Annotated in this window: 46 protein-coding genes, 1 tRNA gene, 1 other RNA gene and 1 pseudogene (1 of these 49 running past the window's edge); 28 read left to right on the top strand and 21 right to left on the bottom strand. The window is 69.2% G+C overall.

The features are described from left to right. A protein-coding gene (locus tag ABZ420_RS24630; RefSeq protein ID WP_357126968.1) for a sulfite exporter TauE/SafE family protein crosses the window boundary here: on the bottom strand, window positions 1–186 show its beginning. It extends 582 nt beyond the left edge of the window; the window shows 186 of its 768 coding nt (coding positions 1–186); the start codon lies at window positions 184–186; its stop codon lies off the left edge, out of view. Window positions 187–455: 269 nt separating this feature from the next. On the opposite strand from ABZ420_RS24630, the gene leuA reads away from it, so the two are divergent. Both leuA and ABZ420_RS24620 read left to right on the top strand, forming a co-directional pair. Next, window positions 456–2,249: a 2-isopropylmalate synthase gene (gene leuA / locus ABZ420_RS24625; RefSeq protein WP_357126965.1), complete on the top strand. Its 1,794-nt coding sequence runs from the start codon at window positions 456–458 to the stop codon at window positions 2,247–2,249. Between the two features lie 262 nt (window positions 2,250–2,511). Further along, the gene (locus tag ABZ420_RS24620) at window positions 2,512–4,140 is read left to right on the top strand and encodes an AAA family ATPase (protein WP_357126962.1); all 1,629 of its coding nucleotides are present in this window, start codon (window positions 2,512–2,514) and stop codon (window positions 4,138–4,140) included. Window positions 4,141–4,176: 36 nt separating this feature from the next. Here the strand turns inward: ABZ420_RS24620 and ABZ420_RS24615 are convergent, their stop codons facing one another. Then, entirely contained in the window at window positions 4,177–5,112 is a 936-nt protein-coding gene (locus ABZ420_RS24615) for a LysR family transcriptional regulator (protein WP_357127091.1), read from the bottom strand. 102 nt (window positions 5,113–5,214) lie between these two features. Between ABZ420_RS24615 and ABZ420_RS24610 the strand changes: the two genes are divergently transcribed. From ABZ420_RS24610 to ABZ420_RS24575, 8 genes are all read left to right on the top strand, one after another. Next, window positions 5,215–6,165: an EamA family transporter gene (locus ABZ420_RS24610; RefSeq protein WP_357126959.1), complete on the top strand. Its 951-nt coding sequence runs from the start codon at window positions 5,215–5,217 to the stop codon at window positions 6,163–6,165. A 235-nt stretch (window positions 6,166–6,400) separates the two neighbouring features. Next, the gene (locus ABZ420_RS24605) at window positions 6,401–8,173 is read left to right on the top strand and encodes an FAD-dependent oxidoreductase (protein WP_357126956.1); all 1,773 of its coding nucleotides are present in this window, start codon (window positions 6,401–6,403) and stop codon (window positions 8,171–8,173) included. A 76-nt stretch (window positions 8,174–8,249) separates the two neighbouring features. Continuing rightward, on the top strand, window positions 8,250–8,873 hold the full coding sequence (locus ABZ420_RS24600) for a pyridoxamine 5'-phosphate oxidase family protein (RefSeq protein ID WP_357126953.1): 624 nt from the start codon (window positions 8,250–8,252) through the stop codon (window positions 8,871–8,873). A gap of 65 nt (window positions 8,874–8,938) precedes the next feature. Next, window positions 8,939–10,177: a MurT ligase domain-containing protein gene (locus tag ABZ420_RS24595; RefSeq protein ID WP_357126950.1), complete on the top strand. Its 1,239-nt coding sequence runs from the start codon at window positions 8,939–8,941 to the stop codon at window positions 10,175–10,177. Beyond that, on the top strand, window positions 10,174–10,878 hold the full coding sequence (locus ABZ420_RS24590) for a glutamine amidotransferase (protein WP_357126947.1): 705 nt from the start codon (window positions 10,174–10,176) through the stop codon (window positions 10,876–10,878). Before ABZ420_RS24595 ends, ABZ420_RS24590 begins: the two co-directional genes overlap by 4 nt. A 105-nt stretch (window positions 10,879–10,983) precedes the next feature. After that, window positions 10,984–11,328, top strand: coding sequence for a hypothetical protein (locus ABZ420_RS24585; protein WP_357126944.1), 345 nt, complete (start codon window positions 10,984–10,986; stop codon window positions 11,326–11,328). Then, the gene (locus ABZ420_RS24580) at window positions 11,325–11,768 is read left to right on the top strand and encodes a MerR family transcriptional regulator (protein ID WP_357126941.1); all 444 of its coding nucleotides are present in this window, start codon (window positions 11,325–11,327) and stop codon (window positions 11,766–11,768) included. The genes ABZ420_RS24585 and ABZ420_RS24580 overlap by 4 nt, the downstream gene beginning before the upstream one ends. 840 nt (window positions 11,769–12,608) lie before the next feature. Further along, the gene (locus tag ABZ420_RS24575; protein WP_357126938.1) at window positions 12,609–13,529 is read left to right on the top strand and encodes a hypothetical protein; all 921 of its coding nucleotides are present in this window, start codon (window positions 12,609–12,611) and stop codon (window positions 13,527–13,529) included. Window positions 13,530–13,589: 60 nt separating this feature from the next. On the opposite strand, the gene ABZ420_RS24570 is transcribed toward ABZ420_RS24575, so the two are convergent. Together ABZ420_RS24570 and ABZ420_RS24565 are read right to left on the bottom strand one after the other, a co-directional pair. Continuing rightward, window positions 13,590–14,501, bottom strand: a complete 912-nt coding sequence (locus tag ABZ420_RS24570) for a transglutaminase family protein (protein WP_357126935.1) — start codon at window positions 14,499–14,501, stop codon at window positions 13,590–13,592. Continuing rightward, entirely contained in the window at window positions 14,498–17,419 is a 2,922-nt protein-coding gene (locus tag ABZ420_RS24565) for a circularly permuted type 2 ATP-grasp protein (protein WP_357126933.1), read from the bottom strand. The genes ABZ420_RS24570 and ABZ420_RS24565 overlap by 4 nt, the downstream gene beginning before the upstream one ends. A gap of 240 nt (window positions 17,420–17,659) precedes the next feature. Between ABZ420_RS24565 and ABZ420_RS24560 the strand changes: the two genes are divergently transcribed. Both ABZ420_RS24560 and ABZ420_RS24555 read left to right on the top strand, forming a co-directional pair. After that, on the top strand, window positions 17,660–17,866 hold the full coding sequence (locus ABZ420_RS24560; protein ID WP_357126930.1) for a hypothetical protein: 207 nt from the start codon (window positions 17,660–17,662) through the stop codon (window positions 17,864–17,866). 21 nt (window positions 17,867–17,887) lie between these two features. Further along, the gene (locus tag ABZ420_RS24555; protein WP_357126927.1) at window positions 17,888–18,532 is read left to right on the top strand and encodes a hypothetical protein; all 645 of its coding nucleotides are present in this window, start codon (window positions 17,888–17,890) and stop codon (window positions 18,530–18,532) included. Between the two features lie 6 nt (window positions 18,533–18,538). Here the strand turns inward: ABZ420_RS24555 and ABZ420_RS24550 are convergent, their stop codons facing one another. The 3 genes from ABZ420_RS24550 to ABZ420_RS24540 all read right to left on the bottom strand — a co-directional run bounded on the left by ABZ420_RS24550 (window position 18,539) and on the right by ABZ420_RS24540 (window position 20,174). Then, the gene (locus ABZ420_RS24550; protein WP_357126924.1) at window positions 18,539–19,156 is read right to left on the bottom strand and encodes a LysE family translocator; all 618 of its coding nucleotides are present in this window, start codon (window positions 19,154–19,156) and stop codon (window positions 18,539–18,541) included. A gap of 63 nt (window positions 19,157–19,219) precedes the next feature. After that, on the bottom strand, window positions 19,220–19,828 hold the full coding sequence (gene recR / locus ABZ420_RS24545) for a recombination mediator RecR (RefSeq protein WP_040864415.1): 609 nt from the start codon (window positions 19,826–19,828) through the stop codon (window positions 19,220–19,222). Between the two features lie 13 nt (window positions 19,829–19,841). Beyond that, window positions 19,842–20,174 carry a YbaB/EbfC family nucleoid-associated protein gene (locus ABZ420_RS24540; RefSeq protein WP_062972321.1) on the bottom strand — a complete coding sequence of 111 codons (333 nt, stop codon included), beginning with the start codon at window positions 20,172–20,174 and terminating at the stop codon, window positions 19,842–19,844. Window positions 20,175–20,365: 191 nt separating this feature from the next. Here ABZ420_RS24540 and ABZ420_RS24535 point away from each other — a divergent pair, with 191 nt between their 5' ends. Genes ABZ420_RS24535 through ABZ420_RS24525 form a run of 3 tightly spaced genes read left to right on the top strand, consistent with a single transcriptional unit; the run spans window position 20,366 to window position 22,260 of the window. Further along, window positions 20,366–21,034 (top strand): hypothetical protein, encoded by a 669-nt coding sequence (locus tag ABZ420_RS24535; RefSeq protein ID WP_357126921.1) that lies wholly within the window; start codon window positions 20,366–20,368, stop codon window positions 21,032–21,034. A gap of 50 nt (window positions 21,035–21,084) precedes the next feature. Continuing rightward, on the top strand, window positions 21,085–21,897 hold the full coding sequence (locus ABZ420_RS24530; protein ID WP_357126918.1) for a MerR family transcriptional regulator: 813 nt from the start codon (window positions 21,085–21,087) through the stop codon (window positions 21,895–21,897). A 15-nt stretch (window positions 21,898–21,912) separates the two neighbouring features. After that, a complete protein-coding gene (locus ABZ420_RS24525; RefSeq protein WP_357126915.1) occupies window positions 21,913–22,260 on the top strand; it encodes a VOC family protein in 348 nt (115 codons plus the stop codon). Between the two features lie 53 nt (window positions 22,261–22,313). On the opposite strand, the gene ABZ420_RS24520 is transcribed toward ABZ420_RS24525, so the two are convergent. Then, a complete protein-coding gene (locus ABZ420_RS24520) occupies window positions 22,314–22,748 on the bottom strand; it encodes an SRPBCC family protein (RefSeq protein WP_040864411.1) in 435 nt (144 codons plus the stop codon). Between the two features lie 199 nt (window positions 22,749–22,947). Between ABZ420_RS24520 and ABZ420_RS24515 the strand changes: the two genes are divergently transcribed. Both ABZ420_RS24515 and ABZ420_RS24510 read left to right on the top strand, forming a co-directional pair. Continuing rightward, a complete protein-coding gene (locus ABZ420_RS24515) occupies window positions 22,948–24,390 on the top strand; it encodes an FAD-binding oxidoreductase (protein WP_357127088.1) in 1,443 nt (480 codons plus the stop codon). Then, window positions 24,387–25,703 carry a class I SAM-dependent methyltransferase gene (locus ABZ420_RS24510; protein ID WP_040864410.1) on the top strand — a complete coding sequence of 439 codons (1,317 nt, stop codon included), beginning with the start codon at window positions 24,387–24,389 and terminating at the stop codon, window positions 25,701–25,703. Before ABZ420_RS24515 ends, ABZ420_RS24510 begins: the two co-directional genes overlap by 4 nt. Before the next feature lie 10 nt (window positions 25,704–25,713). Here the strand turns inward: ABZ420_RS24510 and ABZ420_RS24505 are convergent, their stop codons facing one another. Together ABZ420_RS24505 and ABZ420_RS24500 are read right to left on the bottom strand one after the other, a co-directional pair. Continuing rightward, window positions 25,714–29,295: a protein kinase gene (locus ABZ420_RS24505; protein WP_357126913.1), complete on the bottom strand. Its 3,582-nt coding sequence runs from the start codon at window positions 29,293–29,295 to the stop codon at window positions 25,714–25,716. Between the two features lie 339 nt (window positions 29,296–29,634). After that, window positions 29,635–30,087 carry an SgcJ/EcaC family oxidoreductase gene (locus tag ABZ420_RS24500; RefSeq protein ID WP_357126910.1) on the bottom strand — a complete coding sequence of 151 codons (453 nt, stop codon included), beginning with the start codon at window positions 30,085–30,087 and terminating at the stop codon, window positions 29,635–29,637. 94 nt (window positions 30,088–30,181) lie between these two features. On the opposite strand from ABZ420_RS24500, the gene ABZ420_RS24495 reads away from it, so the two are divergent. Further along, the gene (locus ABZ420_RS24495) at window positions 30,182–30,652 is read left to right on the top strand and encodes a MarR family transcriptional regulator (RefSeq protein WP_357126907.1); all 471 of its coding nucleotides are present in this window, start codon (window positions 30,182–30,184) and stop codon (window positions 30,650–30,652) included. On the opposite strand, the gene ABZ420_RS24490 is transcribed toward ABZ420_RS24495, so the two are convergent. From ABZ420_RS24490 to ABZ420_RS24475, 4 genes and pseudogenes are all read right to left on the bottom strand, one after another. Then, window positions 30,649–31,746 carry an esterase-like activity of phytase family protein gene (locus ABZ420_RS24490; RefSeq protein WP_357126904.1) on the bottom strand — a complete coding sequence of 366 codons (1,098 nt, stop codon included), beginning with the start codon at window positions 31,744–31,746 and terminating at the stop codon, window positions 30,649–30,651. The genes ABZ420_RS24495 and ABZ420_RS24490 overlap by 4 nt on opposite strands. Before the next feature lie 112 nt (window positions 31,747–31,858). Next, entirely contained in the window at window positions 31,859–34,009 is a 2,151-nt protein-coding gene (locus ABZ420_RS24485) for a 3-hydroxyacyl-CoA dehydrogenase NAD-binding domain-containing protein (RefSeq protein WP_357126901.1), read from the bottom strand. Window positions 34,010–34,124: 115 nt separating this feature from the next. Further along, the gene (locus ABZ420_RS24480) at window positions 34,125–35,339 is read right to left on the bottom strand and encodes an acetyl-CoA C-acetyltransferase (protein ID WP_040864405.1); all 1,215 of its coding nucleotides are present in this window, start codon (window positions 35,337–35,339) and stop codon (window positions 34,125–34,127) included. Between the two features lie 2,047 nt (window positions 35,340–37,386). Next, a pseudogene (locus tag ABZ420_RS24475) lies at window positions 37,387–39,030 on the bottom strand (DNA polymerase III subunit gamma and tau); the annotation flags it as partial. 449 nt (window positions 39,031–39,479) lie between these two features. Here ABZ420_RS24475 and ABZ420_RS24470 point away from each other — a divergent pair. From ABZ420_RS24470 to ABZ420_RS24455, 4 genes are all read left to right on the top strand, one after another. Then, on the top strand, window positions 39,480–40,298 hold the full coding sequence (locus ABZ420_RS24470; protein WP_357126898.1) for a hypothetical protein: 819 nt from the start codon (window positions 39,480–39,482) through the stop codon (window positions 40,296–40,298). Between the two features lie 78 nt (window positions 40,299–40,376). Next, window positions 40,377–42,623, top strand: coding sequence for an MMPL family transporter (locus ABZ420_RS24465; RefSeq protein WP_357126895.1), 2,247 nt, complete (start codon window positions 40,377–40,379; stop codon window positions 42,621–42,623). Next, the gene (locus tag ABZ420_RS24460) at window positions 42,620–43,309 is read left to right on the top strand and encodes a TetR/AcrR family transcriptional regulator (RefSeq protein WP_357126893.1); all 690 of its coding nucleotides are present in this window, start codon (window positions 42,620–42,622) and stop codon (window positions 43,307–43,309) included. The genes ABZ420_RS24465 and ABZ420_RS24460 overlap by 4 nt, the downstream gene beginning before the upstream one ends. Before the next feature lie 85 nt (window positions 43,310–43,394). Further along, entirely contained in the window at window positions 43,395–44,711 is a 1,317-nt protein-coding gene (locus ABZ420_RS24455; RefSeq protein ID WP_357126890.1) for an ammonium transporter, read from the top strand. Window positions 44,712–44,727: 16 nt separating this feature from the next. Here the strand turns inward: ABZ420_RS24455 and ABZ420_RS24450 are convergent, their stop codons facing one another. Then, window positions 44,728–45,648 carry a neutral zinc metallopeptidase gene (locus tag ABZ420_RS24450; RefSeq protein WP_357126887.1) on the bottom strand — a complete coding sequence of 307 codons (921 nt, stop codon included), beginning with the start codon at window positions 45,646–45,648 and terminating at the stop codon, window positions 44,728–44,730. Window positions 45,649–45,934: 286 nt separating this feature from the next. Between ABZ420_RS24450 and ABZ420_RS24445 the strand changes: the two genes are divergently transcribed. Continuing rightward, the gene (locus tag ABZ420_RS24445; RefSeq protein ID WP_357126886.1) at window positions 45,935–47,566 is read left to right on the top strand and encodes a DUF2207 domain-containing protein; all 1,632 of its coding nucleotides are present in this window, start codon (window positions 45,935–45,937) and stop codon (window positions 47,564–47,566) included. 59 nt (window positions 47,567–47,625) lie between these two features. Here ABZ420_RS24445 and ABZ420_RS24440 read toward each other — a convergent pair whose 3' ends face one another. From ABZ420_RS24440 to ABZ420_RS24430, 3 genes are all read right to left on the bottom strand, one after another. After that, window positions 47,626–48,900, bottom strand: a complete 1,275-nt coding sequence (locus tag ABZ420_RS24440; protein ID WP_357126883.1) for an ROK family protein — start codon at window positions 48,898–48,900, stop codon at window positions 47,626–47,628. A gap of 343 nt (window positions 48,901–49,243) precedes the next feature. Continuing rightward, window positions 49,244–49,954: a hypothetical protein gene (locus ABZ420_RS24435; protein ID WP_357126880.1), complete on the bottom strand. Its 711-nt coding sequence runs from the start codon at window positions 49,952–49,954 to the stop codon at window positions 49,244–49,246. Between the two features lie 125 nt (window positions 49,955–50,079). After that, window positions 50,080–50,655: an HhH-GPD-type base excision DNA repair protein gene (locus tag ABZ420_RS24430; protein WP_357126877.1), complete on the bottom strand. Its 576-nt coding sequence runs from the start codon at window positions 50,653–50,655 to the stop codon at window positions 50,080–50,082. Between the two features lie 218 nt (window positions 50,656–50,873). On the opposite strand from ABZ420_RS24430, the gene ABZ420_RS24425 reads away from it, so the two are divergent. Together ABZ420_RS24425 and ABZ420_RS24420 are read left to right on the top strand one after the other, a co-directional pair. Further along, complete coding sequence (locus tag ABZ420_RS24425; protein WP_357127085.1) at window positions 50,874–51,680, top strand: methyltransferase domain-containing protein; 807 nt, start codon at window positions 50,874–50,876, stop codon at window positions 51,678–51,680. 8 nt (window positions 51,681–51,688) lie between these two features. Further along, complete coding sequence (locus ABZ420_RS24420) at window positions 51,689–52,129, top strand: SRPBCC family protein (protein ID WP_357126874.1); 441 nt, start codon at window positions 51,689–51,691, stop codon at window positions 52,127–52,129. A 115-nt stretch (window positions 52,130–52,244) separates the two neighbouring features. On the opposite strand, the gene ABZ420_RS24415 is transcribed toward ABZ420_RS24420, so the two are convergent. Further along, window positions 52,245–53,534, bottom strand: coding sequence for an aminotransferase class I/II-fold pyridoxal phosphate-dependent enzyme (locus ABZ420_RS24415; RefSeq protein ID WP_357126871.1), 1,290 nt, complete (start codon window positions 53,532–53,534; stop codon window positions 52,245–52,247). Between the two features lie 243 nt (window positions 53,535–53,777). After that, window positions 53,778–53,872: signal recognition particle sRNA small type (gene ffs / locus ABZ420_RS24410), an RNA gene on the bottom strand. 127 nt (window positions 53,873–53,999) lie between these two features. Here ffs and ABZ420_RS24405 point away from each other — a divergent pair. Beyond that, window positions 54,000–54,087: transfer RNA gene (locus tag ABZ420_RS24405), tRNA-Ser, on the top strand. A gap of 294 nt (window positions 54,088–54,381) precedes the next feature. After that, the gene (locus ABZ420_RS24400; protein WP_357126868.1) at window positions 54,382–55,020 is read left to right on the top strand and encodes a hypothetical protein; all 639 of its coding nucleotides are present in this window, start codon (window positions 54,382–54,384) and stop codon (window positions 55,018–55,020) included. A gap of 18 nt (window positions 55,021–55,038) precedes the next feature. On the opposite strand, the gene ABZ420_RS24395 is transcribed toward ABZ420_RS24400, so the two are convergent. Next, on the bottom strand, window positions 55,039–56,691 hold the full coding sequence (locus ABZ420_RS24395) for a hypothetical protein (protein WP_357126865.1): 1,653 nt from the start codon (window positions 56,689–56,691) through the stop codon (window positions 55,039–55,041). 165 nt (window positions 56,692–56,856) lie between these two features. On the opposite strand from ABZ420_RS24395, the gene ABZ420_RS24390 reads away from it, so the two are divergent. Then, the coding region (locus ABZ420_RS24390; protein ID WP_357126862.1) for a cytochrome b N-terminal domain-containing protein at window positions 56,857–57,671 on the top strand (815 nt) is incomplete at its 3' end.

The raw sequence follows: 57,671 nt of genomic DNA, 5'->3' as shown, positions 1-57,671 counted from the left end.
TCCGTGCACGCCGCTGATCGAGCCGGGGACCAGACCGATGGTGTTGGAGACGTTCGCGGTCACCGGAGGAAGGCCGAACGCCAGCAGAACGGGAAACGTGAGCAGCGTGCCGGAGCCGACGATGGTGTTGATGCCGCCCGCCGCGATGCCCGCACCGAAGACGGCCAGTTGCTCCAGCCAGGTCATAGCCAATCCTTCGACGTCCCGTCGGACCACGGGCCCGTACAAGCGTTGTCCACTGCCGGACCGAACGGTAGCCGGGTCGTCGGATCACCCGACGACGGACCTCCCTTCCCGCCCGAACAGCGGCACGGTAAACTCGCGGACATCATGCAGCGGGCACTTCTTCTCGACCGCCGCGACGGGGTCTGATCGGACCGGCTCCCGTCGCGGGGTTTTGCCGCGCCGGTCGACCCAGCCCATTGGGAAAAACGACATCCTCGGGAGAAACCCCCATGTCCCCTGCTGACGCATTCGTATCCGCCGCGCGCACCATCACCGCGCCGAGCAAGCCCGCCCCAGCCGACCAGCCCGGGTGGAACAAACAGAAGAACTCCTCGATGCCCACGTTCCGGTACCGGCCGTTCGCCGAGGAGGTCGAGCCGATCACGCTGCCCGACCGCACCTGGCCGGAGCGGGTCATCGACCGGGCGCCGGGCTGGTGCGCGGTCGACCTGCGTGACGGCAACCAAGCGTTGATCGACCCGATGAGCCCCGCCCGCAAGCGCCGCATGTTCGACCTGCTGGTGCGGATGGGCTACAAGGAGATCGAGGTCGGGTTCCCTTCGGCGAGCCAGACCGATTTCGACTTCGTCCGCGAGATCATCGAGGACGGCGCGATCCCCGACGACGTGACCATCCAGGTGCTGACCCAGTGCCGCCCGGAGCTGATCGAACGCACGTTCGAAGCATGCGCGGGCGCGCAGAGCGTCATCGTGCACTTCTACAACTCCACCTCGATCCTGCAGCGGAAGGTGGTGTTCCGCGCCGACCGCGATGCGGTGAAGAAGATCGCCACCGACGCCGCCGCGCTGTGCCTGGAGATCGAGCAGCGCTACCCGGACACCTCTTGGCGCTACGAGTACAGCCCGGAGTCCTACACCGGCACCGAGCTGGAGTACGCCAAGGACGTCTGTGACGCAGTCTCGGCGATCATCGCGCCGACGCCGGACAAGCCGCTGATCATCAACCTGCCCGCCACCGTCGAGATGGCCACGCCGAACGTCTACGCCGACTCGATCGAGTGGATGAGCCGCAACCTGGCCCGCCGCGACTCGATCGTGCTGTCGCTGCACCCGCACAACGACCGCGGCACCGCGGTGGCCGCCGCCGAGCTGGGCTACCAGGCGGGCGCCGACCGGATCGAAGGCTGCCTGTTCGGCAACGGCGAGCGCACCGGCAACGTCTGCTTGGTCACGCTGGGGATGAACATGTTCTCCCGCGGTATCGACCCGCAGATCAACTTCTCCGACATCGATGAGATCCGCCGCACCGTCGAATACTGCAACCAGCTGCCGGTGCACGAGCGCCACCCGTACGGCGGCGACCTGGTCTACACCGCGTTCTCCGGCAGCCACCAGGACGCCATCAACAAGGGCCTGGACGCGATGAAGGCCACCGCCGACGCCGCCGGGGCGGATGTCGACGACATCGTCTGGGAGGTGCCGTACCTGCCGATCGACCCGAAGGACGTCGGCCGCACCTACGAGGCGGTGATCCGGGTCAACTCGCAGTCCGGCAAGGGCGGCGTCGCCTACATCATGAAGACCGACCACGGGCTGGCGTTGCCCCGGCGGTTGCAGATCGAGTTCTCCCAGGCGATCCAGAAGATCACCGACGGCGAGGGCGGCGAGGTGACGCCCAAGGAGATGTGGGACGTCTTCCACGAGGAGTACCTGAGCCCGATCCGCCCGCTGGAGCGGATGCGCCAGAAGGTCACCGCGTCGGAGACCGACGGCGGGGTCGACTCCATCGTGGCCGTGGTGAAGGTCGACGGCGTCGAGCAGGAGATCACCGGCAAGGGCAACGGACCGCTGGCGGCGTTCGTCGACGCGATCGCCGCGGTCGGCTTCGACGTCGAGGTGCTGGACTACTCCGAGCACGCGATGTCCGCGGGCGACGACGCGCAGGCCGCCGCCTACGTGGAGTGCGCGATCGGCGACAGGGTGGTGTGGGGCGTCGGCATCGCCACCTCGATCACGACCGCCTCGCTGCGCGCGGTGGTGTCGGCGGTGAACCGGGCGCACTGACAGCGCATTCCGGAAGGACTCGGACGGGCGTCGCGACGGTTCCACCGCGCGGCGCCCGATCCCGCTGGCGCAGACCGGTTGTGGGCCGCGCCGCTCCCCACGTCCGGCACGCCTTCCGCGACACGGCGTAGCGAACCCCGTGCTAGCGTGGGATTCGCACTCCAAGCGCCGAGCTCTCTGCTCGAATTCCCGAGCAGATGGGGGAACCGTGACAACTAACGACCACAATCCGACCTCACCGCCCTGGCTGCAGAGTCATTCCGTGGATACGGCCGAAATCAGCGACGCGGAGTCAGCGGCCACCGATCCGTCGGCCGAACCGATCGGCGGCGAGGAAGCGAAGGAATCCGACGTGGCGGATGGGCCTGCCCAGCCGGACGCACAGCCCGAACAGCCGGAGCCGCAAGGCTCGACGGAGCAGACCACGGTCTACCCGCAAGCAGGCGTACCGGCGCAGGCTTGGGCTCCCCCGCAGGCCGGACCGGCCGAGCCATACGGTTCGTACGCCCCGCCGAGCCCGGGCCCGTATCCCCCTCCGTCGCCGTTTCCGGGGGAGCCGTTCCCTACCGGCGCGTTTCAGCCGCAGCCGAGTCACAGCGGTAGCCACCCGATAGCCCCACCTCCCGACGGACCCCACCCCGGTTACGGGGAGTACCGCCAGGAGATCGGCGGCGACGGCTTGGTCCGGCGCGTTCCGGTGGATTCCGCGCAGCCCGAATCCGGTGCGCCGCAGCAGGATCAACCCAGCGGCCCGATCTACAGCTGGGCGCCGCCACCCCCGCCGGTGACGCATCAGCCTCCGCCGCCCCCGTACCAACCGCCGCCTCCGCCACCACTCGGGCAACCGCAGATGCCCAGCTGGCAGGGCGGTCCGCCGCATCTGTCCGCACCGCCGTTCCAACCGCAGCATGTGCCGCAGCCCGGCCAGCCGGGACATTCGGTGAACGACCTCAACCTGCTCAGGCGGGCCCGCAGGGCGCCGCGCAGCGGTTGGCGCCGTGCCGTGCACAAGGCGTCCGGCGGCATGATCAACCCGGGCGAGTCGGCGGCCGACATCGTCTACCAGGACCTCGTCGACCGGGTGAATCAGCCGGTACGCGGGGACTACCGGATCGCGATCCTCTCGCTCAAGGGCGGCGTCGGGAAAACCACCACCACGGTCGGTCTCGGCTCCACCTTCGCCTCGCAGCGCGGCGACCGGGTCATCGCGATCGATGCCAATCCCGACCTGGGCACGCTCGCGCACCGGGTACCGCGGCAGACCCGCTCCACCGTGCGCAACCTCCTCGAAGACCAGCACATCACCAGGTACTCCGACGTGCGAGCGCACACCTCACAGGCGCCGAGCCGCTTGGAAGTGCTTGCCAGTGAACAGGATCCGGCGGTCTCCGAGGCGTTCAGCGAAGCGGACTACCGCAAGGCGATCGGCATTCTGCAGTCGTTCTACAACATCATCCTGACCGACTGCGGCACCGGCTTGATGCACTCCGCGATGGCGGGCGTGCTGGATATGGCGAGTTCGCTGGTGCTGGTCACCTCGCCCGCCATCGACGGCGCGCGCAGCGCGTCGGCCACGCTGGACTGGCTCGACCACCACGGCTACGGCAAGCTGGTGGAGCGAACGGTCGTGGTGGTGAACGCTTCCCGGCGCGGCGCGTCCACCGTCGATCTCGACCAGCTGCGCAAGCTGTTCCTCGACCGCACCCGCGCGGTGCAGGTGGTGCCGTTCGACGACCACCTCGCCGAGGGCGCGGAAATCGATCTGGAACTGGTGAGCAAGCCGACGCGTCGAGCGCTGCTGGAGCTGGCGGCGATGGTCGCCGACGACTTCGGCTACGTCAGCTCGCAGTCCCAGCATCCCTACCGGCACCAGCCGCCGCCGGGATTCTGATCGGTTCATCGGCCGACTCGGCGCCGCCGCCCGGAGCTACGCCCGGGCGGCGGCGCCTTTTCCGTGCGGCGTTCCGGAATCGGCCGTCGCCGACGTGGCGGCCGATTCGAACGCCGCGAGCACGGCCGCGATCGCCGGACGGGCCTCGGCCCTGGGCCTGGTGGCCAGTTCGTACATCCGGGCGGCACGCACACCGGACAGCCGCAGCACCGCCAGGTCGGGGTGGCCCACGGCGTAGCGCGGCATGAGCGCGACACCGTAGCCGACGGCGACCAAGGTCTCGATGACGCGGAAATCGTTGAGGCGCTGCGCTATGCGCGGCTGCACGCCGGTCATGGTGGCGATCGAGCGCAGCACGTCGTCGACGGGGAATCCGCCCCGCACGCTCAGCCAGGTCTCGTCGGCCAACTCCTCCGGCGTCACAGCCGAGCGGCCCGCGAGCCGATGCGTGGGCGCCGCGACGACATCGATCGGCTCGCGCATGAGCACCCGGGTCGCGACGCGCGGATCGGCGATGGGCGCGGCGCGTTCGTCGCGGTGGGTCAGGACCACGTCGTAGTCGGCGAGCAGTCGCGCCACCTCCGACGGTGGCACGTCCTCGTCCCGCGCGACCACCTCGACACCGCTGTCCACCATGCCGGGCAGCACATGCGGCAGCAGCAGGGCGCCCCCGGAGGGGAACACCGCGACGCGTACCCGGCCGCGCGCTGAACCGCGATAGTGCGCCATCTCGGCGACCGCGCGATCCATCGCCGCGAGCACTTCGTCGGCGCGCACCACGAGGGCGCGGCCCGCGTCGGTGAGCCGGACCCGTCTGCCGTCGGGTTCGAGCAGGGCCACGCCCGCTTCCCTGGCCAGCACCTTGAGCTGCTGGGAGACGGCGGAAGGCGTCATCGACAGCGCCGCCGCGACGGCGGCCACGGTGCCCCGATCGGCCAGTTCACGCAGCACCCGCAGCCGCTCCAGTGCCATGGGCGGACCGGATGTGACCGGGTAATCCATTAAGCGAGACTACATTATTGATACACTATTATTCGATTGTTCTGATGATTAGCGAGCCGCACGATGTAGTGCGTGACCAACCGCGACCGCCTGCTCGGCTTGACCGTCGTCCTGCTCTGGGGATTGAACTTCCTCGCCATCCGGGTGGGGCTCGACCACTTCCCCCCGTTCTTCTTCGCGGCGCTGCGCTTCGCGGTGCTCGCGGTGCCCGCGCTGCTGTTCGTTCCGCGCCCTCCGGTGCGGATGCGCTGGATCCTGCTGTACGGCACCGGGTTCGGCATCCTGCAGTTCGCGTTCCTGTTCACGGCGATGCGGGTGGGCATGCCGACCGGGCTGGCCTCGCTGGTCCTGCAGTCCTCGGCGCCGTTCACCGTGCTGCTCGGCACGCTGCTGCTGGGTGAGCGGATACGCCCGGCGCAGGTCGCGGGGATCGCCGTGGCGGTGGCGGGCATGGCGGTGATCGGCTGGGACCGGCTGGAACACGCGACCCTGCTCCCGGTGCTGCTCACCTTGGCGGGCGGACTCGGCTGGGCTTTCGGCAATATCGGCGCGCGCTCGGCGGGTACCGAGACCCCGGGCGTCAACCCGCTGCATCTGATGCTGTGGACCACCGCCGTGCCGCCGGTGCCGCTGTTCGCGCTGTCCATGGTCGCCGAAGGGCCGACAACGGGCGCTCGCGCCTTCGCCGAGTCGTGCACAGCCGAGGGTTTGCCCGCGCTGCTGGCTCTCGCCTATATCGCCGGTCTCGCGACCGTCGTGGGCACGGGACTGTGGACCTACTTGCTCGGGCGCTACCCCGCCGGGCTGGTCGCGCCGTTCTCGCTGCTCGTTCCGGTCGTCGGGATCGCCGCCGCCTGGATTGCACTCGGCGAGACACCGACCCCGTTGTCGCTGGTCGGAGGCGTAGTGGTGCTGACAGGCGCGTTCGCCGCCACGTCGAGCAGGCCGCGGGCCATGACGGCCGACGTCCGCACCGGGGCACCGAGCGCCCCCGTGCCGGCCGACTGCGGCCACCCGGCCTGACATGCGGTCGCGCCCCGATCCGGGGCCACCGCCGACGTCAGACGCCAGGGGCCGAAGGACCCACGCGACCTGGTCGGCGCCGCCCAGGACCCGGAAGTGCTCGCGTGTGCTCGGTCGCACGAGTTCCGCACGTCGCACCGATCGCTTCGCGGGGTCGGTGCGAGATCCTCGAATTGCCGCCTTACAGTAGTGCCCGGCGTGGAAGTTGGTCCCGGTTCTAGCAACAGAGCGGCGCATGGCAGAAAATCGATGGACCGTATCGCGAAGAACACTGCTTCGTAACACGGTCGTGGCGGGAGTGGCAGCGGGTGCGCTGGCGGCGGGTGCGGTGCGACCGGCGCCGGGCGCGGCGAATCCCGGCGGAAGGCGGGTCGCGGTGCTGGGCGGCGGTGTCGCCGGTCTCACCGCCGCGCACGAGCTCGCCGAACGCGGATTCCAGGTCACCGTCTACGAAAAGCGCGCGTGGGGCGGCAAAGCCCGCAGCGTCGGCGTACCGGGCACCGGAGTCGAAGGACGACCGGACCTGCCCGGTGAACACGGCTTCCGCTTCTTTCCGGGCTTCTATCAGCACGTGCCCGACACCATGCGCCGAATCCCGTTCCCGGGCAACGCGAACGGCGTATGGGACAACCTCGTCGCTGTACCGGAAGCGCGATTCGCCCGCCGCGGCGGCGACGACTTCCGCGTCCCGCTCGGTCCGCGTTCCCGCGCCGAATTCGCACCGGACAGTTTCCGCGAAACGCTCGGCGCGGCGCTGTCGACCGCGCTGAAGATGCCCCCCGACGAGGGCATCTACTTCGCCGAACGCCTGCTGGTCTTCAACACCAGCTGCGATGCCCGCCGCGTCGGCCAGTGGGAGCGCACCTCCTGGCACGATTTCGTCGGCGGCCACGCCCGCTCGCACGAGTTCCGCGCGCTGCTCTCACGCACGCTGACCAGCATCATGGTCGCCGCGAAGGAGAACGTGGCGAGCGTGCGCACCATCGGCACGATGGGCGAGCAGTTCCTCGGCAATCCGATGGGGATCGGCAACGACGGCGGCTTGGACCGCGTGCTCAACGGCCCGACCACCGCGGTCTGGATCGAGCCGTGGATGCGGCGGATCCGTGAACTCGGGGCGGAGTTCGCGCTCGGCACGGAGGTGCGCGAGCTGGAGGTGCGCGACCGCAGGATCGTCGCTGCCCGCGTGGTCGACGAAACCGGCGCGCAGCGCACGATCGAGGCGGACTATTTCGTCGTCGCGCTGCCCGCCGAACGAGCGCGCACCCTGTGGTCGCCGCAGGTGCTCGACGTCCAGCCGGAATTGGCGGGGATGGACAACCTCGTCACCGACTGGATGAACGGCATCCAGTTCTATCTGCGCAGGTCGGCAGACATCTCGCGCGGCCACACCGCCTATATCGACGCGCCGTGGTCGCTCACCTCGATCAGCCAGAACCAGCTGTGGCGCCGCAAGCTGACCGAGTTCGGCGACGGCGCTGTGCGGGACTGCCTGTCGGTGGACATCTCCGACTGGAACACCCCCGGCATCCTGTTCGGCAAACCGGCCAAGGAGTGCACGCACGAGGAGATCGCGCGCGAGGCGTGGGCGCAGATCCGGGCGCACCTGGACGACCGCGGCGAGGTGCTGGGCGACGCCGACCTGCACTCCTGGTTCCTCGACCCGGGCATCACCTGGCAGGAGGGGCAGCGGCGCAATGCCAACGCCGACCCGCTGCTGATCAACACCGCCGGGTCGTGGGAGTACCGTCCGCAGGCGCACGGCGCCCTGGAAAACCTCTTCCTGGCAGGCGACTACGTCCGCACGAATGTCGACCTCGCGACCATGGAGGGCGCCAACGAGTCCGCGCGCGCCGCGGTGAACGCGCTGCTCGACGTGGCCGGTTCGAACGCGGAGCGCTGCCGGACGTACACCCTCTTCCGCGCGCCCGAACTGGAGCCGCTGCGCCGGATCGACGCCGACCGCTACGCGGCGGGGCAGCCGAACCTGTTCGACATGCCGGTCTGAACGTATGTGACCGATCCCCCTTCGCCGGAACCGGATTCGATCGCCATCGCCGCGGGGGCGGTGCTTGAATCGAATCATGAGCGAGATCACCGACCCGGCGGAGCTACGGGCGTTGCTCGGCGAAGTCGCGCCGCGCACCGCCACCAAGGAGCGGGCCGCGCTGCACGCCAGGGACCGGGAGTGGATCGCCGCCTCCCCGTTCCTGGTGATGAGCACCAGCGATGCGAACGGCAACTGCGACGCCTCCCCGAAAGGCGATCCGGCCGGGTTCGTGCGGGTGCTCGACGACACCACCCTCGCCGTGCCGGAGCGCCCCGGTAACCGGCGCGCCGACGGCTACCTCAACATCCTGGCCAACCCGCATGTCGGCCTGCTGTTCGTGATCCCCGGCCGCCGCGAGACGCTGCGGATCAACGGCCGCGCCCGGCTGGTGCGCGACGCGCCGTACTTCGACGACATGGTGGTGCGCGGGCACCGCCCGATCCTCGCCGTCGAGGTGGATATCGACCAGATCTTCTTCCATTGCGCCAAGGCGTTCATGCGCAGCCACCTGTGGGAGCCCGAGCAGTGGCCGGAGGACACCTTGCCGAGCGCTGCGTGCCTGGTCAAAGAGGTGCAGACGAACGTAACCGAGACGGTGGAGGAACTGGAGCGCTACTACTCGGCGGAGAACTACGCGGCCAAGCTCTACCGGGACTGAGCCGCGTGGCCCACGCCACCCGCCCGCGGCGCGCCCGGAGCGCGGGGCGAACATAGACTCGCGACGTGGCAGAGATATCGGTGCGCGGACGGCTCGCGCTGGCGGCGGCGGGAGCGGCGTCCTGGGCCTCGCAGAAGGCGGGTCGCGGCAAGGGCTCGATGATCGGCGGCCTGATCGCGTTGAAGATCGATCCGACCGTCATGGACCAGTTGGGGCGGCAGCGGCGCACCGTGCTGGTGACCGGCACGAACGGCAAGTCCACCACCACGCGGATGACCACCGCCGCGCTCAGCACCCTCGGCGCGGTCGCGACCCAGGCCGACGGCGCGAACATGGACGCGGGCATCGTCGCCGCGCTCAACGCGCACCGGCGCGCGCCGCTGGCCGCGATCGAGGTGGACGAACTGCACCTGCCGCACGTCACCGATTCCCTGAACCCCTCGGCGGTGGTGCTGCTCAACCTCAGCCGCGACCAGCTCGACCGGGTCGGCGAGATCAACATGATCGAGCGCAAACTGCGCGCCGGGCTGGCCCGGCACCCCGCCACCGTGGTGGTCGCCAACTGCGACGACGTCTTGGTCACCTCCATCGCCTACGACCACCCCAACGTGGTGTGGGTGTCCGCGGGCAGCGGCTGGGCGATGGACGCGACCAGCTGCCCGCGCAGCGGTGAGCCGATCGTCTGGGAGGGCACGCACTGGCGCAGTACCGGTGCGGATTTCCAACGCCCCGAACCGGATTGGTGGCTCGACGGGGACGATCTGGTCGGGCCGGAGGACGCGCGGTTCCCGCTGCGGCTCGCGCTGCCGGGCCGGGCCAATCGCGGCAACGCGGCGCAGGCGGTGGCAGCCGCCGTCGCACTCGGCGCCGACGCGGAGCAGGCCGTCGCGGCCGCGGGCACGGTCCGCGAGATCGCGGGCCGCTACCGCACCGTGCAGGTCGGTGAGCACGACGCGCGTCTGCTGCTGGCGAAGAATCCGGCAGGCTGGCAGGAGGCGCTGTCGATGATCGAGCCGACCTCCGCGGGTCTGGTGATCGCGGTGAACGGCCAGGTGCCCGACGGCGAGGACCTGTCCTGGCTGTGGGACGTGCGGTTCGAGCACTTCGAAGGCGTCCAGGTGGTGGCCGCGGGCGAGCGCGCCACCGACCTGGCGGTGCGGCTGACCTACGCGGGCGTGGAGCACACCTTGGTGCCCGATCCGGTGCGCGCCATCGCGTCGTGCCCCGCGGGCCACGTCGAAGTGCTGGCGAACTACACCGCGTTCCGCGATCTCAACCGTGACCTCGAGGAGCAGGCATCATGAGCACTGTTCGCATCGGCCTGGTGCTGCCGGACGTGATGGGCACCTACGGCGACGGCGGCAACGCCCTCGTGCTGCGCCAGCGACTGCGCATGCGCGGCTACGACGCCGAGATCGTGGAGATCACGCTGTCCGACCCGGTGCCGGATTCCCTGGACATCTACACCTTGGGCGGCGCGGAGGATTCCGCCCAGCGGCTGGCCACCCGGCACCTGCAACGCTATCCCGGCTTGCAGCGCGCCGCCGCGAAAGGCGCTCCGGTGCTGGCCATCTGCGCGGCCATCCAGGTGCTCGGCCAGTGGTACGAAACCTCGGTGGGCGAGCGGGTGGACGGCGTCGGCCTGATCGACGTCACCACCTCGCCGCAGGCCGAACGCGCGATCGGCGAGGTGACCACCGCACCGCTGCTCGACGGGCTCACCGCGGCGCTCACCGGCTTCGAAAACCACCGTGGCGGTACGAAACTCGGCGGTGAAGCGCACGGACTTGCGCGCGTCACCCGTGGCGTCGGCAACGGCGTCGGCGACGGGCTGGAGGGCGTCGTCCAGGGTTCGGTGATCGGCACCTACATGCACGGCCCTGCGCTGGCCCGCAACCCCGAACTCGCCGACCTGCTGCTGACTCGTGCCCTCGGCGTCACCGAGCTGGCTCCCCTCGACCTCCCCGAGGTCGATCAGCTCCGCCGGGAGCGTCTGCGCGCCTGATCTCGCCCCGTCCGGCTCCGTGCGCACGTCGACGCGTGGTAGGCGGGCCCCATTCCGCCGGCCGGGGTTGCATCCTGTACCCGGGTACAGGCTTACCGTGGCCACATGATGGTTTCGCCTTCCTCTGGGGATTGGGTGCCGGAGTCATGCACCTTGCCCACCGTCGAGCAGCCTGTCCGGGTCGCGGAGTTCGATCGGTTCTTCGCCGACTCGGTGCGGGGTGCGCGCCGGCCCGCGCGCACGCGGCTGGATCTGCTGCTGGACGCCGACGCCGAACCGGTCGGCCGTGATCTCGCCGCCCGGGAATCGGGTTGCTGCTCGTTCTTCGCGTTCAGCTTCGGCACCGCCGATGCCGGACCGGTGATGCACATCGAGGTTCCCGACACCGAGGTCGAGGTCCTCGATGCGCTCGCCGCGCGGGTGGAAGCCTCGATCGGCGGCCGGAGGTGACCGGCCTGCGCACCGGCGAGCTGGCCGCGGCGGCGGGAGTGAACGCCCAGACGTTGCGGTATTACGAGCGGCGCGGGCTGCTCGCCGAACCACGGCGATCCCTGGGTGGGCATCGACTGTATCCGGAGCGGTCGGTCACGGTATTGCGGGTGATCAAAGCGGCCCAGCGGCTCGGGTTCACCCTCGACGAGGTCACCGAACTGCTGGCCGCCACCCGGTTCGGCCGCCGCCGCGCCGACGCCGGGTTGCAGGCCCGCGCCACGGCCAAGCTGGCCGAGATCGACGCGAAACTCGCCGAGCTGACCGCGGTGCGCGACACCCTGCGCGCCGCACTCGCGGCCGGATGCGACGACCTGATCGCCTGCAGCGAGAGCCCCTGCTGCCCAGTGCCTTTCGACACCCTGAACAGCGACGCTGCGGGTTATGGGAGGCGACTGTGACCACTGAGAACCCCAGGACACGGCGCTGGTGGGCGCCATCGGACTGGGCGCGCTCCTGTGCCTCGGGTGCTGCCTGGCCCCTGTTCTGATCGCCGCCGGAGTTTTCGGCGGAGGGATCACACTGGTGAGTCTGTCCTGGCCGGCACAGCTCGGCCTCGCCCTCAGCGCCGCCGGGGTGATCGGACTGTCGTGGTCTCGGACCCGCACCCGGCGCACCGAAACCTCGACCGCCTGCACGGCTTCGGGATGCGACTGCCCACCGCACCCCGAACCCGATTCGTAAGCTCGGCGGCCATCACCCTTTCGGTTCCGCTGTCCGCCCTGGTCGCCGCCGCGCCGAGATCGGCTGCGCCTGCTGGTGGTTGTGGCGCAGGGTGGCCCGGAATCGGCGCCCGCTCCGGGTATTCAGAACCCCGCCGACACAACGAGTTCGTGGGACAATCGCTTGATTCTCCAGATGCGAGGGGGACTGATGCGTTCGGCGCCACTGCTCGTCGCGTTGGGTTTGTGCCTGGTCGCCTGCGGCACACCCGAGCCCGCTCCCAGCCCGACAACCACAACTGTGCCGACGTCATCAGCGGCGGCGCCGCCGATATCGACTACCGAACCCGTGCCGACGTCGGCGGACCAGCCGACGGTAACGGTGATCCAGTCTCAGTCGGCCCGAAACACCGGCTCGGCGAACGTACCCCAGACCTCGGTATCACTCACAGCCGTCCCGTTGACCGAAAGCTTGCCCACGACAGCCGATATCGGGGCGACCACGCCCGACGAAGGGGCTCGGCTCACCACGCCCCCGACCTCCCCCTTCACCAGTCCCCCTGCCACTACGCCGTCGCGATGAGCAGCGCGCGCACCGATGAGACGTCACCGTCTCGGCGCGCGATGGCTTTCGTGGTGGCGACATCGGAAGCGACCCTGACCCTGGCGGTGCTCTACTACGTCGGGTCGGTGTACACCCGCTCCTGGTACGGGCATTTCGGAATCGACGCTCGCCTGCTGGACTTCAGCGTGTCCGACTACGTCATCAAGAGCCTCGACGGCGCCTTCTTCCCGGTCGTGCTGGCGTTGTTGATCGCTGCCGCGGTGTTCGCACTGCGGCAGGTTCCGCTCGTAGCGGTCATGCGCACTGGACGGCCGCGGCGGGCGCTGCGGCTGTGGGTGCGGGCAGTCACTGTCGCCGGGGTGCTGCTGTGCACCGGGGTCGCGGCAGGGCTTGTGCTGCGTAAGCAGTTGCCCAGCTGGATGAGTCTGGGCCTGCCGCTGATGCTCATCACCGGCGTCGCATTGATCTGGTACGCCCAGGAACTGTCCACCACCTACCACCGGTTGCTCTACCGGCGACCCGGCGACTCCCCACCCCGTGGGTCGGTACCCCTGCTGGTCACGTTATTGGGTTTGGCCTTCCTCGCCGGATTCTGGGCCATCGGGTACTACGCCGGCGTGCAGGGCAGCCGTAGCGCGACCGAGGAGGAGAACCGTGGTCTCGGGCATCAGCCCGCGGTCGTGGTGTTCAGTGCCGACCGACTCGCCATCGCAGGCGGAAAGTCCAGAATCGACGTGATCACGCTGCCGGACACCAGATATCGCTATCAGTACAGCGGACTCCTGCTGCTCGCGCGCGCCGACGACCGCTATTTCCTGATCCCCGCCGACTGGGACAAAGAACGCGGTGACCGGGTCTTCGTCATCACCACCTCCGACAACATCCGCATCGACCTCGCACCGCGACGCGCCCCGAAACAACCCGATCATCCGTAGCCGCGCACTCCGTGCGTGTCCGACGAATCGCCGACCGAATGTCGAACTCACGTGGGCCGGTCAGATTCCGATCTCGGTGACGTCGACGGAAACGGTGATCGTGCTGTCCTTGGCGTCGGTGTAGATGATGCCGCGCAGCGGAGGGACGTCCGCGTAGTCCCGGCCCCAGGCGGCGGTGATGTAGCGCTCGTCGCCGAACTGGTCGTTGGTGGGGTCGAGGTCGAGCCAGTGGCCGGTGCGGTCGGATCCGTGCGCGGCGGGTGTCCACACGGCCGCCCAGGCGTGCGTGGCGTCGGCGCCGACCATCCGCTCCTTGCCCGGCGGCGGATCGGTGGCCAGGTAGCCGGACACATAACGGGCGGCGAGGCCGTGCGACCGCAGGCAGGCGACGGCCAGGCGGGCGAAGTCCTGACAGACGCCTGCGCGTGCGGCGAACACGTCGGCCACCCGGGTGGACACCGTCGTGGCGCCGGAACGGTAGGCGAAGTCGTCGTGGATACGCGTGTTCAGCTCGGCCACCGCGTCCAGCAGCGGCCTGCCCGGCGGGAAGGATTCGGCCGTGTACGCCGCGACCTCCGCGGTGATCTCCGGCGGGTGCAGGTCGAGGGCGAACTCCACGGCGAACGGTCCGTTCGCACCGGTCGGCCGCGCTTTCTCCCACGGTTCGGCGGCCGGGCCGCCATCCCGAAGGGGGGCGTCGACTTCGACCAGCGATTCGCCGACGACGGTCAGCGCACGATGTTCGGTGGTGACGTGGAAGTAGGAGGTGACGTTGCCGTACACGTCCGCGCCCACCGACCGGTCCGAGGGAGCCGGGTCGATCCGGATGTCGTGGTACAGCAGTCGCTGACCAGGCAAATCACGCGGCGTGAGGTACGCGCGACCGTACGAATTGGTGACCTCCCTCGAGTACGAGTATTTGGTGCGATGCTCCACTTGATAGCGGCGCACCGCACCGCCCGGGCCGGTCATTCGACAACCTGCGCGCTACCCCACAGCGGCTGGATGCCGACCGGCAGCGAGAGCGTCGTGGTCTCGAAGGATTCGGATACCTTGCGCAGACGCAAGTGCACCCCCTCCAGCAAATCCGCCAGTTCGGTGCGCCGGTCGTCGGAGTCGGTGACCTCCAAGTCGTCGGGGTCCAGGCGGCGCAGCATGCGGCGTGCGTCCGCGAGCAGCCGCTGCGGACGCGAGGATGCCGAAGCGCCGGGCAACGCGTGGAAATCGGCGTGCAGCCGTTCCAGCTGGTAGGCCAGTGATCGCGGGTTGGCGGTGTCGAACAGCAGGAGTTCGGCGACGTTCGACAGGCGCACCGAATCCTGATGCCGCCTGCGGTAACTCACCGAGGACTCGGTGGCTCGCAACACCCAGTCGGTCACTTCTCGCTCGGTCGGCTCCGGATACCGCTTGGTCAGCGCGGCCGAGAGCAACGCGGTCATGGCGAGGCCGCGCTCGATGCGCTTGCCGATGTCCCGGACGTGCCATCCGGTGTCGCGGATCAGCGACTCGCCGTCGATCCCGGACAGCGCGAGCAGCCCGGCCAGGGTGCGCGAATGCACGTCCGACAACTCCGCCTCCAGGTCGTCCACCCCGGCCGGATAACCGGCCAGCGCGCGGTCGACCGCACCGAGGATCATCCAGGTGTCCACCGACAACTGGTCGCGCACGGCGCGCGCGGCATTGCCGTACCGGTCGATCGCGAAGGCCAGCGATCCGGGCAGCTCCCGGTCGATCGTCAGCGCGACGAGGTAGTCGTGACCGGCACGGGACGCGCCGGGCACCTGCGGCGCGCCGTCCTCCGCCGCGCTCGTCGGCTCGTCGCTGTCCGATCGCCCGGCGACGGCCTCCACGCCGGCCGCGACCGGAGGCGCATCGGCACCGGCAACGGCTTCCTCGCGGGCGGCTCCTCCCGCACCGGGCAGTGCCGGAACGGGTCTCGGCTGCCCTTCGGCATGCGCGGTCGAGCCGGCCCCGGCGTGCGCCCGCTCGTCGCCGTATCGCGCGACTCCCCCGTCGACGGCGCCGCCCGGCGCGTTCGTGCCGCGATCGGCCGAACTCTGCTGCGGCGCAAGGGCTCGCACCTCGGGACCGAACAATCCCTCGGTCGGAGCCGCGGTTGCGGTGACCCGGCCGAGGGCGGCAAGCAGGATCGGCAGCGCCTCGGCGCCTTCCAGCCAGGGGCGATAACGGAACTCCTGGTAGCGCTCGTGGGTGGCGATCAGCAGACGGGCGGCGTCCTCCGCGCGCTCGCCGTAACGGCCGATCCAGAACAGGTCGTTGAGCACGCGCGGTGAGCTGATCGCCGCCACGGTAGGGGCGGTGCGCCGCTCGCGCTCGCGGGGCGGCTCGGTGCTGATCGCGGCGGCGGCCGTCGGCGCCGCCCGTACCCAGATGTCCTTGGCGGCGACCTTGCGCGCGGCACGATCGGGCGTGCGCTGACGCAGCTGGCCGAGACCACCGGACATCACGGTGTAGCCGCCCCGGTGGGCGAGCGAGAACAACCGCATGCCGACGGGAGCCGCACCGAGGCCGTCGTGATCGCGGATGGCGGGCGTGACGGAGAACTGCGCCGGTTCCTGGCCCACCCACTGCCACCCGTCCGCATCGATCCTGGCCTTCAGCTCCACGCGCTGATCCCGGCTCAGTTCGGGACCGAACAGCGTGGCCCCGTCGACCGCGGAGCGGAGGATCAGCTTGTCCAGCTGCGCGATCAAGTGCTTGCGTTCCCGCTGGTGCCCACCCCAGTACGACGGCGCGCTCTCCAGCAGCAGGTCCTCGCTCAGCAGCGCGCGGGACAGCGCGGGCAGGAAACCGGCCAGCGCGGGATTCTCCAGCAGCCCGCTGCCGAGCGTGTTCACCACCGTCACCGCGCCGCGCCGCAGTACCTCGACCAGTCCCACCACGCCCAGCCGTGAATCCGGCCGCAAATCGAGCGGATCGGAGAATTCGGCGTCCACCCGGCGCAACACGACGTCCACCCGCTTCAGCGTGCCCAGCGACCGCATCCACAGCGCGCCGTCGCGCACCACCAGATCGGCGCTCTCCACCAGCGGAAAACCGAGCGTGGAAGCGAGATACGCCTGATCGAACGCGGTCTCGGAGTGCACGCCTGGGCTGAGCACCACGATCACCGGCTCGTCGTCGTCGGTCGGCGCCGATTCGATCAGCATCAATCGCATCGCCCTGGCGAACGGCGTCAGCGGACGCGGATTGGCGTGCTCGAACGATTCCGGGACAGCGGTCGAGACCACCCTGCGGTCCGCCAGCGCGTATCCGGCGCCCGACGGCGCCTGCGTCCAGTCGGCGAGCGCCCGGAACCGCCCGTCGCCCCACCGGCTGATATCGCAGGCGTGCAGGAAGAGCTGGTGCCGCCCCGGCACGGTGATGCCGTGCGCGGCCCGCACGTAGCCGCGGTTGCCGAACACGGCCTCCGGCGCGAGCAGTCCCGAGCCGAGCGTCCTGCGCGGCCCGTAGATATCGGTGAGCACCTCGTCGAACACGCGGGAGCGCTGCTCCAACCCGGCCTCCAGCCCGGTCCAGTCGTCGGCGGCGACCAGCAGGGGAATCGGATCGAGGCGCCACGGCGCCGGGGTTTCGGCCGCTGCGCCGACCTCGAGGTAGGTGATGCCGTCGTCATCGATCAGCCTGCGCACCCGGCTGTCCAGCCTGCCGAGGCCGTCCCCGCCGAGTTCGGCGAAGTCGGCCGACAGCTCCGACCACATCCGGCGCACGTTGCCGTCCGCGTCGACCAGTTCGTCGTAGTAACCCGCGACGGGCGCGCCGCATTCGTCGTAGGCGGCGGTTTCGGCGCCCTCCGAGCGGTAGCGCGCGAACTGCTCGCGCACCGTGGCGCCGGTCGCGGTCTCCCGCCGCTCATCGCGCAACGTCACCGCGCCGACCTCGCTTCCGCGCCATCCGTACCAACGGTCGTCGAACGCTCCGGGCGGTCCGCGCCCGGCGGGCCGTGTGACTATTTTCGCATGTCGCGGCCCCGGCACCGGGCGAACCGGCAGCCCGCGCGGCGTGGCCGCACCTGCCGCGGACACGGCGACACACGGGGCGGGGTCCCACCGCGACCGCCGAGCCGGTGGTATCACCGAACCACGACAACGATCTCGTCAGGAGGTCATATGCGTACACCAGGTTGTTCATCTTGCGAATCCGCGTTCGACCATTGCCATGGAACCCTGATCGTGCACGCGAGCCGGATCCCGGAATGCACCGACGAGCAGTGCCTCGAACTGAGCCATGACCGGCACGCCTTCGTCCTCGATTGCCGAGACCTCGCGGGCGGCTGCCGGTGCACCGACGACGACACGGTCCGCCGCCGCGCCTGAACGGTTCCGTACCCTGGCCCGGTGAGCTATGACCACGTGTTGCTGCCGTCCGGTGTCGCGTCGTCGATCGCGGAGGTCGACGCCTACCTGAGCACCCAGCAGGGTGCCCCCGAGTCGGGGACGGTGGCGCGGATCGCGGGCGAACTGAACAGACGCAACGCGGAACTGCCCGAGGAGGACGGCTTTCTCAGCACCGCGCCGGTCGGCGGCGCGGCCACCGGCGCGGTGCTGCACGTGGCGTGTCCCTACGACGCGATCGGTTTCGTCCGCCACCTGCTGTTCGAACTGGCCACACCGCTGAACTACGCCGTCTACGACCCCCAGCTGGCCTGGCTGATCGATCCCGCCGGGCACGTCGGCGCCATGGTGACGCACGGTGGTGCGGGCGAGTTCCCGTACCTGACCGAAGCGCTTGTCCAGCAATGGATCCCGGAGCTGAGCCCGCCCAACCCGTACCTGGTGGTCGAGCGCGGCGACCAGTTCTACATCCAGACCTACCGCGACAACTCCGGCGCGTACACCGTGGAATACCGGGACGGCGATCCCGACAGGCATTTCGGCACCACCGTCTCCGACCCGGCCACCGTGGCCGCCCTCATCTGGGGCTGGGCCAACGACGACCGCAGCCGTTTCCCCGGCCTACCTTGGTCTCGCGTCGATCTCTAGCACCCGTCACTGGTTCTGTATGGCCAGCCGGCCCGCCAGCGCGAGGAACGAGGCGCCGAAAACCCGCCGCGTCCAGGTGACGACGGCGGGCCGGGAGACGACCTGGTCGCGGACGGCGGCCGCGCAGGCGCCGTAGACCGCGAACACCGCGAAGGTCGCCAGCATGAAGATGCCGCTCAGCTCGAGCATGCGCGCGACCGCGTTCGGCGCGCCGCTGGGCACGAACTGCGGGAGGAACGCGAAGAAGAAGATGGTCAGCTTGGGGTTGAGCAGGTTCAGCAGCACCGCCGAGGTGATCACCTTCCGCGCCGAGGGCGCCGTGTGCCCGGGCTGTTCCGGCACGGCGAGCGCGCCCTTGTCCCGGAAGGTGCTCCAAGCCATGTACACCAGATAGGCGACGCCGAGGTACTTCAGCGTCTGGAAGGCGACCGCGCCGGCGTTCAGCAGCGCGGCCAGACCCGTGATCGCCGCGATCAGGTGCGGGACGGTGCCGAGCGTGCAGCCGAAAGCCGCGATCGCCGCGGCCCGCACGCCCCTGGACAGCCCGGCCGCGAGCGTGAACAGCACACCGGTTCCGGGGGTGGCGACGATGACGAGCGTCGTCAGCAAGAATTCGATGCTCATCTCCGACACGGTAACCCACGCCGGGCGGTGCGTAGTCCCGCTCGGGAGAGGCGTTTGCGCCCGCTACAGCGCGCGCCGCCCGGACAGCGCGCGGCCGAGGGTCAGCTCGTCGGCGAATTCGAGGTCGCCGCCCATCGGCAGGCCCGAGGCCAGCCTGGTCACGCTCAGGCCGGGGAAGTCGCGCAGCATCCGGACCAGATAGGTGGCCGTGGCCTCGCCCTCGGTGTTCGGATCGGTCGCGATGATCACCTCGCTGACGTCGACGCCGTCCTCCTGGTTCCCGATGCGCGCCAGCAACTCCCGGATGCGCAGTTGGTCGGGGCCGATGCCGCTGAGCGGATCGAGCGCGCCGCCGAGCACGTGGTAGCGACCGCGGAACTCCCGGGTGCGCTCGATCGCCTGCACGTCCTTTGGTTCCTCGACCACACAGATCATCGTCCGGTCCCGGCGCGGGTCGGCGCAGATACGGCACAGCTCGCCGTCGGAGACCGTCCCGCACGTCACGCAGAACTGCACACCGTCGCGCACCTTCTGCAGCGCGGCCTGCAACCGATCGATCTCCGGCGGCTCCACCCCGAGCAGGTGAAAGGCGATGCGCTGGGCGCTCTTCGGACCGACGCCGGGCAGCTTGCCCAATTCGTCGATCAGATCCTGGACCGGACCCTCGTACAACTGCTACCCCGGCTCAGAAACCGGGCAGCGAACCGCCGCCGAGGCCGCCGGACAGCGGTCCGAGCCGTTCCGCGGCGACGCGCTGCGCGTTGGCCATCGCGTCGTTGACCGCGCCGATGACCAGGTCCTGCAAGGTCTCGACGTCGTCGGGATCCACGGCCTTCGGGTCGATGGTCAGCGACACCACCTCGCCGCTGGCCTTGATGGTGACCCGGACCAGGCCGCCGCCCGCCTCGCCTTCCACCTCGGTCGCCGCGATCTCTTCCTGGGCTTCCATCACCGCCTGCTGCATCTGCTGCGCCTGGGCGAGCAACTGTTGCATATCGAACTGGCCACCTGGCTGCACGGGAGGGTCCTCTCTGGAGAAGGTGTCACCGGCCAGCCTAGTCCTGCCGCACCGTGTCCCCGGCGCGGCCCGACGGGTCCGATGTCGCGGCGCATGGTGGATAACAGGTTGGGTAGTTCCGGTGGAGACCGACCGAGCGCGCCTTACCATCGACACCGAGTCGGGGCCGGTGTGCAAATCTGGAGACAAAGATGATCGCAGTTCGTGCACGTTTCCTGAGCACCCTGGTGCTCACTCTTGGTGTTCCCAGCATCTTTCTCGGCGCTACTGCGCCAACGGCGTCCGCGGACACGGAGATCATCGATGCGACGGAGATCGTCGATGCGACCGAGTTCATCGATGCGACCGAGGTGATCGATGCACAGGAGGTCATCGATGCCGAAACCACCCCGGCGGTCGCGGACTACGGTGACGGTTGCGTCCTCTATCCGGACGACAAGGCCGCGACACTCGACTCGCTGCGCTTCCGGTGCTCGGCGGACCAGCAGGACGCCATCTTCCGCGCCGCGCCGCTGGGCGACGTTCCCTCCGGCGTGAAGTCGGGCTGGGTCACTCGTCCGCCGGTCATGCAAGCCGTCGCGCCCCCGCTGTGGATCGGCAAGACCTTCTACACCGGCCCGGACGGCGGCTACCTGATGAACCGCCTCACCGGTGCGGGCATCGAGGGCTGGCGCGCCGACGTCTACGCGGCGCCCGCACTGACCGACGGGCAGCCCGCCTGGGCCCTGAACTACGCGCCCTCCCCGACGCCGCCGGTCTACGACGAGATCCGGGAGGTCACCCCGGGTGTGTGGTTCGGCTATTCGTGGTGGCGCGGCGCGTTCCAGACCACCCTGCTGCTGACCTTCGCGCTCGCCTGAACAGCGAGTGTCGTTGACCCTCCCGTCGCTGGAGGGTGTTGGCTGGTGCCATGACGGCAACCGTCCCCATCGGGGAGTTCTCCAGGCTGAGCAATCTCAGCGTGAAGACGTTGCGCTACTACCACGAGATCGGCCTACTGGCTCCGGTCGACGTGGACGCCGGTTCGGGCTATCGGCGGTACGCGACGACGCAGGTCACGCAGGCACAGTTGATCCGGCGGCTGCGCGAGCTGGACATGCCGGTCCCGGAGATCCGCGCCGTCCTCGCCGCGCCGGACGACGGCGCCCGTGACGTCACGCTGCGCGCGCATCTGGAGCGCATGGAGGCGGAGCTGATCCGTACCCGTGCGGTCGTGGCGTCGTTGCGCTCGCTGCTGACGCCCGCACCGCCGATCACCGTGGAGTATCGCGTGGTTCCCGCGTTCCCGGCCGCGGCGATCGGCGCGACGGTGGCGCGCGAACACATCGACCAGTGGTGCGCGTCGACGTTCCCGGCGTTGTACGAGGCGCTGGCCGCCGCGGATATCGCACCCGCGGGGGTCGGCGGCGCCACCTACGGCACCGATTTCTTCGAACAGGACGAGGGCGCGGTCGTCGCGTTCGTCCCGATCGCCGGAGCCGATATCGTCTTGCCCCCGGGGCTTTCGGCGATCGAGTTACCCACTCGCAGGTTCGCCGTCACCGTGCACGAGGGCCCGTTCGAGGATTTCGACCGCACCTACGGCGCGCTGGGCAGTCACGTGGCCGAACACGATGTCGCGTTGCCCGAACCGATCCGCGAGTTGTACCTGCTCGGACCGGATGTGTCCGACGATCCCGCCGTCTACCGAACCGAAGTGTGCTGGCCCATCGCCCAACCGTGAACAAAGGAGACATCCATGACGCTCTCTATCGCCCACGTCACCATCGACTGTGAGAACGCGGGCGCGCTCGCCGAATTCTGGTCGCGATTGCTGGAGACGCCCGTCGATCCCGGCCCCACCCCGGAGTTCGCCACCGTCGGCCGGACCACGGGCGCCGCGACCGCGCTGATGTTCCTCCGGGTGCCCGACAAGAACCCCGGAAAGAACGTGATCCACCTCGACCTGCTCGCCTCCGACCGGGACGAAGTCGGACGCGCGATCGGCCTCGGCGCGAAGCACGTCGGTGACTTCGACGAGTGGGGCATGAAGTGGACGACGCTGGCCGATCCCGAGGGGAACCTCTTCGACATCGCGGCCGCGTAGGCCGCTCGACATCGCGACGACGGTCCGCACGGACCGTCGTCGCGGACGTCTGATCAGGCCAGTTCGCGCTGCAGGTTTCCGAGCACCTCGGCCTGGATCTTCTTCAGGCCCAGCGGCGCGAAGATGCCCTCGAAGATGCCCGCGATGCCGCCCGCGCCCTTCCAGGTGGTGCGCAGCGTGACCCGCGCGCCCGTGCCCTCCGGCGTGACGGTCCAGGTGTTCACCAGCGTCGAATTCGAGTCGCGCTCGGTGACAATGGAATCGGATACCGAGACGACCGCGTGCACGTTGCGCGAGCGCTTCTCGGTGGCCTGCAACGTCCACTCCGCGACGGTGCCCGCGCCCTTGCCGCCTTCGACCACCTTGTAGTCGCGGTAGTGCGACGAGAGAATGCGCGGACGCACCGTGTCGTAGTCGGCGATGGCCTCCAGCGCGCGCTGCGGATCCGCCTGCACGTCGATCGAACTACTGGCGCTGACCTGTCCCACAATGAGCTCCTTGTCCGGATGCGATGTCTCGACCGATCTCCATCCTGCACTGTCGGCGCAGGAGGAAGGCGCCGAGGGTGCCGCGAACTACTCCAGACAATTCGGTATTCCATTTCGCAACATATGCGTGACATTTCTCCGCCACCATGCCCGCGCGGTGGCCCCGCCGTTTGGTCCGTACTAGCGTCGAGGGGTGGCAGTGAGTCTGTTGGGGAAGGCCGGACAAGCACCGGCCGCACGCGAATCAGGATTTGCCGCGCATCGAGCGGGCGTGGACCGTCTTTTGGCGAGCTACCGCGCGATACCCGAGCACGCCAACGTCCGGTTGGCGAAGAAAACGTCGAACCTATTCCGCGCCAGGGCGAAGAACCCCGCGCCCGGTCTCGACGTCTCCGGACTGACCCGGGTCATCGCCGTCGACCCGGTCGCCAAGACCGCCGATGTCGCGGGCATGACCACCTACGAGGAGCTGGTCGCCGCCACCCTCCCGTACGGGCTCGCGCCGCTGGTCGTTCCCCAGCTGAAGACGATCACGCTGGGCGGCGCGGTCACCGGCCTCGGCATCGAGTCCACGTCCTTCCGCAGCGGCCTGCCGCACGAGTCGGTGCTGGAGATGGACGTGCTCACCGGCGCGGGCGAGATCCTCACCGCCACGCCGGACAACGAGCACGCCGATCTGTTCCGCGGATTCCCGAACTCCTACGGCACGCTGGGCTACACGGTGCGGTTGAAGATCGAGCTGGAAGAGGTGCGACCGTACGTCGCGCTGCGGCACGTGCGTTTCCGCGACCTGCGCGAACTGGAGGCGGCCCTCGCGACGATCGTGACGGACCGCGTCTTCGAGAGTGAGCCCGTCGACTATCTCGACGGCGTCGTCTTCTCCGCCGAGGAGAGCTACCTGACGCTGGGCCGCCGCACCGACGAGCCAGGCCCGGTCAGCGACTACACCGGTATGGACATCTTCTACCGGTCCATCCAGCACGACGGCGACACACCCAAGCGCGACCGCCTGACCATCCACGACTACCTGTGGCGCTGGGACACCGACTGGTTCTGGTGCTCGCGCGCCTTCGGCGCACAGCACCCGAGGATCCGCCGGATCTGGCCGAAACGCTACCGGCGCAGCAGCTTCTACTGGAAGCTCGTGGCGCTGGACCACAAGTACGCCATCGGTGACAAGCTGGAGGCCCGCAAGGGCAATCCCCCGCGCGAGCGGGTCGTGCAGGACGTCGAGGTTCCGGTGGACCGCACCGCCGACTTCGTGGAATGGTTTCTGCGCGAGATCCCGATCGAGCCGATCTGGCTGTGCCCACTGCGTTTGCGCGAGAGCGGCGACCCGGATGGGCCGGGCGGACGCACCTGGCCGCTGTACCCCCTGGAGCCGGACCGGACCTACGTGAACGTCGGATTCTGGTCGGCCGTGCCCACCACCCCCGGGCAGCGAGAGGGCGCGGCCAACCGCGCGATCGAGCGCACGGTGACCGAGTTCGACGGTCATAAGTCGCTGTACTCGGATTCCTTCTACGACAAGGATGAGTTCGCGGCGCTCTACGGCGGAAACACCTATACCGAACTGAAGAAACGCTACGACCCGGACCAGCGCCTGCTGGATTTGTATTCGAAGGCGGTGCAACGCAGATGACGACATTCAAGGACCGTTCCGATGTCTTCGCCGATCTCGGGACCAAACTCAGCATTGCCGAGATCTTCGAGACGCTCGTAGAGGGCGAAGTCCCGATCCGCTTGACGGCCTACGACGGCAGCTCGACCGGACCGCGGGATTCGGAGTTCGCACTGGACATCCGTACCCCGCGCGGCATCAACTATCTGGCGACGGCCCCCGGCGACCTGGGCATGGCCCGCGCCTACATTTCCGGCGACATGACCGCGACCGGCGTGCACCCGGGTGATCCGTACGAGATCCTGAAGGCGCTGGACGGGTTGAAGTTCCGCCGTCCGTCCGCGCTGGCCCTGGTGACCATCGCGCGCTCGCTGGGCTGGGAGCGGCTCAAGCCGGTCGCCCCGCCGCCGCAGGAGACCCTGCCGCGCTGGCGTCGGATCGCCTTCGAGGGCCTGCGCCACTCCAAGACCCGCGACGCCGAAGCGATCCACCACCATTACGACGTCTCGAACGCCTTCTACGAGTACGTGCTCGGCCCGTCGATGACCTACACCTGCGCGGTCTACGGCGACGAGAACTGGACGCTCGAGCAGGCACAGGAGAACAAGTACCGCTTGGTGTTCGAGAAGCTCCGGTTGAAGGAGGGCGACCGGCTGCTCGACATCGGCTGCGGCTGGGGCGGCATGGTGCGCTATGCCGCCAAGCGCGGCGTGAAGGTGATCGGCGCGACACTCTCGGCCGAGCAGGCGGACTGGGCACAGAAGAAGATCGCCGAGGAGGGCCTGGCCGACCTGGCGGAGGTGCGCCATTCCGACTATCGCGATGTGCCGGAGGGCGAGTTCGACGCGGTGTCCTCGATCGGCCTCACCGAGCACATCGGTGTGCACAACTACCCGTTCTACTTCGACTTCATCAAGAGCAAGCTGCGCGACGGCGGCTTGTTCCTGAATCACTGCATCACCCGTCCGGACAACACCCGCACCACCAAGGCGGGAGATTTCATCGACCGCTACGTGTTCCCGGACGGCGAGCTGATCGGCTCCGGGCGGATCATCTCCGAGATCCAGAACATCGGGCTCGAGGTGCTGCACGAGGAGAATCTGCGCGAGCACTACGCCCTGACCCTGCACGAATGGTGCAAGAACCTGGTCGCCAACTGGGACGCCTGCGTGGCCGAGGTCGGCGAGGGCACCGCGAAGGTGTGGGGCCTGTACATGGCGGGTTGCCGGCTGGGCTTCCAGCGCAACGTGGTTCAGCTGCACCAGGTGCTGGGGGTCAAGCTCCCCGCCGACGGCGACTGGACCGTGCCGTTGCGCCCGTGGTGGCAGCCGTGATCCGGTTCGTTCAGTAGGCCTGACTGCCCGCCTCGTTCAGGAGTTCATCCAGGAACGGGGCGGGCAGTTCGATGTCACCGACCTGGGCCGAGGCGGGCAGGTCGGCGCGCAGCACGCGCAGGATGCCGACCACGCCGGGGCCCGCGTCCAGCAGCGGCCTGGTCCAGCCGAGACCTGCGCAGGTGGTGACCGCGGGCAGCAACAGGTTGGTGGCCTCGCCGACCCAGCCGGCGGTGGCCAGACATTCGGCCAGGAGCAGCGCGGCGTCCAATTGGGCGCGCGGACGGTGCTTTTGCAGCGTGTGGTCGTAGAGCGCGCGGGCGCGGCGAACGGCCCGGTCGTCGGAGCCGGGCCGGTGTTCGGCGAGCAGCGCGCGAATCGCGGCGAGTTCCTCCGCCTCGGCGGTGAGCAGGGCGGCGCCGGTCAGCCGATGCCCCATTTGCAGCGGCGTGGACTCGCTGAGATCGGTGTAGCGGCGCTCCCCCGCCTCCAGCGGCAGCCCGAGGCGCAGCCGTTCGGCGCGGATGTGCGCGGCCAGGCGCGCCAGGCGGTTGTCGGCGGCGATGCGCGCGCCCTCGTCCAGCCGCGTGGCCGCGGTGAACAGATCCCCGCCGACCGCCTTGACCCGCGCGCCGACGACGAAGGTCGAGATCAGGAAGTCCACCGGCCCCACCCGGGTGACCAGCTCGTGGCTTTCGTCCAGCAACCGGTCGGCGGTCTCCAGATCACCCCCGCGATAACTCGTTTCGCCGAGTAGAGCGGCGGCCACGCGCACCGCGTGCGAGCGCGGTCCGGAGCGCTCGCGCGCGGACTCCCACGCCTGCTGGAAACAGCGGGTGGCGGTGGCGACGTCGAGTTGCTCGTAGGCGGCCGCGCCCTGGCCGCAGCGGCCGAATACCAGACCCAGCGGATCTTTCGAGTCCTTGTGGTAGTCCTCGGCCCATTCCTGGATCTTCCTGGCGCCCTCGAAGTCGAATCCACACAGGCGCACGAACGTGGTGAGGTTCGCCGCGGTCGAGACCGTCCACGCCGGTAGATCGTCCGGCTCCTGCAAGCAGTCCGCGACCCGATCCAGCACCCCCTCGGTGTGGTCGCGCGCGATCTGGTCCGAAGCGGCGAGCACCGCCGCCTGGCAGCGCTGCACGCGCACATCCGCGTCACCGGTGGAGCCGCGGGCCAGGATGTTGGACAGCCTGCCCAGCGCGTTGCGCGCCGCGCCGGACTGTTGCAAGTTGACATTCGCCCTGGCCACCGCCATCAGCAACTTCGAGCGCGAGGCCACCTGCTGCATCGGCAATTTCGACACGCTGCCCAGCAGGGTGGCGAGCCGGGATCCGTCGATCAGGTCCATCCCGCCGCCCTCGAGCAAGTCCAGCGCCATCTTCAGGTCGGTCGCGGCCAGTGCGTGGTCGACCGACTTGCGCAGCAGCTGGTGTTCGGCGTACCAGCGCGAAGCCTTGCGGTGCAGCGACTTCGACTTCCCGGGGTGAACGCGATCGAGCCGGGTCCGCAGATGCTCGGCGAACAGCGGCTGCATCCGGAACCACTCCGGGTCGTGCTCGATGCGCCGCAGGAACAGCTCCCGTTGCTCGGCCTGCTCGAGCAGCTGTTCGGCGTCCGGTTCACCGGACAGCGCCGCGGCGAGCGAGCCGCAGATCCGCTCGGTCACCGCGATCGACATCAGGAACTCGAGCATCTTGGGTTCCAAGGTGTCCAGCACGTTCTCGGCGAGGTATTCGCGGATGCCGTGGTTGCCCTCCGACAGCGTGGCGATCAGCTGAGCGGGGTCGGCGTTGCCGCGCAGGGACAGTCCGACCAGTTGGATGGCCGCGGGCCAGCCGTCGGTGGCGGTGTGGATCTCGGTCACCTGCTCGGGGGTCAGGTCGAATCCGTTGCGCTCGACGAGGATCTGCCTGGTCTCCGCCTCGGTCAGGCGCAACGCGGCCGAGCCGATCTCGACCAGTTCGTCGTGGACCCGCATCCGGCTCGTCGGCAGGCCGGATTGCTCTCGGCTGGTCACGACGAAACGCAGGTGGTGGCAGCCGTTGTCCAGCAGGGCTTCCATCGCCCGATGCGCACCCGCGTCGGTGATCCGCTGCCAGTCCTCGACGATCACCACGACCGTCTTGCCCGCGGCGTGGATCTCGTCGATGAGCGTGGGAATCACGAACGCGGCGGCGTCGGCGGGCCGCTCCTCCAGCACCTGGTCCAGACCGGCGCCGACCTCCGGATGCACCCGGCGGATCGCCTGGATCAGGTGGGCGAGCAGCCAGATCTCGTTGTCGTCGTCGCGGTCGATACCGATCCAGGCGACGGCGGCGGAGCCTTCGGTGAGTTCGGCGCGCCACTGCGCGGCCAGTGTGCTCTTGCCGAACCCCGCGGGCGCGTGGATCACCGCGAGTCTGCGCCGTCCACCCCCGCGCAGGGTGTCCAGCAGACGCGGCCGCGGTATCGGGTCTCGCGTGGGCGTGGGGGGACGGAATTTGGTCACGGCCGTCGGCGGTGCCGTCGTCGAGGTCGCCGAATGCTGCGAGACGGCGGGCCGCAGCGTCAACGGCCAGCTACGTCGCGCGGTGACCGCGGGACGGGAACCGGTCCACGCCACGGTCGGTATGCCCACCGCGGTCGGAATCGTCGGTTCGGGTTCCGGCGTCGTGTCCAGCAGTGCCATCTCGTCGGGCAGCTGGCCATGGCCGCGCTGCACCTCGCGCAGCATCTCGCCGAACTCGTAAGCGCTGGCCGGGCGATCTCGCGGACTCGGAGCCATAGCGTGTTCGATGACGGTGGCCACATCTGGTGGAATGTCCTGTTCGCGCAGGTCCGGCACCGGCTGGGTGGTGATTCGCAAGAACTGCGCCACCACCCGCTCCCCCGCCTGCCGCTCGAAGGCCGCGTGCCCGGTGAGCAAGGCGAACAGCGTCGAGCCGAGGCCGTAGACGTCGGAACGGATGGTCGGCTCGTCGCCTTTGAGGACCTCCGGCGCGGTGAACGCGGGCGAGCCGGTGATCATGCTGCTGGACGTGCGGAACCCGCCCGGGATGCGGGCGATGCCGAAATCCGTCAGCTGCGGTTCGCCATAGCCGCTGAGCAGGACGTTGGCCGGTTTCACGTCGCGGTGCAGGATCCGGGCGCGGTGTGCGCTCTCGATGGCGCCCGCCAGCTTGACCCCGGCTCGCAGCGAGTCCGCCCAGGTCAGCGGGCCCTGATCGCGGATCAGCTGCTCCAGCGACCCGTGGGTGCAGTACGGCATGACGATGAGCGGCATGCCGGTCGCCGTCACGTCCACCTGGAGGATGTCGACGATATTCGGGTGGCCGGACAGCCTGCCCATGGCTTGTTCCTCACGCAGGAACCGCTCCCGGCTCTCCTGGTCGATCTCCGAGGAGAGCACTTTCACCGCGACCACCCGATCCAGCGCGGTCTGCACGCAGCGATACACCACGCCGAATCCGCCCCGGCCGATCTCCACCGCACCGGACAGGCCCATCGCCTCCAACTCGTCGGCGATGTCGATGGGCGCCTCGCGCCGCGTGTCCGTCTCGGCCGCAGTCGATTCGGGGCGCGCCCGGCCCGAACGCGTCTGTGGATTCATGTGATCACCTCGAACTCACATCGAATCGGCGACATCGGCGACCAAACTCCGCGCCGACCCCGGACGCGTGTCCGATATGTCTGCGCATACTCCAACGTAGCGCGGCCCGGTATCAGGCGGGTGACGTTTCCGAACAGGACGACTCGTGCCGCCGGTCCGTGCGTTCCGCGCAGCTCAGCGCTCCGGCCCGGGGCTCGATGTCCGGCGCGAAATGGGCTCTCGCGCTCACCTTTGCAGGTGCCGCCTCGGCTCGTGACCGCCGCCACGTCTGGTCCACCCGGACGAATACCCGAGGAGGAGCCGACCAACCGGGTCCATGGGCTATTCGCCGTGGATCGGTCAGCGCTGCTCGGCGGGACGTGTCGCTGGAGTGATCCAGAAGGTCATGCGCTCCACGAACTTCCTGCGTTTGGTGTTCTGAAAAGCGGCGATGCGCCATCGGCCGTCCCTGCGGACCACGGTGTAGGTCTGGACCTTGGCCGGCGCCTGCTTCGGCGATCCCTTGTAGGTGTCGCCACGGCTGGTGACCACGGCGACGTCCGGACCGTAGTAACGAATGTCCAGCACCTCGTCGGCCAGCCGGGTGCCCTTCAGGACGCCCGCGAACAAGGCTCGGTGGGAAGCCACGATGTCCGCGCGGCCACGGTAATGGGTGCCGAGGTAACTGGTGTAGGTGGCGTCCTCGGTGAAGACCTCGCCGTAGGCGTCGGCGTCTCCCCGCCCCCAGGCGTCTGTCAGCTCGGCGAGAACGGCCAGGATGCCGCGCCGGTCGGTGCTCTCGTCGCCACTCATGATGGTGCCTCCATGGTAGATTACTTCTTGTGAGAGCTTTCTTCTTAGAAGAAGTCTCTTCATATAAGAAGAAATTAAAGGATGGAGGGATCCCGTGTCAACACCCGAGACCGCGCCGCACGGCCTTCGGCCGGACGCCCATGAGATCTACCGGCGCTATCTGAGCGCGGTCATGCTGCACGGCCAAGCCGGGGCGCGGGCGGTCGATCTGGGCGCCACCGACCTCTACGCGCTCAACATCCTGGGACTGGCCGGACCGATGACGCCGGGCGAACTCGGCGCTCGCAGCGGCCTGACCACCGGCCCGACCACCCGGCTGATCGACCGGCTGGAGGACGCGGGCTACGTCCGCCGCGCGCCGGTCCCGGGCGACCGGCGCAAGGTGATCGTCGAACTGGTCGGCAAGCCCGCTGATCTGGACGAGGTCCTCGCCCCGGCGCGGCGGCGCATCGGCGAGATCATCGGCGGCTATTCACCCGAACAGCGCGAAGTGCTGTTCGACTACTTCGGGAGGGCCGCCGCCGCTTACCAGGCCGCCGCCGAGGAGTTGCGTCCCGCGGACTAGGCGACGGCGAGGACGACGACCTGGGTGATCTGGCGGCTGTCGAAATTGTCGTCGCTGACCAGGACCAGGGTTCGTTCGCCGGAAGGCAGCCGGGGACCCCACGTCATACCCTCCACGTTGTCGACGGCGGCGAGTCCGACGTCGTCGAGGTCCACCAGCAGCCGTTTGGCCGCCGGGTGCGCGGCGCCGAGCGGGGCATCGAGGATGTCGGTCGCGCCGCTCAGGTCGGCCTCGTAGACGCGGATCTTGTTGGCCGTGCCCGGGGAGAAAGACCGTTCCAGCACAAGAAGTTTCGTGGGGTCGAGCGGATCGGCGGCGAGGATGGACGCGATCCCGGTGCCGCCGCGGCCGGGTTCGGGCCGCGACTCGGCGAAGACGGGCTCCAGCGGATACGCGTACTGGGCGAGTAGCGGTCCGGATCGAGCCTGGACGGTGATGCGCGCCGGCGCTGCACTGGTCGTGGTCGGCGGCGGCCCGTCCGGCAGCAGCGGCCCTTCCGTCGCGGTCGCGAACAATGCGCCGGCGGCGAGGAAGGTCGCTGCCTCCAGCGCCTGGTTCTGCCGCGGACCGGAACCGGGACGCATCCGTTCGTTCTCCGGAATCGGCAGCTCACCGGCATAGGAGCCGTCCGGGTGCGCAATCCGCACCGATGGGTCGGCCAGTAGGTCGCCGTCGCGTTCGCCTTCTTGCGTCCAGTAGTAGTCGCCGGTCCACGGATCGACCCGGATCTCCTCCGGGTCCACCGACATCGGCGGGTAGCAAGCGCCCGTCGCGGTCAGCAGCGGCCGGGTGCCGGTGATCGTCACCGGTCCGACGCCGCGCTCGCCGACCTCGATGCGCGCGGTGTAGTACCGCGCGGGGTTCTTGCTCGACCGATCGTCGCTGATCAGCACGAATTCACCCGTGCGTGCCGAGTAATCGATACCGGACAGGCCGCCCACGGTGGTGCCCTCGAAGTCCAGGCCCGACGCGATCACCTGCTCGCCGAGCAAGCGCACCGAGGGCGCGGGCGCGGAATCGGCGCCCGCCACCGGCGCCGATGCGAGGACGAGGGCACAACCGGCGATCAGAACATGGCGACTACGTCTCGGCACGGCTGCCAACCTATCCGGCCGGAAGGACGCGAACGTGCACGGGCTGGGAAACGACGGAAGCCCGCCACCGCGAAAAGCGGTGACGGGCTTCGCCGTTGCGTTCGGCGCGAGACTACTTACGCAGCGAGGCCGGAACCTCGAAGCGCTCGCCGTAGTTCTTGGCGAGGTAGTCGGCGCGTTCCACGAAGGCCTCCTGGCCACCCGGGTAACCGACGATGAACTGGTGCACACCACCGGTCCAGGCCGGGAAGCCGATGCCGAAGATCGAGCCGATGTTGGCGTCGGCGGTGGAGGTGAGCACGCCCTCGTCGAAACACTTCTGGGTCTCGATCGCCTCCGCGAACAGCATGCGGTCGATCAGATCCTGCAGCGGGACGCCGAAGTCCGCCGAGGTCTTGAAGTGCTCGCGCAGGCCGGCCCACAGACCGGTGCGCTTGCCGTTCTCGTCGTACTCGTAGAAGCCGGCCTTCTCCAGGCGACCCGGACGACCCTCGGACACCATGTAGTCGATGACATCCTGCGCCGGGTGCCGCTTGACGCCCAGGGTGGTGTCGCCGGCTTGCGCGGCTTCCAAGGTCTCCTTGGCGATCTTCTGCATGAGCTTCATGTTCAGCTCGTCCGACAGCTGCAGCGGCGCGGCCGGGTAGCCCGCCTGCAGACCGGCCTGCTCGATCGTGGCGGGCTCGATGCCCTCCTTGAGCATGGCGATCGCCTCGTTGACGAAGGTGCCGATCACGCGCGAGGTGAAGAAGCCACGGCTGTCGTTGACGACGATCGGGGTCTTCTTGATCGCGAGGGTGTAGTCGAACACCCGGGCCAGCGCCTCGTCCGAGGTCTTCTCACCCTTGATGATCTCGACGAGCGGCATCTTGTCGACCGGCGAGAAGAAGTGGATACCGATGAAGTCCTCCTGGCGCTTCACGCCGGTCGCCAGACCGGTGATCGGCAGGGTGGAGGTGTTCGAGCCGAGCAACGCGTCGGGGGTGACGATGTCCTCGATCTCCTGGAACACCTTGTGCTTGAGCTCGGTGTTCTCGAAGACGGCCTCGATGACGAAGTCGACGCCCGCGAAGTCGGCCGGATCCGCGGTCGGCTTGATCCGGTCCAGCAGCGCCTTGGACTTCTCCTCGGTGGTCTTGCCCCGGGAGAGAGCCTTGGCCTCGATCTTTTCGGAGTAGTTCTTGCCGCGCTCGGCCGCCTCGATCGAGACGTCCTTCAGCACGACCTCGTAGCCCGCCTTGGCGGAGACGTACGCGATGCCCGCGCCCATCATGCCCGCGCCGAGCACGCCGACCTTCTTGATCTCCTTCTTCGGCACGTCCTTCGGACGCGAACCGCCGTTGTTGATCGTCTGCAGGTCGAAGAAGAACGCCTGGATCATGTTCTTCGCGACCGGGCCGGTGAGCAGGTGCACGAAGTAGCGGGACTCGATCAGCGACGCGTTGTCGATGTCGACCTGCGAGCCCTCGACCGCGGCCGACATGATGGCGCGCGGCGCGGGCATGTTCGCGCCCTTGATCTGCTTGCGCAGGTTCGCCGGGAAGGCGGGCAGGTTCGCCGCGAACGCGGGCGAGGACGGGGTGCCGCCGGGGATCTTGAAGCCCTTCTTGTCCCAGGGCTGCACGCCGGCGTCGGGGTTGGCCTTGATCCACGCCTTGGCGGCGGGGACCAGCTCCTCGATCGAGCCGACCAGCTCGTCGACCAGGCCGATCTCCTTGGCCTTGGCCGGCTTGTTGCGCTGGCCCTGCAGCAGCACCTGCATCAGGGCGTTCTGCAGGCCGAGCATGCGCACGGTGCGGATGATGCCGCCGCCCGCGGGCAGCAGGCCGAGGGTGGCTTCCGGCAGACCGATCTGCGAACCCGGCACGTCCGCCGCGATGCGGTGGTGGGTGGCCAGCGCGATCTCCAGACCGCCGCCCAGCGCCGCGCCGTTGATCGCGGCGACGACCGGCTTGCCCAGCTGCTCCAGGCGACGCAGGGCGCTCTTGATCTCGCCGAGCTCCTCCATCAGCGCCTGGGCGTCGTCCGGGCCGACCTTCATCATGTTCTTCAGGTCGCCGCCGGCGAAGAAGGTCTTCTTCGCGGAGGTCAGGACGACACCGGTGATGTTGTCCTTCTCCGCCTCGAGCCGGTCGACGGTGGCGGTCATCGACTTCTTGTACAGCTCGTTCATGGTGTTGGCGCCCTGGTTCGGGTCGTCCATCGTCAGTACGACGATGCCGTCCGAATCCTGCTCCCAACCGATCATGTTGGTTTCGCTCACAGCTCTGTGTCTCCTAAGTGAATTGGCGGCGTTCGCGGCCCTATGTGGTTACGCGGGCTGCCGCCTCCGGGCCTGACGCTCACGCCGCCGTAAATCTTCAGCTGTCGGTTGGGGCTCAGACCCGCTCGATGATGGTCGCCACGCCCATGCCGCCACCGATGCACAGGGTGACCAGCGCGTAGCGCCCGTTGCGGCGCTCCAGTTCGTCGACCATGGTGCCGGTGATCATCGCGCCGGTCGCGCCCAGCGGGTGGCCCATCGCGATCGCGCCGCCGTTGACGTTCAGCTTCTCGTCCGGGATGTTCAGATCCTTCTGGAACTTCAGCACCACGGAGGCGAACGCCTCGTTGATCTCGACCAGGTCGATGTCGTCGAGGGTCAGGCCGGCCTTGGCCAGCACCTTCTTGGCGGCCGGGGTCGGACCGGTCAGCATGATGGTGGAGTCGGCGCCACTGGTGGCGGTCGCGACGACGCGCGCACGCGGGGTCAGACCGGAGGCCTTGCCCGCCTCTTCCGAACCGATCAGCACGAGCGCGGCGCCGTCGACGATGCCGGAGCTGTTGCCGCCGTGGTGCACGTGGTTGATCTTCTCCACGAAGTGGTACTTCTGCAGCGCCACCGCGTCGAAGCCACCCATCTCACCGATCACGGCGAAGGACGGCTGCAGCTTGGCCAGGTCCTCGGCGGTGGTGCCGGGGCGCATGTGCTCGTCCTTGTCCAGCACGACGATGCCGTTCTGGTCCTTGACCGGGACGATCGACTTGGCGAAGTAACCGCCGGTGGTGGCCTTGGCGGCCAGCTCCTGCGAGCGCACCGCGTAGGCGTCGACATCGTCGCGGCTGAAGCCCTCGATGGTGGCGATCAGGTCGGCGGAGACGCCCTGCGGGACGAAGTAGGTGTCGTAGTTGGTGGCCGGGTCCAGCGCCCAGGCGCCGCCGTCGGAGCCCATCGGCACGCGCGACATGGACTCGACGCCACCGGCGAGAACCAGGTCGTCGAAGCCGGAGCGGACCTTCTGGGCCGCCAGGTTGACCGCCTCGAGGCCGGACGCGCAGAAGCGGTTGAGCTGGAACCCGCCGACGGTGTCGGGCAGGCCGGCCACGGTGACCGCGGTACGGGCGATGTCCGCACCCTGGTCGCCGACCGGCGCGACCACGCCGAGGATCAGGTCGGAGATCCGGTCCTCGTCGAGGTTCGGGAAGCGGCCGCGCAGCTCCTGGATCAGACCGACAGTCAGGTCGATCGGCTTGACCGAGTGCAGCGAGCCGTTCTTCTTGCCACGGCCGCGCGGAGTGCGGATGGCCTCGTAAATGTAGGCCTCTGTGGTCATATCGGAGTGTTCCTTCCTCAATGTGCGGCGGCCGGACGTTCGTCCGTCCGAGCGCTTCTGTGCGGTCGACCGGAACGTTCGTCCGTCCGAGCGCTTGTGTGCGGTCGACCGGAACGTTCGTCCGTCCGAGCGCTCCTGTGCGGCCGGGCCGGACATACGTCCGTCCGAGCGCTGGTTTGCGGCGACACCGCGGGTGCGGCGTGGCTGCGGCTGACCTCGCCGACCGGCCTTGCGGCCGACCGTTCCTAACGCTGTACAAAACCAGGCAGGGAAGAGCGATCGCACGTCACGGTCGCACGTACGCCTGGGCATACCATAGAACGTCGGCGTACCGAAGCTCCCGGCTACCCGTACATACTACCGTGGAGTGCGAACTCCGGTTAACTTAACGTCGTGAGAGCGGTGGTTGTCAACCATCCAACCGTGTGGCACCCAGCTCACTCTTCAGCAATTCGAGGGCGACCTCGTCCGGGTCGCGCCGGTCGCCGGGGGCCACCGGATCGGCCGCGGCGGCCATCATCTCCCGCTCCTCTTCCGGCGTCGAGGCGGGAACGGCGCCGTCACCGCTCCAGCCCCGGCTGCTCACGGCGTCGCTTCCGCTCGGTTCGGCGTCGTAGGGCGGCGGATAGTCCGCGGGGCCGGGGTCGTCCGGCAGGTCGGGATAGTCGGGCGGAGGGATGTCGTCCTCCGCGGGGAACGGGCGCGGATTCGCGCCACCCGCGCGGGTGCGACCCGCGTTACCCGGCTTCTCGACGCCCGCGTTGCGCGCCTGGCTGGGGCGGGAGAACCTCGGCGGGGCGGCGGCATCCGGAGCGCGGCCTGTCGCGTTGCCGGATTCACGTCCCGGCTGGCCCGCCGCCTGTCCGCGAGCACGGTTCCCGCTACCGCCGGCCCGTGGCGCCGCAGCCGGCCGTGGCACCGCGCCGCCCGCTTCCCAGCGCACCTCGTGGTCGCGGCCGAGCACCGCCCGCACCGCCGACCGCACCGCTTCCAGATTCCGCGGATCGGACAGACGCTGGGCCAGCGGCGCGTGCTGATGCGCGAAGACGATGACCTCGCCCTCCACCCGGGCGACCGACGCACCGGCGAGCATCGCCTGCACGGCCGCGCCGAACTCCCGCACTTTGGCGCGGATATCCGCCCAAGCGGCTTCCACCTCGCGCAGTAGATCACCGCTCGACGCCGAGGAAGGACCGGCGGGCTCCTGCGCGGACGCGTGGGGCGGCCCTGCCTCGGATCGCCCAGGACCGCCCTGACCGGCGGCGGAATCCTGCACGGCGGGTGAGTCGGCGGCACCGCGATCGGGCCCGGCGGCAGAACGCCGCGCCGTACTCGGGTCCCCGGCCCCAGGATCACGCCCGGCAGCGGAACTCCGCGCGGCATCGGGGCCCGCGCTCCCATGCTCGTGCCCAGAACTCGGCCCGGCAGACGAATCCGCAGCACCGCGATCAGGCCCCACAGCGGAACTGCGCGCCGCATCCAGGCCCGCGCTCCCATGCTCGCGCCCAGAACTCGGCCCCGCAGACGAATCCGCAGCACCGCGATCAGGCCCCACAGCGGAACTCCCCGCCGCATCCACGCCCGCGCTCCCATGCTCGCGCCCAGAACTCGGCCCCGCAGACGACTCCGCAGGCCCGCGATCGCGCCCGGCAGCGGGATCCCGCGCCGTGGTCGATTCAGCGGCCCCCTGATCAGATCCCCCAGCAGAATTCCGCGGTGTGGTCGACTCGGCGGCCCCGCGATCAGGCCCCACGGCAGAATCCCGCGCAGCAGTCGAGTCGGCGGCCCCGCGCACGTAATCCCGCGTGGCAGTCGGGTCGGCCCCGGGGGCGTTCCCGACGGCCGGATCGACGGTAGGCGACGCCGCCTGCGCACCCGGTGCCGGAGAACCCGCCTGCTGCGGCGACGGAGAAAGTCCCGATTGCGCTACGGCGTCGGAAACCCGCTGCACGGCAGCCGGTCCGGAAGGAACGCGGCCCGCTCCGGCGGCCGCTCCGCTGCCAACCGGCCCGGACGCCTCAGGATTCGGCCCCGACGCGCCTGCGGTCCCTGCCTTCGAAGTACTCGGCGCGGCGGTCGCGCTCGGCCCTCCCGCCGACCCGCTGTCGGGCACAACGGCGGCGTCCGGTTCGGCAACCGGCGCGACAGGATCCGCGCCGCCTTCGGTGCCCGGAGCCGACGCATTCGTGGACGACTCACCACCGGCGGGCAACGGTCGATGCTCGCCGCCCGGTGCGGCGACAGCGGAACCTGCCGCACCGGAAGACGGACTTCCCCCGCCACCGATCGGCACTGGGCGATCAGCGGTTCCGGCACCGGCGCCGGGCCCCTCGGTTTGCGCCGAACCACCGACGGGAGTGGCTCCCCCGGCTTCGGCAGCGTCCTCCGAGCGACCACCCCCGCGGTTCTCGCGACGAATCGCGGCCAGCACCTCGGCACCCCGGCGACGAGGCGACTCCGACGGCGACCCGGCCCCGGCCGTGGGCTGGGCGGGAGCGGGCGCCGAAGACGCGGCGGGCGCGGCGGCGAAGGAGCCCCCGGCCATACCGCGCTCGAGCCGTTCCAAGCGTTGCAGCGTGGCGGATTCCGCATCGGACGCCGAGGGCAGCAACATGCGGGCGCAGACCACTTCGAGCAGCAGTCGCGGCGCCGTCGCGCCGCGCATCTCGCCGAGACCCTCGTGCAGCAGCTGGGCGTAACGGGTCAGGGTGGCCGAACCCAATCGCTCGGCTTGATCCCGCATCCGGTCGAGCACGTCACCCGGGCCGGTGACCAGGCCGCGTTCGATGGCGTCGGGCACCGCCCGCATCAGGATCAGGTCCCGGAAGCGGTCGAGCAGGTCGGCGGCGAACCGCCGCGGGTCGTGGCCCGCCTCCATCACCCGGTCGACGGTGCCGAACAACGCGGCGCCGTCGTCGGCGGCCAGCGCCTCGACCGCGTCGTCGATCAGCGCCACGTCGGTGACGCCGAGCAGCGAGACCGCGCGGGCGTACGTGACGCCCTCGGGGCCCGCGCCCGCCAGCAATTGATCGAGCACGCTCAAGCTGTCGCGCGGCGAGCCGCCGCCCGCGCGAATCACCAAGGGGTACACCGCTTCTTCGACCGGCACGTGCTCCTGCTCGCAGATCCGCCCGAGCAGTCCGCGCATCGTGGCGGGCGGCAGCAGCCGGAACGGATAGTGGTGCGTGCGCGAGCGGATGGTGGGCAGCACCTTGTCCGGCTCGGTGGTCGCGAAGATGAAGATCAGGTGGGCAGGCGGCTCCTCGACGATCTTGAGCAGCGCGTTGAAGCCGGCGGTTGTCACCATGTGCGCCTCGTCGACGATGAACACCCGGTACCTGGACTCGGCGGGCGCGTAGAAGGCGCGGTCCCGCAATTCTCTGGTGTCGTCGACGCCGCCGTGGCTCGCGGCGTCGAGTTCGATGACATCCAGGTTGCCGGTACCGCCGGGCCCGAGGGCCACACAGGACGGGCAGGTACCGCAGGGCGTCGAAGTGGGGCCCGACACGCAGTTCAGCGACCGGGCCAGGATGCGCGCGGAGGACGTCTTACCGCAGCCGCGTGGACCGGAGAACAGATAGGCATGACTGATCCGCCCCGTGTCGAGCGCGATACTCAGCGGGTCGGTGACGTGCTCCTGACCCACCACCTCAGCGAACGTTGCCGGTCGGTACTTCCGGTACAGAGCCACGGCCAGAGGTTACCGGCGACCTCCGACAAAGGACATGCCCGCCCGCTGCGCCGCGCGCAGGCCCTCGCAAGCACACAAGTGTGACCCAAGTCACAACATACGCCACGTCTTCTTCGACGGCCGCCCCTCGCACGCACGATAGCAACCCCAGAGCTATCGCTCACGCTGCACGAGCGAAGTCTGGACACAGCCGCCGCGGCACCCTGCGCGGGCCGGAGAATGCGGACTCACACCCCGATTTACCTCGACTTTTCGGAGATAACGAAACCGCAACCATGGGTGACATCGATGCAATCGTCTGGCTAACGTGGCAGTCGGCAACTTCGGTAGCCAAACCTTCATCAGGTTGGTGACCCCGGCCGGTCCCTCATCCCGACCGGGGCACAACCTCGAGAGCACCACGGGTGACCAGCGCCAATTCCCCCACTTCCACCGGAGGACCGTCCACCGTGTCGTGTGACGACATCGCCGCCGCCTGGCTGTCCAGCACCGATTTCGCAGGCGACCGCTCCGCCGTCGCCCTCTTGAGCCGCGCCATCAGCCCGCAGGAGTTCGCGATCAAACGTGACTCGCTGCCGGTCACCGCGGCAGCCGATCCGGCCACCGCAGCCGCCATCCTCGAACTCCTCGAGCGCGGCCAGGTGCCGACCATGGCCGCGATCCGCACCCTGACCGCGCAGAACGAGATGCGCCGCGAGGCCGAGCGCATCGAACGTCTCGGCCGCCGCGCCCAGCGCAGCATCGATGACTTCGGCCGGGTGCTGGCCAAACTGGCCGACGCGCACTGGACCGCGCACGGCTACGGGCCCACCCGCCGCGACGTGCTGTGCACCGAGCAGATCATGACGCTTATCCGCACCCGCGTCGGCAACATCGCCCCATCGGCGGTCAAACACCTCTGGCTGATCGAGCGGGCCCAGCGCGCGGGATGGATCGCCTCCAACGCCAATCCCCGGTCTCTGTGCGCTGCCCGCCGTTTCTACGCGGCCCAGTACGGAAACCGGGTCTCGTTGCGCCCGGTGAACACCATCGGCACCGCGATCGCGGCCTATCTGGCCGACTACCTCGACGAACACGGCCGCGCGCCACGCTGGTCGGTGGTCGCGCAAGAACTGCGCGACGACCGCGGCCGCCGGATTTTCCACAACACCGCCGATGCCCGCGCCCAGGAACTCTGGTTGACCACCGCGGAGTGGGTGGAGATGCGCGACGACCTGCCCGTGCCCGGACGGAGGGGATTGCGGGCCATCCGTAAGTCCCGCGGCTGACTCGGCGCCGCCCGCGGGCTCGACGCCTTGGGTTAACGGCGTTACTCTAACGCCGTTAACCTATCGAGCGGAGCCGCGATGCTGACCCGGATGGCCCGATTCATCACCCGATCTCCGCGCGCGGTATTGGCCGCGGCGCTCGCGGTCGCCGTGCTGTGCGGCGTCTTCGGCGCCACCGCGCCCGCGCACTTGAAGTCCGGCGGGTTCACCTCGGATGACGCCGAATCCGCCCTCGTCAATGAGCTGATCGCCGACAACTTCGCCGGTGCTGCGCCCAATTTCGTCCTGCTGGTCGGTTCGGACGCCGGAGCGGACGATCCGGCCACCAAGGCGGCGGGCATCGGGCTGGCCGACGCGCTGAAAGCCCGCGGCGACGTGCGAGGCGTGCAGTCCTACTGGACCACGCCGCAGCCGCTGTCGAACGCGTTGCGCAGCGCCGATCGCAAGAGCGCCCTGGTCGTCGCCTATCTCGACGGCGACGAGACGCAGGTCCAGCAGACCGCGAGTGAATTGAAGCGGCAGTTCTCGGGCGTCTCCGACGGCATCACGGTCCGCCAGGGCGGCATCGCCGCGATCTACCACGACGTCACCGAGCAGACCACCCGCGACCTCACCCTGGCCGAGGGCGTCGCGGTACCGCTGTCGATGATCGTGCTGGTCCTGGTGTTCGGCAGTCTGGTCGCCGCGGCCCTCCCGCTGACCATCGGGGTGTTCGCCATCCTGGCGACGCTGGCGCTGCTGCGCCTGTGCACGCTGTTCACCGACGTCTCGATCTACGCGCTGAACATGACGACGGCGATGGGGCTGGCGCTGGCCATCGATTCCAGCCTGTTCATCGTCAGCCGCTTCCGGGAGGAACTGGCGCGCGGCCTGGATCCGGCCGCCGCCACCATCCGGTCGGTGCAGACCGCGGGGCGCACCGTGCTGTTCTCCGCACTCACCGTCGCCCTCTCGCTGGCCGTGCTGAGCGTGTTCGACCTGTACTTCCTGAAGAGCTTCGCCTACGCGGGCGTCGCGGTGGTCGCCGCGGCGGCCACCGCATCGATCGTGGTGCTGCCCGCGGCGCTGGTCCTGCTCGGGCACCGGGTGAACTCCCTCGACCTGCGGGCTCCGCTGCGCCGCCTGTTCCGCCGCGGCGCGCCCGCGCCCGGCCCGCAGGCGCCGGAGGACAGCGGCTGGTATCGGCTGGCAGGTGTGGTGATGCGGCACGCGGCGCCGGTCGCGATCGTGATCATCGCGCTGTTGCTGGCGCTCGGCGCACCGTTCCTGTCGGTGAAGTTCGGTTATCCCGACGACCGGGTGCTGCCGGTCAGCGCCACCAGCCGCCAGGTCGGCGACGCCCTGCGCACCGAGTTCCCGCAGGCCGATCCGGTCGCGGGCACCACGATCGTGCTGGACGGCTACCACGGCGACAACGCGGCGCTCGGCGGGTACGCCGCCGAACTGTCGAAGGTCGAGGGCGTGCCCGCGGTTCTGTCCGCCGCCGGGGTCTACGCGGCAGGCGCGCGAGTCGCGCCCGCTCCGCCCGGGATGGCCAACGACACCGGGACCTACCTGAATGTCGCGACCAAGCTCGATCCCTTCTCCCCCGCCGGGGACCGTCAGCTGACGGCGATCCGGGCGATCCCGGCCCCGGGCGAGGCGCTCTACGGCGGCGCCGCGGCGGCCAACGCCGACTCCCTGCACGCGCTGGCCGCCCGCCTTCCGCTCGCGGCAGGCCTCATCGCCCTCACCACCTTCATCGTGTTGTTCCTGTTCACCGGCAGCGTCGTGCTGCCGATCAAAGCCCTGGTGCTGAACACACTGTCGCTGGCCGCCGCCTTCGGCGCGATGGTGTGGGTGTTCCAGGAGGGCCATCTGTCCGGGTTGCTCGGCTTCACCGCGGTCGGTTATCTGGTGCCGACCATGCCGATCCTGATGTTCTGCCTGGCCTTCGGCCTGTCCATGGACTACGAGGTGTTCCTGCTCTCGCGGGTGCGCGAGGAGTGGCTGGCCACCCACGACAACACTCGCGCGGTGGCGGTCGGCCTGGCCCGCACGGGCCGGATCTTCACCGCGGCCGCCGTGCTGATGGCCATCGTGCTCGGTGCGCTGGTCACCGCGAAGGTGTCGTTCATGCAGCTGCTCGGCCTCGGCCTCACGCTGACCGTGCTCGCCGACGCCACGATCATCCGCGGTCTGCTCGCGCCCGCGCTCATGCGCCTGCTCGGTCCGGCCAACTGGTGGGCGCCCGCACCGCTGGCCCGCCTGCACGCCAAGATCGGGCTGACCGAAGGCGAGGAGGACGCCGCCGCGCGCCCGCTGGAAACCGCGGGGCGCGCGTGATCGGTGGCAGGCGCCCGCGTTCGCCGCGCGGCTCCGGCGCCCAGCTGCGCGAGGAGATCCTGCGGGCCGCGGCCGAACTGCTCACCACGACCGGGCATGCCGATGCCGTCTCGATCCGGGCGGTGAGCAAGCTGGTCGGGGTGAGCGCGCCGTCGATCTACCGGCACTTCGCGGACAAGGACGAGTTGATCGACGCCGTCGTCGCCCGAGTCTTCGAAGACCTCACCGAGGCGATGCGAGTGGCCACCGACCCCACCACCTCTCCGATGCACCAGCTGCACGATCAAGGCATGGCCTACGTCCGCTTCGCGCTCGAGCATCCCGAGCAGTACCGGCTGGCGACCGCGCCCACCGAGACCGAGGGCGTGGTGGACCAAGTGCTCACCAGCTGTGCCTTCGAGCATTTCACGGCCACCGTACGCAAGTGCATGGAGGACGGGACGATGGCGCAGCGCGACCCGCTGCCGATCGTGCTGGAACTGTGGTCGGCGGCCCACGGCATCGCCTCCCTGCTGCTCGCCAAGCCCTTCCTGCCGTGGGGCGACGCGGAAGCCGTCGCCTCGCGCGTGCTGGGCGCGGCATGCATCGGCTACAGCGTGCTCGACCTGGTGGGTTCGGACCCGCCCACACCGGACACGGTGACGGCGTGGCTGCGCCGCGTCAGGAAGGACCAGACGCCGGCCTGACCGCCTTTCGACCGATGGGCTGTCGGCCTCCGAGCGACCATTCGGTAACTTCCTCGCAGCGCACGCGCGCGGAAGGAGTGAACCCGTGTCTTCAACCATCGACCCCGCGGCTACCGCCTGGCTGCTGGTCAGCACGGCCCTCGTCCTGCTGATGACCCCGGGCCTGGCCATCTTCTACGGCGGCATGGTCCGCTCGACCGGCGTACTCAACATGCTGATGATGAACTTCATCGCCATCCCGCTGGTGACGGTGACCTGGCTACTGCTCGGCTACAGCCTGGCGTTCGGCGACGACGCGGGCGGCGGCCTGATCGGCGGCCTCGCCCACCTCGGCATGGCGGGCATCGATCCGACTTCGGTGCGCGGCTCGGTGCCGGAGCTGTTGTTCGCGACGTTCCAGCTCACCTTCGCGGTCCTGACCGCCGCGCTGATCAGCGGCGCCATCGCCGACCGGGCCAAGTTCGGCGCGTGGATGATCTTCGTGCCGCTCTGGGCGCTGGTGGTGTACGCGCCGATCGCCCACTGGGTGTGGGGCCCGGACGGCTGGCTGGCCTCGTTCGGCGCGCTGGACTACGCGGGCGGCCTGGTGGTGGAGATCGCCTCCGGCGCGTCGGCCCTGGCCCTCGCGCTGGTGCTGGGCCCGCGCATCGGGTTCAAGGTCGATGCGATGCGCCCGCACAACCTGCCCTTCGTGCTGCTCGGGGCGGGCCTGCTGTGGTTCGGCTGGTTCGGCTTCAACGCCGGTTCGGCGCTGGCGGCCAACGGCCTGGCCGCTGCCGTCTTCCTGAACACCTTGGTGGCGGGCTGCCTCGGCATGCTCGGCTGGCTGGCGGTCGAGCAGATCCGCGACGGCAGGCCGACCACCTTCGGCGCCGCGTCCGGCGTGGTGGCCGGTCTGGTCGCCATCACTCCCTCGTGCGGGTCGGTCAACACCCTCGGTGCGCTGCTGGTCGGGCTCGCCGCGGGCGTGCTGTGCTCGTTCGCGGTGGGCTGGAAGTTCAAAGCGGGCTACGACGATTCGCTCGACGTGGTCGGCGTGCACTTCGTCGGCGGCATCGTGGGCACCGTGCTGATCGGCTTGCTCGCCACCGAGGTGATGACCGGCGGCGTCGAGGGCCTGTTCTTCGGCGGCGGGCTCGCTCAGCTCGGCAAGCAGCTGGTGGCGGTGCTCGTCGTCGCGGCCTACGCGTTCGGCGTCTCGTTCGCGCTCGGCAAGGGCATCGACCGGTTCGTCGGATTCCGGGTCAGCAAGGAGGACGAGACCGCCGGGATCGACTTCGCCCTGCACGCCGAGACGGCGTACGCGGAGGGAGTGCACGGCCATGCGCCGCGCCGCCTCGGCGAAGGGCATCTCGGACGTCCGCATGCCCAGCGCCCGCTCGAGGACGATCCGACGGCATGAGCGCCCGCGTCGCGCCTCAGCTCACCGAGCTCGCCGACGCGGTGAACGTATTGCACTGGGCCGCACGGTTGTTGTCCAAACCCGCCTCGAACCACTGGCCGCCGTTCTCGGACGACCCGTGGTCGCGCATGTCCCCGGCCTGGTCACCGCGCCCGTAGGCGTCCTTGCGGGCCAGGGTGAGCTGCGGGTCGGTGAGCGAACCGCCCTTCGACGACGAGGAGAGGTACATGCCGTCGAAGCAGTTGGCCTGCAATTCGACTCGGCGCGACAGCTCCAGTCCCTTGGCGCTGCGCGGCCCCACGTCGGCCCGATCGCTGTTGGCCTTGCGCAGGATGCCGGACATCGCCTGCACGTGATGTCCGTACTCGTGCGCGAAAACCGACAGGTAGACCACCCAGTTGTCCTTGAAGTAGTCCGTCTGCAACTGGCTGATCGGCATGTAGACGGTCTTGTTCGCCGGGCAGTAGAACGCGGCGAAATTGCTGGTCGAGCCGGTGCACGGGGTGGTGATGCCCGTCGTGGTCGCGCTGACGTTCAGCGACGGCGGCTGGAACGGCAGATTCGCCTTGCGCAGCACGGGTTTCCACGCCGCTTCCAGGCAGGACGCGGCGCTTTCGAAGAACTTGCGGGCGGCGTCCACCTGGGTGCCCCACGGCGAGTAGTCGCACTGCGCCGGAATCAGCGTCGCGTTGGGGTCGGTCAGCAGCGGGTTGTTGCCGGTTTCCGACGGGCCGACCGTGCCGTCCGGCTGCGTGTCGAACGTGAAGCTCGGTTGCGGACCGGACGCGTCGCTCGCGTCGCGCCCCACCGAGATCGCGTTGCGTACCAGTCCCGCCGCCGCCAGGAATACGACGACGACCAGCAGCACAACCCATCCGCCACCTCCGCGTTTGCGCGGCGGCGGGTAGGGCGGCCGTCCGGGCGGACCATAGGGCATGGGCGGAGGGACCGGCGGGCCGTAACCCGGTGGCGGGCCGTAGGCGGGCGGCGCGTATCCCGGCGGCGGGCCGTAACCGGGTGGCGGACCGTACCCAGGCGGCGGGCCGTAGCCCGGCCGCGGTCCGTAGGGAGCACCGTAGCCGGGCGGCGGAGGCACCGGACGCCCCCCGCGCGGGACCGGTCCGTGTCCGTACGGTGGTTGTGTCACGCCCCCGTACCCCCTCGTCTCAGTGATCGCCGACAGCCGCTGACGCAGGATAGCAAGCTGTCTAGAGTAGGCAGCCATGCTGACTTTTCGGGGGGCCGCCCTAGGCGCGCTGCTTCTCGCCATCGCGGGAATGTTCGCGACGGCCCCGGTCACCCAGGCCCAGCCCGCGCCGGAGGGCGTGACCATCACCGCCGATCTGAAGCTGAGCCGCGAGGGCGTCCTCGAAGTGGTCGAACAGGTCTCGGTGCCGCCGGAGAGCTCGTTCCGGATGTCACTTCCGCTGCGGCTGCGCGTCGGTGACGACGCCGAGCGCGTCTTCCGAGTCACCGACGTGGACACCGAGGGCGCGGGCACCGCGACGGTCGCCAACGACCAGTTCACCATCGAGGCCCGGCCCGGCGAATCCACTTTCCGGTACTCCGTGCAGAACACCGTCAGCGACGCGCGGGGCACCCAGGTCTTCCATTGGCTCGGTGTGCTCAACACCGACATCGCGTCCATCAGCGCCTCGCTGATCAGCCCGAGCTTCGAAATGGGCATCGTGGACTGCAAACTCGGCCCGCCCGGTAACACCCGGCCGTGCGCCGACGTCAAGATCGAGACCGACGGCGTCCTCTTCCTCGAGCAGACCGACCTGCACAAGGGCGACGCGATCGATCTGACACTGCAATTGCCGCCCGGCACCGTGCCGAGCAACGCGGATGTTCGCGACAGCGGCGACGCGGGCCCCTTCGCGATCACCGCCCCGGTGCTCGTCGCGTTCGGCGTGCTGCTGCTCGCGCTGGCCGCCTTGGTCGCCTATGTGCTGCGCGCTCGCCGCCTGGACGCGACGGTGGGCGGCGGTTCCGCGACGATCGATCCGCTGGTGCGCGAGGGTGATCGCGTGCAGTTCACCTCACCCGATGGCACGCTGCCCGGTGCGGCCGGGCTGCTGCTGGACGGACATGTCGATCCGGTCGACATCGCCGCCACCGTGGTGGATCTCGCGGTGCGCCGGTACATCCGGATCACGCCGCTCAGTGACAGCGACTGGCGGATCACCCGGGTGAACACCCCCGACGACCAACTGCGCGACTACGAGAAGGCCGTCTACCAAGCGCTGCTGCCCGAAGGCGCCGACGCGGTGACATTGGGCGAGCTGCGCAAGCCGGGGCGCGTGGCCTCCGAACCGGTACGCGCCGCACTGGTCGCCGACGCCGTGGCCCGCGGCAACTTCCTCGATCGCCGCCGTCCCGGCCTCGCCCTGTGGCTCGGTGGGGCGCTGGTGGTCGCGGGTGTCGCGGCCACCGTGGCGCTCGCGCTCACCTCCGGACATGCCCTGGTCGGTGTCGCCATCGCGCTCGGGGGTGTCGCGACCCTGCTCTCGCCGAAGTACCTGCCGGTGCGGACGGCGCGCGGGCTGGAGCTCGCAAGGCAGATCCGCGCGCTGCAACGCGGCCTGGAAACCACTCGGCGCGAACAGATCCCGCCGATCGACCAGGAAACCGTGTTCTCTCGCGCCCTGCCGTTCATGGTGCTCGGCGCACGCGCCGACAACTGGATCCGCGCCTTCCGCGACCTGGACCCCTCGGCCGACGCGCAACCCGGCCTCTACTGGTTCGGCGGCTTCGAACGCGACCGCAACCTGCAGCGCTTCGCGGGCCACTTCCCGTTTTTCATCACCGCCCTGGAGGGGCTTTTCGCCCTCGCGGGCGATCCGCACCGCTAGCGTCACGCGCACGAAAAGGGCGATCAGCCGCTGCGGCCGATCGCCCTTTGCCGTATCACTCAGTCGTGCAGGGCGGTTCGCCGGACCGCGGCCAGCGGATCGGCGTAGAGAACGCTCAGCGAGGTCACCACCGCGGCGTATTCCTGCACTTTGCCGCCGAAACCGCTGATCCGGATGTCGGTGGGCGGCAGGGCCGAACCCTGGTTGAACGCCCGCGCCACGTGCGCGACCGCGGGGCGGTAGCCGGTGAAGGCCTGGCCGCCGAGGATCACCCGATCGGGGTTGAGCATGTCGCGCACCATCGCCACGGTGTGGCCGAGGATGGTGGCCCGCTCGGCGAGCAGTTCGCGCGCGGACTCCGATCCGGCCTCCGCGGCCCGGTACAGGTCGGCGATGGTCGAGCCCGCGGTGCCGTTGTGCGCCGGGATGATGCCGCGCCCGACCGCCCTGGAGTGCAGTGACCGATCACCGACGGTCACCTCCAAGCAGCCACGTCGTCCGCAGGCGCATTCCACGTCCGAACCCGTGGGCAGATGCGCGATCGAGCCGGGACCGTTGCTCGGCGTGTGCACGCGACCATCCAAGGTCACCGCGACACCCGCGGTCTCACGCACGTAGAAGTACAGGCTGCTGCCCCGCTCGAGGCGGGCTTGGTCCTTGGGCTCGCCGGTGGGCAGCAACAGCTCCGAACCTGCCATCGCCTCCACGTGCGGCGCCACCGAGACGGGCAACTCCAGCACCTCGCCGAGGACCGAACCGACTTGCGCCCCACGCCATTCCAGTTTCGGATGATCGACGACGCCGGTCAGCGGGTCGACCCGGCCGCCGATCGCGACACCTGCCCACAGCGCCTTGCGCCGGTGCCAGCGCTGCAGGAACGCTTTCGCGCTGCGCGCGACGGTAGTGGTGGCGAATTCCTGACCGGTCTGCGGGGTGGCGATGGCCAGCCCACCGAGGATGCGGCCGCGCAGGTCGGCGGCGACGATCTTGGTGACCGCGGCGCCGATGTGGATACCGATGGTGAGGTAGGCGTCGTGGTCGATTTCGAAGGGGACGCGCGGGCGCCCGACCGCACCAGAGGCCGTCAGGTCGGGGCGTTCCCGCAGCAGGCCGGCCGCGAGCAGCGCGGAGACCTGGCGGTTGACCGTGGCGATGCTCAAACCCGTTGTACGCGCGGCGTTGTCGCGGGAAACGGGACCTCCGGTGGCGGCGCGCAGGACCGCGGCCGCCGGGTTGTCGGCGAGGCGCAGTTCGGGAGCGACAACCGGACGCTGAACGCGGGCACGGCCGTTGGCAACCCTGGAGACGGAGCGTTCAAGGGTGGGAAGGGACATTGTGCGGATCCTTGCTGAAGTCCCGTAATCGAACGGGACATGCCTACATGGGCGGCGAGGCAGCAAATGAGCAGGAAGAATCGCTCAGCTGCAGCAAGAGAGGCGACACAGTTCACGTGTCAATGGCAGCCGCAGACCCAGCGCGGCGGTCACATAAGTGACGCGCAGGAGGTTCGATCGGCCGGCAGACATGTCATCAAAATTAACACCGATTTCCGCGACGCACCAACCCGCGACGCGCCGTTGTGTGCACAGGCACATTGTTTCCGCAGGTCGCGGGCACGCGAAAAGACCCCGCTGCCCGGAGAGCTCCACGGGGGCGGGGTATTTTCGCGCGGAAGGATTACTTCGGCGCGTTGAACGGCTGGTTGATCGTCGTGAAGTACTGGATCGCGGCGCCGATCGCGACCGGAGCGGTGACCAGCAGCTGGCCCGCGAGGGTGCCGAGGGCGCCGACGGCGATGATGCCGCCGAGGCAGCCGATGGCGGCGGCCGGGATGAACGCGCCGAACAGGCCGACGATCGCCGCGGAGGCGACGGTGGCGCCCGCGATGCCGCCGAGCACGCAACCGATCGCACCGCCCGCGATGCCGCCGACGAGCGTCCCGATGGTCGCCCCGGCGGCGATCGTACTGGTCAGGCGGGTCCAGGCGGCGACCTCACGGTCGTACTCGGTCTTCCACGGCGCCTTGTCCTCGTACGGCAGGGCGACCGGCTTGTAGACCGCGTGCTCCCGGTCGAACAGCGGCGTCAGCGTCGCGCTACGACCGGAAATCTGCGCGGCGATCGGGAATTCGAAGTCCTCCAGCTGAAACCGCAGCGGCTGTGCCGCGAGCACGGTACCGTTGGAGGCCTTCACTTGGAGCACCTCGTCCTCGACAACGAGCGAACCCGCGTCGGTTTCGATGATCGACTGGGTGTCCGTCGCGTACGCGGTGAAATTTATCGCGCTTTCGGCGCTTTCTTCCGCCGGCGCGGCACCGGATGTCCCCGCGGCCACTCCGGTCGCAATGGTTACCAGTGCCGCCACCACGGCGAGTTTCCTCATCCTCATGTCCTGCAATCCCTCATCTCAGGTGGAGCCGTTCCAGGCAAAAGCATCGGGCACCGGCTGTTCGAGAACGAGGAAAAAACGCAGGACGATTTCAAATAGGCAACCGGAGAGTTACAGTTGCCGTACTACTTCGCTTTGGCCGCCGCTTTCGCCTGCTTCTTGAATTCCCTTACCTGCGCGAGAGATTCGGCGTCCGTCACGTCGGCAACCGATCGGCGTGAGCCCTCGTCGCCGTACGCGCCCGCCGCCGCGCGCCAGCCTTCCAACCGCACGCCCCGCTGCTTACCCAGAAGAGCAAGAAAGATCTTCGCCTTTTGCTCGCCGTAGCCGGGAAGGTCCTTCAGGCGGCGCAGCACCTCTTTCCCGTCCGGGTCACCCGCCGTCCAGATGTTCTCCGCCTTGCCGTCGTAGTGCTCGATGACGTAGCGCGCCAATTCCTGCGCGCGCCGGGCCATGGACCTGCCGTAGCGGTGGATCGCGGGCGGCGTCGCGGCGAGCTCCTCGAACTCCTGGGGGTCGGCCTCCGCGATGCGCTGGATGTCGAAGCCACCCATGCGGTCGGCGATCTTCTTCGGGCCGCGGAAAGCGTGCTCCATCGGGTACTGCTGGTCCAGGAGCATGCCGAGCAGGGTGGCGAAGTGGTCCTCGGTCAGTAGCTTGTCAGCCTCGACGTCCTGCGCCAGGCATAGCGTGCGAGTCATCGCCTACCTCCTGCTCGGTGTGCTGGGGACGGGTCGATCATCTCACCGGCGCCGACGGGGCGGGACGCCGCGGGTCGTCGCCGACCGAGATGGGAAGTGACTCACCTCACATTGCCTACGCGCGGGTAGATGACCTGCCGCGTAGGCTCCAGACCATGCCTCAGATGACGGCGACACCGACCAAGACGACGGCAACGGCCAGGGATGGACACGGGCCCATGAACACCTACGCATTGCGCCCCGACCGGTTCGACCGAGCAGGCCAGGACCAACTCGTAGACGTGCGCGACCTACAGGCCGCGCTGCCCGGTATCCGCCGCTTGCGCAGCTGGGCGCATGAAGCGCTCGCGCTGCGGCCCGGCGAGCACGCCCTGGACATCGGCTCCGGCACCGGGACGGAGGTCGTCGCCTTGGCCGAAGCGGTGGGCCCGGACGGCAGCGCGGTCGGGATCGAGCCCGACCCCCATCTGCTCGCCTCCGCCGAGCGCCGCGCCGCCGAAGCCGGCTCGACCGCCAAATTCCACTCCGGGGACGCGTACGGCGTGCCGTTCGGCGCGGAGAGCTTCGACGCCGTTCTGTGCGAACGAGTCTTCCAGCACCTGACCGCGCCCGCCCGCGCGGCCAACGAGATCGCGCGCGTGCTCCGCCCGGGTGGACGCGTCGTCGTGGTGGACAGCGACTGGGGAACAGCGATCATGCACCCCGGTGACCGGCAGGTCGTCCGGGAGGTGATCGACACCCTCGTGTCGGCCACCACCAATCCGTTGTCCGGCCGTCGGCTCCCCGGCCTGCTCACCAAGGCGGGCCTGGTGGTCGACGACATCGGTTCGCATGCCTTGGTGCAGGACCGCAGCGTGGGCGCGGGGTCGTTGGTGACCAGGGTCTCGGCGATGGCGGTCGCGCGCGGCGCGATCACCGAGGCGCAACGCGAACAGCTGCTCACCGACCTGGAGGCGGGCGCGGCCAACGGCGACATCCACCTCTCGGTCACCATGTTCGCCGTCCTCGCGCACAAGCCGCACTGACCCGGCCGATGGCCGTCGACGTGCTCACCGACGTCGTGATCGACCGCTCCCGCGAGCTGGTCGCGGCGTACGCGGCCGATCCGGCGCACGCTCCGGCCTGGTATTCGCGCATCCACGGGGTCACCTGGGAAACGGAGCCGCCGCTGGGCGTCGGCTCACGCATGGCGTTCGTCGCGCACTTTCTCGGCAACAAACTGACCTACACCTACGAGGTGGTCGCCTACGAGCCCGGCATACGGCTGGTGATGCGCACCGCACAGGGGCCGTTTCCGATGGAGACGACCTATACCTGGGCGGACACGCCGGAGGGTGCCACCCGTATGACGCTGCGCAACCGCGGCGAGCCGAGCGGATTCGGGAAACTCGCCGCACCGGTACTGGAAGCAGCGATCCGGCGGGCGAACCGGGGGGATCTGGCGCGGCTCAAGCAACTGTTGGAGACCGGGTAGGTGGGCTGACTCACCGTCCCGCCGGTTTGGCCTCTGTCGGCGTCGGATCGAGCGCACAACGGGAATCGCCCGGCACGAATCCGTGCCGGGCGATCAATGTGTTCTCGATCCGCCGCTACTTGCCGAGCAGCTTCTCGGTGGCCGCCAGAAGCACGCAGGTGGCCAAGCCGTCCATCGCCTTCTCCAGCTCGGGCAGCTTCGGGAAGCTCGGGGCGATCCGGATGTTCTTGTCCTCCGGGTCGTTCTTGTACGGGAAGGCCGAACCGGCTGCCGTGAGCGCGATACCCGCCTCCTTCGCGAGCGCGATCACCCGCGCCGCGGTGCCCTCCAGCACGTCCAGGCTGATGAAGTAGCCGCCCTTGGGCTCGGTCCAGGACGCCACCTTGGACGCGCCGAGGCGGTCCTCGAGGACCTTCAGCACCAGGGCGAACTTCGGTTCCAGGATGGCGCGGTGCTTCTGCATGTGCGCGCGCACGCCGTCGGCGTCGCCGAAGAAGCGCAGGTGACGCAGTTGATTGATCTTGTCAGGGCCGATGCTCTTCTTCGAGGCGTGGCTCAGGTACCAGTCCAGGTTCGCGGTGGAACCGCCGAGGAAGCTCACGCCCGCGCCGGCGAAGGTGATCTTCGAGGTGGAGGCGAATACCAACGGGCGGTTCGGGTTTCCGGCGGCGGAGGCCAGTCCGAGCACGTCGATCACCGGTGCGGCGGTGTCGGTGAGCGGGTGCACCGCGTACGCGTTGTCCCAGAACAGCCGGAAGTCGGGCGCTGCCGCAGGCATCGAGACCAATTCGCGGACAACGTCTTCGGAGAACACCACGCCGGTCGGGTTGGCGTAGTTCGGTACTGCCCACAAACCCTTGATCTGCGGGTCCTTCGCCAGCAGCTCGGCGATGGCGTGGGTGTCCGGGCCGTCGTGGCGCATCGGGATCGGGATCATCTCGAAGCCGAGCGCCTCGGTGATCGCGAAGTGCCGGTCGTAACCGGGGGCCGGGCACAGGAACTTCAGGGTGTCCTCGGCGGCCCAGCGACGCTCGGAATCATTGGTGCCGTACAGCATCGCGTAGGTGATCACGTCGTGCATCAGCTCGAGGCTGGCGTTGTTGCCCGCGAGCAGATTGTCCACCGGGATGTTCAGCAGCTCGCCGAAGATCGCGCGCAACTCCGGGAGGCCGTGCAGGCCACCGTAGTTGCGGCAGTCGGTGCCTGCGCCGTCGCGGAAATCGCCCTCGCCGGGCAGGTGCAGCAGTGCGGCGGACAAGTCGAGTTGCTCCGGCGAGGGTTTTCCCCTGGTCAGGTCCAGCGTGAGCTTCTCGGTCTTGAGCGTCGCGTAGTTCGCGGTCTGGGTGTCGTGCTCGAGCACGAGCTCCTCATGGCTCATCAAACCGATCTGCGTTTGCCGGGGCATCCTGGGCAGCCTTTCAAGCAGCTAGGGGACGATGGTCTGGCCGGACCGATGGGCGGCGACCGAACAGTTGTCCATGCAGACGCACATGCATCCGCGGACGGTGTTCACGTTACCCGTGCGGTGCCCGGAATTGGAGGCGTTATCCGCCGACGGACGGGGTTCGCCCAGAACCCCGGGCCACGCCCAGTTCGCATCGATCGAGCGAAGAGCTCGGCAACCGCGCGTACGCCGCGCGAGCCGTAAGATAGGGGACCCCGCGCACCCGGCAGAGCCCGTTGACCCTTGCTGCCTTCCGGCCCTGGGGGAGTTCACAGGATGCGCGCCGCGCGGGATCCGTCGGCCAGTGTAGCGCCTCCGGTCCGCAACACCACCTTCCGGGTCCATCACACCGCCCCAGCAGGTATTTCACTCCCCTTCCCCACCCTGTTTGGCGACCGACGGGGGGCTACCGGTATGCTGCTCCACGGAGGATTCGCCTAGTGGCCTATGGCGCTCGCCTGGAACGCGGGTTGGGTTAACGCCCTCAGGGGTTCAAATCCCCTATCCTCCGCCACGAAAGGCCGGGCCGGACGCTTGATCGCGTCCGGCCCGGCCTTTCGCATGAGATACGGCAGCTCGGCGGCCAGGTATTCGGCGAGCGGGCTCGGGTGTGACGTGGGCGACTATCCTCCACGCGGGAATCGCTTCGCAGGAGGCGTTCGCCGTTCGATGGCTAGGGGTTCGCGGCGCGGCAGGTCCCCAGAAGCCGAGACGACCGGGCCGAACTAACGGCATCCGGCAGCGGGGCGAGCCCCGTTCGTCCGATCTAGGCTGTGCGACTTCCCATTCCGATGGAATGATCGTCCCCGTGACTCAGTGGCTCCCGCTCTTCGGTTCCCTCATCGTCGCCATGGCGGCATTGGTCGGCGTGCTGGTCAACAACCGCACGAACCGGGCGGCGCTCACCGCCGCGGACGAGCGCAACCGGGTCACCCTGGACGCGGCGCAGCGCAGCGTGGAGTCGACCAACGCGGCGGCCGAGCGGCGCGAGCACGACAAATGGCGGCGGGAGTCGGTGCTCACCGCGGTGTCCTCGGTGCTGGCCATCTCGAGCGACGTGCGCCAGCAGTTGTTGCGCTGCGAACGCTGGGAGGCCGACGAGCTGGATCGGGTGGACGAGGAGATCCGGCAGATCATCACCGGCTCGCGAGGTTTCATCAGCAGTTTGCGCGTCGTAGCGCATCGCAAGATCCCCAATCGCTGCGAGGACCTGATGCGTACGCTCACGGCGGCGCTGAACATCAGTTTGCAGCGCCGCAGGATCGAACTCGACGGCGAGGCCCTCGCCGAGGAGATCACCGAGATCCAGGCGCTGTGGTCGCGGGCGATCGAGAACACCGTCGAGGAGGAACGCTCGGTCATCAACGCCACCCGGCTGGAACTGGAGATCAAGATCTCCGCCGAGGTCCACCAGTCCGCACCCCAGCCCGCCCTCGTCCGCTCTTGACCCGCGGGCGTGCGATCGTCACGCCGGGGCGGAGTCGAGGCGGGTGCGGTGTGCTTCCAGCAGCGCGGCGCGGAGGTGGGCGGCGTAGGCGTCGAGATCCGGTAGGACCGCCTGGTCGGCGTGCAGGGAGATGGTGATGGTGTCGCCGAGGCCGTGTACCCCGTGGGTGAGGTGCATGACAGAGCCGAGTGCGGGGAACCCGGCCGTGAAGCGCACCTCCCCGCCGCCGAAGGAGAGGTCGGCCGGGCCGCGGTCGACACTGGAGACGACCGTGTGCCCCGCTATCGAGTCGGGAACGTTGTCGAGGGGGTAGTGGTCCACGTCCCGGCGCAGCACCGGGGCGGGGACTGTCGCGGTGACCCGGTCCTGCGCCGACAGCAGCGGGTGCCGTGCGCGGACGCGCCGGTCGGCGAGCGCGGCGGCGATCTTGCCGGCGCGCAGGTCCAGATCGGGTTCGTCGATGAAGAGATCGACGCCGAGGCTGCGATAGTTGTTGCGGGGGCGGCCGACCTCGGGAAGGGCCATCGGGACCTGCGCACCGAGACGCTCCACCGGCTCGCCCCGGTCGGCCAGGTAGCGGGCGAGCGCCAGCGACACCGCGGTCAAGACGACGACCGTGACGGTACGACCGGGCACCCGCAGATCTTCCGCCGGGAACACCAGCATCCGAGCTTCGTGCCGCGAGATCCCCTCTGCTGTGGTCCGGTTCAGCGCGCTCGGCGGGTAACCCTGTCCTGGCGGCGGCAATTCGCCCGCCTCGGTCAACTCCGCCAGCCGCTGCTGAGCTCGAAACGCCTGATAGCCACGCACCGCCGTCGCGGCTATCCGAACCGGCACGCGCAGCAGACCGACCGCCGAATCGATCAGCACACCGATCGGCAACCCGTTCGCCGACATCGCATCACCGATGGTCCGCCCACGCACTACCACCGAGCCGACGCGCGCTCCCGCGGACGACACGCTCGCCGACACCGCCTCACCGATCGTCCGCCCACGGGCCGCTGTCGTCCAGCTGATCCCCTGGGAATCAGCGAGCACCTTTTGCGTGGATACGTCCAGCGACGATCGATCACTCGGCGTGCGCCGAGCCTCGCCGACCGAACTGCCTGCACCTGCGGCCTCGGTACCGCCGTCGCCTCCGGTCCGCCCACCGGGCGCAGGCAACCGTGTTCGGCCTTCGTCCCCCACCGCGCGATTCTCCACCGCGCCGAACAGCGCACGCCCGATCGCCGAGGCCCGTCGCCCATCGGCCAGCGCATGGGACATCTGGAGCACCACCACCAGCGCGGGCTCGCCTTCCTGCCCTGGCGCGTCGGCGATCGCGCGGAAGACGTGCAGCCGCCACGGACGCACGGCGGCATCGACACCGGTGCCGAGCAGCTCGCCGAGCACGTGCAGCAGGTGCGACCAATTACGCTCCGCCAGTTCGTGTTCCACGAATTGCTCGGCAGCGAATTCACATCGCGTCCAGAACGGGTAATCGACGTCGGCGGGCAGTTCGCGCAGCCGGACCCGGAGGTCCGCGATCCGCGCGCTCCGTTCGGCGACGGCGGCGCGCAGTTCCTCGGTGGGCCGTCCGTGGTCGGCGAAGCAATACAGCAGAAAAAGGTCGTTGCGCGTCCGTTCGGACAGCCAATATATCGTCGCGTCCTGCGGTGCCATGGCGCTCACAAGTAAAACGATATCGACTCGGATCGAACGGCGGCCCGCGAGCCGGACGAATGTGAATGATCTTGTTCCACAATCCTCCCGGAGAACCCCATCGATTCCGGCCGACAGCTCTGCTACCGTCTGTAGTAGGAACGGATACCACTCACCCAGGGCGGGGTGTCGGCCATGGCAATAGATCTAGCTCGCAAAATCGCCAACCAAGCCGATGAGGCGGACGAGCGATATAGCGCCGCCGCGTTCATGAAGCGATCGATCAACAAGGTGTTCCCGACCCATTGGTCGTTTCTGCTCGGCGAGATCGCGCTCTACAGCTTCATCATCCTGCTGCTGTCGGGCGTGTACCTGACGCTGTTCTTCGACCCGTCCATGACGGAGGTCGTCTACAACGGCTCCTACCAGCCACTTCGCGGTGTCACCATGTCGCGGGCGTACGAGACGGCGCTCAATCTCTCCTTCGAAGTGCGTGGCGGCCTGTTCGTGCGGCAGGTGCATCACTGGGCGGCGCTGCTGTTCGCCATTTCCATCATCGTGCACTTGTTCCGGATCTTCTTCACCGGCGCGTTCCGCAAGCCGCGTGAGGCGAACTGGGTGATCGGTTCGCTGCTGTTGATCCTGGCGATGTTCGAGGGCTTCTTCGGCTACTCGCTGCCCGACGATCTGCTGTCGGGCACCGGCCTGCGGGCCGCGTTCTCGGGTATCACGATCGGCATCCCGATCATCGGCACCTGGCTGCACTGGCTGATGTTCGGTGGCGACTTCCCCGGCGAGATCATCATCCCGCGGCTCTACATCGCGCACGTGCTGCTGTTCCCGGGCATCATCCTGGCGTTGATCGCCGCGCACGTGGCGCTGGTGTGGTACCAGAAGCACACCCAGTTCCCCGGTCCGGGCCGTACCGAGAACAACGTGGTGGGCGCCCGGATCGTGCCGGTGTTCGCCGCCGATCAGGGCGCGTTCTTCGCCTTCACCCTCGGCATCGT

The sequence above is a fragment of the Nocardia sp. NPDC005745 genome (genome assembly GCF_040630775.1).
Lineage (GTDB): Bacteria > Actinomycetota > Actinomycetes > Mycobacteriales > Mycobacteriaceae > Nocardia.
Note: the sequence above shows the minus strand (reverse complement) of the source record. Positions and strands in the feature narration are given on the sequence as shown.

Bases quoted from the DNA above. Each gene is read 5' to 3' on its own strand.
- ABZ420_RS24550 (WP_357126924.1), bottom strand. From the start codon at position 19,156: ATGAGCATCGAATTCTTGCTGACGACGCTCGTCATCGTCGCCACCCCC.
- ABZ420_RS24450 (WP_357126887.1), bottom strand. From the start codon at position 45,648: ATGCCCTATGGTCCGCCCGGACGGCCGCCCTACCCGCCGCCGCGCAAA.
- ABZ420_RS24525 (WP_357126915.1), top strand. From the start codon at position 21,913: ATGACGCTCTCTATCGCCCACGTCACCATCGACTGTGAGAACGCGGGC.
- ABZ420_RS24585 (WP_357126944.1), top strand. From the start codon at position 10,984: ATGATGGTTTCGCCTTCCTCTGGGGATTGGGTGCCGGAGTCATGCACC.
- ABZ420_RS24575 (WP_357126938.1), top strand. From the start codon at position 12,609: ATGAGCAGCGCGCGCACCGATGAGACGTCACCGTCTCGGCGCGCGATG.
- ABZ420_RS24530 (WP_357126918.1), top strand. From the start codon at position 21,085: ATGACGGCAACCGTCCCCATCGGGGAGTTCTCCAGGCTGAGCAATCTC.
- ABZ420_RS24505 (WP_357126913.1), bottom strand. From the start codon at position 29,295: ATGAATCCACAGACGCGTTCGGGCCGGGCGCGCCCCGAATCGACTGCG.
- ABZ420_RS24480 (WP_040864405.1), bottom strand. From the start codon at position 35,339: ATGACCACAGAGGCCTACATTTACGAGGCCATCCGCACTCCGCGCGGC.
- ABZ420_RS24465 (WP_357126895.1), top strand. From the start codon at position 40,377: ATGCTGACCCGGATGGCCCGATTCATCACCCGATCTCCGCGCGCGGTA.
- ABZ420_RS24430 (WP_357126877.1), bottom strand. From the start codon at position 50,655: ATGACTCGCACGCTATGCCTGGCGCAGGACGTCGAGGCTGACAAGCTA.
- ABZ420_RS24605 (WP_357126956.1), top strand. From the start codon at position 6,401: ATGGCAGAAAATCGATGGACCGTATCGCGAAGAACACTGCTTCGTAAC.
- ABZ420_RS24415 (WP_357126871.1), bottom strand. From the start codon at position 53,534: ATGCCCCGGCAAACGCAGATCGGTTTGATGAGCCATGAGGAGCTCGTG.
- ABZ420_RS24535 (WP_357126921.1), top strand. From the start codon at position 20,366: ATGATCGCAGTTCGTGCACGTTTCCTGAGCACCCTGGTGCTCACTCTT.
- ABZ420_RS24435 (WP_357126880.1), bottom strand. From the start codon at position 49,954: ATGAGGATGAGGAAACTCGCCGTGGTGGCGGCACTGGTAACCATTGCG.
- ABZ420_RS24600 (WP_357126953.1), top strand. From the start codon at position 8,250: ATGAGCGAGATCACCGACCCGGCGGAGCTACGGGCGTTGCTCGGCGAA.
- ABZ420_RS24440 (WP_357126883.1), bottom strand. From the start codon at position 48,900: ATGTCCCTTCCCACCCTTGAACGCTCCGTCTCCAGGGTTGCCAACGGC.
- ABZ420_RS24590 (WP_357126947.1), top strand. From the start codon at position 10,174: ATGAGCACTGTTCGCATCGGCCTGGTGCTGCCGGACGTGATGGGCACC.
- ABZ420_RS24420 (WP_357126874.1), top strand. From the start codon at position 51,689: ATGGCCGTCGACGTGCTCACCGACGTCGTGATCGACCGCTCCCGCGAG.
- ABZ420_RS24615 (WP_357127091.1), bottom strand. From the start codon at position 5,112: ATGGCACTGGAGCGGCTGCGGGTGCTGCGTGAACTGGCCGATCGGGGC.
- leuA (WP_357126965.1), top strand. From the start codon at position 456: ATGTCCCCTGCTGACGCATTCGTATCCGCCGCGCGCACCATCACCGCG.
- ABZ420_RS24500 (WP_357126910.1), bottom strand. From the start codon at position 30,087: ATGAGTGGCGACGAGAGCACCGACCGGCGCGGCATCCTGGCCGTTCTC.
- ABZ420_RS24560 (WP_357126930.1), top strand. From the start codon at position 17,660: ATGCGTACACCAGGTTGTTCATCTTGCGAATCCGCGTTCGACCATTGC.
- ABZ420_RS24570 (WP_357126935.1), bottom strand. From the start codon at position 14,501: ATGACCGGCCCGGGCGGTGCGGTGCGCCGCTATCAAGTGGAGCATCGC.
- ABZ420_RS24425 (WP_357127085.1), top strand. From the start codon at position 50,874: ATGAACACCTACGCATTGCGCCCCGACCGGTTCGACCGAGCAGGCCAG.
- ABZ420_RS24510 (WP_040864410.1), top strand. From the start codon at position 24,387: ATGACGACATTCAAGGACCGTTCCGATGTCTTCGCCGATCTCGGGACC.
- ABZ420_RS24445 (WP_357126886.1), top strand. From the start codon at position 45,935: ATGCTGACTTTTCGGGGGGCCGCCCTAGGCGCGCTGCTTCTCGCCATC.